50 protein-coding genes (1 of these 50 only partly in view) are annotated in these 56,331 nt (G+C 71.2%); 32 read left to right on the top strand and 18 right to left on the bottom strand.

The features are described 5' to 3' along the window. Positions 1 to 19: 19 nt before the first annotated feature. Positions 20 to 1,345 carry an amidohydrolase family protein gene (locus ACFQ53_RS01290; RefSeq protein ID WP_377854197.1) on the top strand — a complete coding sequence of 442 codons (1,326 nt, stop codon included), beginning with the start codon at positions 20 to 22 and terminating at the stop codon, positions 1,343 to 1,345. Positions 1,346 to 1,493: 148 nt separating this feature from the next. After that, a complete protein-coding gene (gene recQ, locus ACFQ53_RS01285) occupies positions 1,494 to 3,452 on the top strand; it encodes a DNA helicase RecQ (protein WP_377854194.1) in 1,959 nt (652 codons plus the stop codon). A gap of 26 nt (positions 3,453 to 3,478) precedes the next feature. On the opposite strand, the gene ACFQ53_RS01280 is transcribed toward recQ, so the two are convergent. The 3 genes from ACFQ53_RS01280 to ACFQ53_RS01270 form a co-directional block, all read right to left on the bottom strand. Continuing rightward, the gene (locus ACFQ53_RS01280) at positions 3,479 to 4,588 is read right to left on the bottom strand and encodes an ABC transporter substrate-binding protein (RefSeq protein WP_377854191.1); all 1,110 of its coding nucleotides are present in this window, start codon (positions 4,586 to 4,588) and stop codon (positions 3,479 to 3,481) included. Between the two features lie 122 nt (positions 4,589 to 4,710). Next, positions 4,711 to 5,535, bottom strand: coding sequence for a helix-turn-helix domain-containing protein (locus ACFQ53_RS01275; protein WP_377854188.1), 825 nt, complete (start codon positions 5,533 to 5,535; stop codon positions 4,711 to 4,713). Then, complete coding sequence (locus ACFQ53_RS01270; RefSeq protein ID WP_377854185.1) at positions 5,532 to 6,476, bottom strand: universal stress protein; 945 nt, start codon at positions 6,474 to 6,476, stop codon at positions 5,532 to 5,534. The genes ACFQ53_RS01275 and ACFQ53_RS01270 overlap by 4 nt, the downstream gene beginning before the upstream one ends. Positions 6,477 to 6,629: 153 nt before the next feature. Here ACFQ53_RS01270 and ACFQ53_RS01265 point away from each other — a divergent pair, with 153 nt between their 5' ends. The 3 genes from ACFQ53_RS01265 to ACFQ53_RS01255 all read left to right on the top strand — a co-directional run bounded on the left by ACFQ53_RS01265 (position 6,630) and on the right by ACFQ53_RS01255 (position 9,009). Then, positions 6,630 to 7,370, top strand: coding sequence for a TSUP family transporter (locus tag ACFQ53_RS01265; protein WP_377854183.1), 741 nt, complete (start codon positions 6,630 to 6,632; stop codon positions 7,368 to 7,370). Between the two features lie 49 nt (positions 7,371 to 7,419). Further along, the gene (locus ACFQ53_RS01260) at positions 7,420 to 8,190 is read left to right on the top strand and encodes a MerR family transcriptional regulator (RefSeq protein ID WP_377854180.1); all 771 of its coding nucleotides are present in this window, start codon (positions 7,420 to 7,422) and stop codon (positions 8,188 to 8,190) included. Positions 8,191 to 8,271: 81 nt separating this feature from the next. Further along, positions 8,272 to 9,009, top strand: coding sequence for a CPBP family intramembrane glutamic endopeptidase (locus tag ACFQ53_RS01255; RefSeq protein ID WP_377854177.1), 738 nt, complete (start codon positions 8,272 to 8,274; stop codon positions 9,007 to 9,009). A 52-nt stretch (positions 9,010 to 9,061) separates the two neighbouring features. Here ACFQ53_RS01255 and ACFQ53_RS01250 read toward each other — a convergent pair whose 3' ends face one another. The 4 genes from ACFQ53_RS01250 to ACFQ53_RS01235 form a co-directional block, all read right to left on the bottom strand. After that, positions 9,062 to 10,459: a thermonuclease family protein gene (locus ACFQ53_RS01250; protein WP_377854174.1), complete on the bottom strand. Its 1,398-nt coding sequence runs from the start codon at positions 10,457 to 10,459 to the stop codon at positions 9,062 to 9,064. Between the two features lie 152 nt (positions 10,460 to 10,611). Continuing rightward, on the bottom strand, positions 10,612 to 11,898 hold the full coding sequence (locus tag ACFQ53_RS01245; protein WP_377854172.1) for a heparan-alpha-glucosaminide N-acetyltransferase domain-containing protein: 1,287 nt from the start codon (positions 11,896 to 11,898) through the stop codon (positions 10,612 to 10,614). 122 nt (positions 11,899 to 12,020) lie between these two features. After that, positions 12,021 to 12,932, bottom strand: coding sequence for an endo alpha-1,4 polygalactosaminidase (locus ACFQ53_RS01240; protein ID WP_377854169.1), 912 nt, complete (start codon positions 12,930 to 12,932; stop codon positions 12,021 to 12,023). An 86-nt stretch (positions 12,933 to 13,018) separates the two neighbouring features. Beyond that, positions 13,019 to 13,546 (bottom strand): Dps family protein, encoded by a 528-nt coding sequence (locus ACFQ53_RS01235; RefSeq protein ID WP_377854166.1) that lies wholly within the window; start codon positions 13,544 to 13,546, stop codon positions 13,019 to 13,021. Between the two features lie 198 nt (positions 13,547 to 13,744). On the opposite strand from ACFQ53_RS01235, the gene ACFQ53_RS01230 reads away from it, so the two are divergent. Further along, positions 13,745 to 15,235 carry a sulfatase-like hydrolase/transferase gene (locus ACFQ53_RS01230; RefSeq protein ID WP_377854164.1) on the top strand — a complete coding sequence of 497 codons (1,491 nt, stop codon included), beginning with the start codon at positions 13,745 to 13,747 and terminating at the stop codon, positions 15,233 to 15,235. A gap of 82 nt (positions 15,236 to 15,317) precedes the next feature. Continuing rightward, positions 15,318 to 16,388, top strand: a complete 1,071-nt coding sequence (locus tag ACFQ53_RS01225; RefSeq protein ID WP_377854161.1) for an aldo/keto reductase — start codon at positions 15,318 to 15,320, stop codon at positions 16,386 to 16,388. A gap of 88 nt (positions 16,389 to 16,476) precedes the next feature. Here ACFQ53_RS01225 and ACFQ53_RS01220 read toward each other — a convergent pair whose 3' ends face one another. The 5 genes from ACFQ53_RS01220 to ACFQ53_RS01200 form a co-directional block, all read right to left on the bottom strand. Beyond that, entirely contained in the window at positions 16,477 to 17,271 is a 795-nt protein-coding gene (locus tag ACFQ53_RS01220; RefSeq protein ID WP_377854158.1) for a carbohydrate ABC transporter permease, read from the bottom strand. A 164-nt stretch (positions 17,272 to 17,435) separates the two neighbouring features. Next, the gene (locus ACFQ53_RS01215; protein ID WP_377854482.1) at positions 17,436 to 18,275 is read right to left on the bottom strand and encodes a carbohydrate ABC transporter permease; all 840 of its coding nucleotides are present in this window, start codon (positions 18,273 to 18,275) and stop codon (positions 17,436 to 17,438) included. Between the two features lie 58 nt (positions 18,276 to 18,333). After that, entirely contained in the window at positions 18,334 to 19,617 is a 1,284-nt protein-coding gene (locus ACFQ53_RS01210) for an ABC transporter substrate-binding protein (RefSeq protein WP_377854156.1), read from the bottom strand. Positions 19,618 to 19,739: 122 nt separating this feature from the next. Further along, positions 19,740 to 21,152 (bottom strand): alpha-galactosidase, encoded by a 1,413-nt coding sequence (melA, locus tag ACFQ53_RS01205; protein WP_377854153.1) that lies wholly within the window; start codon positions 21,150 to 21,152, stop codon positions 19,740 to 19,742. A 142-nt stretch (positions 21,153 to 21,294) separates the two neighbouring features. After that, positions 21,295 to 22,137, bottom strand: a complete 843-nt coding sequence (locus tag ACFQ53_RS01200; protein ID WP_377854150.1) for a DUF4232 domain-containing protein — start codon at positions 22,135 to 22,137, stop codon at positions 21,295 to 21,297. An 89-nt stretch (positions 22,138 to 22,226) separates the two neighbouring features. Here ACFQ53_RS01200 and ACFQ53_RS01195 point away from each other — a divergent pair, with 89 nt between their 5' ends. The 7 genes from ACFQ53_RS01195 (at position 22,227) to ACFQ53_RS01165 (ending at position 30,150) form a co-directional block, all read left to right on the top strand. Further along, positions 22,227 to 23,078, top strand: a complete 852-nt coding sequence (locus tag ACFQ53_RS01195; RefSeq protein ID WP_377854147.1) for a helix-turn-helix domain-containing protein — start codon at positions 22,227 to 22,229, stop codon at positions 23,076 to 23,078. 171 nt (positions 23,079 to 23,249) lie between these two features. Further along, on the top strand, positions 23,250 to 24,632 hold the full coding sequence (locus ACFQ53_RS01190; RefSeq protein WP_377854144.1) for an MFS transporter: 1,383 nt from the start codon (positions 23,250 to 23,252) through the stop codon (positions 24,630 to 24,632). Positions 24,633 to 24,649: 17 nt separating this feature from the next. Next, positions 24,650 to 26,479 (top strand): hypothetical protein, encoded by a 1,830-nt coding sequence (locus tag ACFQ53_RS01185; protein ID WP_377854141.1) that lies wholly within the window; start codon positions 24,650 to 24,652, stop codon positions 26,477 to 26,479. A 12-nt stretch (positions 26,480 to 26,491) separates the two neighbouring features. Next, positions 26,492 to 27,229 (top strand): FadR/GntR family transcriptional regulator, encoded by a 738-nt coding sequence (locus ACFQ53_RS01180; protein ID WP_377854138.1) that lies wholly within the window; start codon positions 26,492 to 26,494, stop codon positions 27,227 to 27,229. Positions 27,230 to 27,453: 224 nt separating this feature from the next. Continuing rightward, positions 27,454 to 28,059 carry a HEPN domain-containing protein gene (locus ACFQ53_RS01175; RefSeq protein ID WP_377854135.1) on the top strand — a complete coding sequence of 202 codons (606 nt, stop codon included), beginning with the start codon at positions 27,454 to 27,456 and terminating at the stop codon, positions 28,057 to 28,059. Between the two features lie 205 nt (positions 28,060 to 28,264). Further along, positions 28,265 to 29,107, top strand: a complete 843-nt coding sequence (locus ACFQ53_RS01170) for a sugar phosphate isomerase/epimerase family protein (RefSeq protein WP_377854132.1) — start codon at positions 28,265 to 28,267, stop codon at positions 29,105 to 29,107. 104 nt (positions 29,108 to 29,211) lie between these two features. Continuing rightward, positions 29,212 to 30,150 (top strand): phosphogluconate dehydrogenase C-terminal domain-containing protein, encoded by a 939-nt coding sequence (locus tag ACFQ53_RS01165; protein ID WP_283257934.1) that lies wholly within the window; start codon positions 29,212 to 29,214, stop codon positions 30,148 to 30,150. Between the two features lie 140 nt (positions 30,151 to 30,290). On the opposite strand, the gene ACFQ53_RS01160 is transcribed toward ACFQ53_RS01165, so the two are convergent. Next, positions 30,291 to 31,052 (bottom strand): SDR family NAD(P)-dependent oxidoreductase, encoded by a 762-nt coding sequence (locus ACFQ53_RS01160; RefSeq protein ID WP_377854128.1) that lies wholly within the window; start codon positions 31,050 to 31,052, stop codon positions 30,291 to 30,293. 216 nt (positions 31,053 to 31,268) lie between these two features. Beyond that, positions 31,269 to 32,030, bottom strand: coding sequence for a triose-phosphate isomerase (locus tag ACFQ53_RS01155; RefSeq protein WP_377854125.1), 762 nt, complete (start codon positions 32,028 to 32,030; stop codon positions 31,269 to 31,271). A 681-nt stretch (positions 32,031 to 32,711) separates the two neighbouring features. Between ACFQ53_RS01155 and ACFQ53_RS01150 the strand changes: the two genes are divergently transcribed. The 7 genes from ACFQ53_RS01150 (at position 32,712) to ACFQ53_RS01120 (ending at position 40,186) form a co-directional block, all read left to right on the top strand. Further along, positions 32,712 to 33,632 (top strand): sugar phosphate isomerase/epimerase family protein, encoded by a 921-nt coding sequence (locus ACFQ53_RS01150; RefSeq protein WP_377854122.1) that lies wholly within the window; start codon positions 32,712 to 32,714, stop codon positions 33,630 to 33,632. Between the two features lie 50 nt (positions 33,633 to 33,682). Continuing rightward, a complete protein-coding gene (locus ACFQ53_RS01145) occupies positions 33,683 to 34,456 on the top strand; it encodes an SDR family NAD(P)-dependent oxidoreductase (protein ID WP_377854119.1) in 774 nt (257 codons plus the stop codon). Between the two features lie 100 nt (positions 34,457 to 34,556). Continuing rightward, a complete protein-coding gene (locus ACFQ53_RS01140; protein WP_377854116.1) occupies positions 34,557 to 35,966 on the top strand; it encodes an MFS transporter in 1,410 nt (469 codons plus the stop codon). Positions 35,967 to 36,020: 54 nt separating this feature from the next. Then, positions 36,021 to 37,352 (top strand): MFS transporter, encoded by a 1,332-nt coding sequence (locus tag ACFQ53_RS01135; protein WP_377854114.1) that lies wholly within the window; start codon positions 36,021 to 36,023, stop codon positions 37,350 to 37,352. Between the two features lie 55 nt (positions 37,353 to 37,407). Continuing rightward, positions 37,408 to 38,460 carry a 2-hydroxyacid dehydrogenase gene (locus ACFQ53_RS01130; protein WP_377854111.1) on the top strand — a complete coding sequence of 351 codons (1,053 nt, stop codon included), beginning with the start codon at positions 37,408 to 37,410 and terminating at the stop codon, positions 38,458 to 38,460. 100 nt (positions 38,461 to 38,560) lie between these two features. Then, on the top strand, positions 38,561 to 39,817 hold the full coding sequence (locus tag ACFQ53_RS01125; protein WP_377854108.1) for an alpha-hydroxy acid oxidase: 1,257 nt from the start codon (positions 38,561 to 38,563) through the stop codon (positions 39,815 to 39,817). A gap of 87 nt (positions 39,818 to 39,904) precedes the next feature. Continuing rightward, entirely contained in the window at positions 39,905 to 40,186 is a 282-nt protein-coding gene (locus ACFQ53_RS01120) for a hypothetical protein (RefSeq protein WP_377854105.1), read from the top strand. Between the two features lie 31 nt (positions 40,187 to 40,217). Here the strand turns inward: ACFQ53_RS01120 and ACFQ53_RS01115 are convergent, their stop codons facing one another. After that, complete coding sequence (locus ACFQ53_RS01115) at positions 40,218 to 40,574, bottom strand: hypothetical protein (RefSeq protein ID WP_377854102.1); 357 nt, start codon at positions 40,572 to 40,574, stop codon at positions 40,218 to 40,220. Positions 40,575 to 40,945: 371 nt separating this feature from the next. Here ACFQ53_RS01115 and ACFQ53_RS01110 point away from each other — a divergent pair, with 371 nt between their 5' ends. From ACFQ53_RS01110 to ACFQ53_RS01100, 3 genes are all read left to right on the top strand, one after another. After that, positions 40,946 to 41,920 (top strand): 3-hydroxyacyl-CoA dehydrogenase family protein, encoded by a 975-nt coding sequence (locus ACFQ53_RS01110; protein WP_377854099.1) that lies wholly within the window; start codon positions 40,946 to 40,948, stop codon positions 41,918 to 41,920. Between the two features lie 106 nt (positions 41,921 to 42,026). Further along, positions 42,027 to 43,379: an MFS transporter gene (locus ACFQ53_RS01105; RefSeq protein ID WP_377854096.1), complete on the top strand. Its 1,353-nt coding sequence runs from the start codon at positions 42,027 to 42,029 to the stop codon at positions 43,377 to 43,379. Between the two features lie 96 nt (positions 43,380 to 43,475). Continuing rightward, positions 43,476 to 44,174 (top strand): GntR family transcriptional regulator, encoded by a 699-nt coding sequence (locus ACFQ53_RS01100; protein ID WP_377854093.1) that lies wholly within the window; start codon positions 43,476 to 43,478, stop codon positions 44,172 to 44,174. A gap of 98 nt (positions 44,175 to 44,272) precedes the next feature. Here ACFQ53_RS01100 and ACFQ53_RS01095 read toward each other — a convergent pair whose 3' ends face one another. Next, positions 44,273 to 46,009, bottom strand: a complete 1,737-nt coding sequence (locus tag ACFQ53_RS01095; protein WP_377854090.1) for a dihydroxyacetone kinase family protein — start codon at positions 46,007 to 46,009, stop codon at positions 44,273 to 44,275. Between the two features lie 304 nt (positions 46,010 to 46,313). On the opposite strand from ACFQ53_RS01095, the gene ACFQ53_RS01090 reads away from it, so the two are divergent. Next, entirely contained in the window at positions 46,314 to 47,723 is a 1,410-nt protein-coding gene (locus ACFQ53_RS01090; RefSeq protein WP_377854087.1) for an MFS transporter, read from the top strand. A 215-nt stretch (positions 47,724 to 47,938) separates the two neighbouring features. Continuing rightward, positions 47,939 to 48,436, top strand: a complete 498-nt coding sequence (locus ACFQ53_RS01085) for a hypothetical protein (RefSeq protein ID WP_377854084.1) — start codon at positions 47,939 to 47,941, stop codon at positions 48,434 to 48,436. Here ACFQ53_RS01085 and ACFQ53_RS01080 read toward each other — a convergent pair. Continuing rightward, positions 48,423 to 49,223 (bottom strand): hypothetical protein, encoded by an 801-nt coding sequence (locus tag ACFQ53_RS01080; RefSeq protein ID WP_377854081.1) that lies wholly within the window; start codon positions 49,221 to 49,223, stop codon positions 48,423 to 48,425. The two genes, ACFQ53_RS01085 and ACFQ53_RS01080, sit on opposite strands and share 14 nt — an antisense overlap. A gap of 501 nt (positions 49,224 to 49,724) precedes the next feature. Between ACFQ53_RS01080 and ACFQ53_RS01075 the strand changes: the two genes are divergently transcribed. The 6 genes from ACFQ53_RS01075 (at position 49,725) to ACFQ53_RS01050 (ending at position 55,951) form a co-directional block, all read left to right on the top strand. After that, entirely contained in the window at positions 49,725 to 50,987 is a 1,263-nt protein-coding gene (locus ACFQ53_RS01075; protein ID WP_377854078.1) for an extracellular solute-binding protein, read from the top strand. A 15-nt stretch (positions 50,988 to 51,002) separates the two neighbouring features. Beyond that, entirely contained in the window at positions 51,003 to 52,019 is a 1,017-nt protein-coding gene (locus tag ACFQ53_RS01070; protein WP_377854075.1) for a carbohydrate ABC transporter permease, read from the top strand. A 5-nt stretch (positions 52,020 to 52,024) separates the two neighbouring features. Beyond that, positions 52,025 to 52,885 (top strand): carbohydrate ABC transporter permease, encoded by an 861-nt coding sequence (locus ACFQ53_RS01065; protein WP_377854072.1) that lies wholly within the window; start codon positions 52,025 to 52,027, stop codon positions 52,883 to 52,885. A gap of 64 nt (positions 52,886 to 52,949) precedes the next feature. Further along, entirely contained in the window at positions 52,950 to 53,774 is an 825-nt protein-coding gene (locus ACFQ53_RS01060; protein WP_377854070.1) for a ThuA domain-containing protein, read from the top strand. Beyond that, positions 53,774 to 54,913, top strand: coding sequence for a Gfo/Idh/MocA family protein (locus ACFQ53_RS01055; protein WP_377854067.1), 1,140 nt, complete (start codon positions 53,774 to 53,776; stop codon positions 54,911 to 54,913). Before ACFQ53_RS01060 ends, ACFQ53_RS01055 begins: the two co-directional genes overlap by 1 nt. Before the next feature lie 18 nt (positions 54,914 to 54,931). Then, positions 54,932 to 55,951 carry a LacI family DNA-binding transcriptional regulator gene (locus tag ACFQ53_RS01050; protein ID WP_377854064.1) on the top strand — a complete coding sequence of 340 codons (1,020 nt, stop codon included), beginning with the start codon at positions 54,932 to 54,934 and terminating at the stop codon, positions 55,949 to 55,951. Positions 55,952 to 56,171: 220 nt separating this feature from the next. Here the strand turns inward: ACFQ53_RS01050 and ACFQ53_RS01045 are convergent, their stop codons facing one another. Continuing rightward, a protein-coding gene (locus ACFQ53_RS01045) for an HpcH/HpaI aldolase/citrate lyase family protein (RefSeq protein WP_377854061.1) crosses the window boundary here: on the bottom strand, positions 56,172 to 56,331 show its 3' end. 662 nt of this gene lie beyond the right edge of the window; the window shows 160 of its 822 coding nt (coding positions 663-822); the start codon falls outside the window, past its right edge — the gene reads right to left on this strand; its stop codon occupies positions 56,172 to 56,174.

Raw genomic sequence — 56,331 nt, 5'->3', positions numbered from 1 at the left:
GATGCGATGGGATCGGCGCATGAGCACTCCCTTCGCCATCGTCGGCATCGACGCCCTGACCGGCGAGCGGGACGGCGCCGTGCACCGCGACTGGACCGTCAGCGTCGGCGCCGACGGCCTGATCACCTCCGCAGGCCCCTCGGCGCAGATCGATCTCCCGCCGACCCTGTCGCGGATCGACGGCGCGGGGAAGTTCCTCGTGCCCGGGATGATCAACGCCCACGCGCATCTGTTCGCCGACGGCAGGCCGCTCTCCTCGATCTACACGAACCCGAGGATCGCAGGGCACCTGACGCGCGCCATGCACACCCCGCCGGGCCGCGCGCTCCTGCGCCGTCGGACCCGTCAGAACGCGCTGACCCAGCTGCACTCGGGGGTCACCACGATCCGGACCGTCGGCGACACGGACGACGAGGTCATCCACGTCCGCGAGCAGATCGACAGCGGCGAGATCACGGGCCCGAGGCTGCTGCCCGCCGGCCCGCTGATGGCGATCACGGGCGGACACGGCGCTCCGCAGATCGCGCTGATCGGCGATGATCCGGAGACCGCCCGCGCCAACACGCGCCGCAACCTGCGTCGGGGCGCGCAGGCGATCAAGATCGCGGCGACCGGCGGGGTCACGGACGCCCTGGACGTCGGTCATGCCGGGAGGCTGGAGATGCCCGAGGCGTCGATGCGTGCCGTCTGCGAGGAGGCCCACGCGGCGGGAGTGCTGGTCGCGGCGCACGCCCAGGGCCGGGAGGGGGTGCTCGCAGCGCTCCGTGCCGGAGTCGACACGATCGAGCACGGTGCGACACTCGTGCCGGAGAGCATCGAGCTCTTCCATGACAACCCCGCCTCCCTGCGCGGCTGGTCTGCGCTGGTCCCGACTCTCCTGGCGTGCATCCCGCTGGTCCGGTTCGATCCGCAGGTCACGGGCCTCGGAGAGGTGGTGCAGGGGAACGCCCGCATGGTGCTCGACGAGATGCTGACGGGAGCGCAGCAGGCGATCGAGCACGGGATCGCTCTCGGGATCGGCACCGACTCGGGCGTCAGCTACTCCACCCACTCGAGCTTCTGGCGCGAGCTCGATCTCTATCCGCGTCTCCTCGGCGTCGATCCCGCCGCGGTGCTCCACACGGCGACTGCCGGCAACGCCTCCATCCTCGGGCTGGAGGGCGTCACCGGACGCCTCGCCCCGGGGCTCTCGGCCGATCTCGTGGTCCTCGAGGCCGACCCCCTGGAGTCGTTCGAGGCCCTCGCCGAGCCCTCGATGGTGGTGGTCCGGGGCGAGCGCATCGTCCGCCCAGAGATCCGCCGCATCCCCGACATCGACGCGCAGCTCGACACCCTGCGCGTCTGAGCCCCGCACCGGACGGCCGTGGTCGGGTGGGGCGTCGTCCCCCGGGTCTGTCCGCGGACCGGTGGGCGGGATGCACGCAGGTCGGGGCCCAGCACAGCGCGTCCACAGCCCGGCTCGCCGGGCCCCTCGGCCCCGTACTCTGGAGCGCATGCACGAGACCTCCTCCGCCGAGACGATCCCGCCCTCCGCGATCGACGACATCGACAACGAGGTCACGGCGGAGGTCCCCGCGACCGAACCGGCGCCCGCGCAGACCCCGAGCGCCTCGTCGGCGGGTGATCCCGCCCTGCAGGTCCTTTCCACGGTCTTCGGCTACGACTCCTTCCGCGGCGAGCAGGCGCAGATCATCGACCAGGTCAGCGGCGGCGGCGACGCGGTCGTGCTCATGCCCACCGGCGGCGGCAAGTCGCTGTGCTACCAGATCCCGTCGCTGATCAGACCCGGCACCGGGATCGTGATCTCCCCGCTGATCGCGTTGATGGCCGACCAGGTGGCGGCGCTCGAGACCAACGGCATCCGCGCCGCCTACCTCAACTCCACGCTCGAGATGCACGAGGCGCAGGCGGTCGAGCAGCAGCTGCTCGCCGGCGAGCTCGACCTGCTGTACATGGCGCCCGAGCGCCTGGTCCTCCCCCGCACGGTCCAGCTTCTGCAGCGCGCCGACCTCGCCCTGTTCGCGATCGACGAGGCCCACTGCGTGGCCCAGTGGGGGCACGACTTCCGGCCCGACTACCTGGGCCTCTCGATGCTCGCCGAGACCTTCCCGGACGTCCCGCGGATCGCGCTGACCGCGACCGCGACGCGCGAGACCCACCGGGAGATCACCGAGAACCTGCGGATGCAGGATGCGCGGCACTTCGTCTCGAGCTTCGACCGGCCCAACATCCAGTACCGCATCGACCCCAAGGCGTCCCCGCGCGAGCAGCTGCTGCGGCTGATCCGCAGCGAGCATCCCGGCGAGGCGGGGATCGTCTACTGCCTCTCGCGCAAGGGCGTCGAGCAGACCGCCGCCTGGCTCGCCGAGCGCGGGGTCGCCGCCCTGCCGTACCACGCGGGCCTCGACGCGGCCGTGCGCCACGACCACCAGGAGCGCTTCCTGCGCGAGGACGGCCTGGTCATCGTCGCGACCATCGCCTTCGGCATGGGGATCGACAAGCCCGACGTCCGCTTCGTCGCCCACCTGGACCTGCCCAAGTCCATCGAGGGCTACTACCAGGAGACCGGCCGCGCGGGCCGCGACGGGCAGCCCTCGACCGCCTGGATGGCCTACGGACTGGGCGACCTGGTCAGCCAGCGCCGCTTCATCGACACCGGGGAGGGCTCCGAGCCCTTCAAGCGCAACGCCCGCGCGCACCTGGACGCGATGCTCGCCCTGTGCGAGACGGTCAGCTGCCGCCGCGTGCAGCTGCTGCACTATTTCGGCCAGGAGTCCGAGCCCTGCGGGAACTGTGACGTGTGCCTGAACCCGCCGAGCACGTGGGATGCGACCGTGCCCGCGCAGAAGCTGCTCTCGGCGCTGATCCGCCTGGACCGCGAGCGCGGCCAGCAGTTCGGCTCCGGGCAGGTGATCGACGTGCTGCGCGGCAAGCACAACGACCGCTCCGCCCAGTCCCGCCACCAGGAGCTGAGCGTCTGGGGCATCGGCGAGGACCTCTCCGAGCGCGAGTGGCGCACGGTGCTGCGGCAGCTGCTGTCCCGGAGGATCGTCGAGGCGGTCGGGGAGTACGGGGTGCTGGTGCCCGGGGAGCACGCGGGGCCCGTGCTGCGCGGGGAGGTCACCGTGGAGCTCGCCGTCGACCGCTCCCCCGCGAAGGCGCCGCGGTCGCGGGGCGCGGGGCGCGGAGGGGGTGCGGGCGGCGCGTCGCGGGCGGCGGCCTCGCTCGAGTCCGCGCAGCAGGAGGTCTTCGAGCGCCTGCGGGCGTGGCGCACCTCGGTCGCGAAGGAGAAGCAGATCGCCCCGTACATGGTCTTCTCCGACGCCACGCTGGTGGGGATCGTCGAGCTGCGGCCGACGAGCGTGGACCAGCTGGGCGGCGTCAGCGGCGTGGGCGCGAAGAAGCTCGCCGAGTACGGCGAGGACGTGCTCGAGGTGCTCGAGGGGAGCTGATCTCCCGGGCGGGCCCGCCCGTGCATTCAGCCCTGGGTGATCCCGTCGACGAAGGCGTCGATGGCCTGCTCGTTCGAGCGGGGCCCGCCGGCGCCCCAGATGCGCGGCGGGAAGGCGTGCGCGCGCCCCGCCTTCACGGCGGGCAGGGAGCTCCAGATGTCGTTCTTCTGCATCTCGTCGATGTAGCTGCCCTCTCCGGTGCCCTCGTCGTTCGCATAGAAGAGGTTCGCGTCGCCCACCGCGGTGAGGCCCTCGACGTCGGTCTGGGTGAGGCCGTACTCCTCGCTCACGCCGCCGGTGCCGTAGGCCTCCTCGAGGTCGTCGTCCCAGGCGGACGTGAGGCCCAGCTCCTTGCCGAGCTCGGTGAACAGGGCGCCGTCGGTGTACGGGCGGATGGTGAGGTTGCCGCCCTCGACCCAGCCGTCGAAGAACAGGAACTCCTTCGTCTCCAGGTCCGCGTCCTGGACCTCCTTCTTGGCGGCGGCGAGGTGGTCGTCGAACTCTTCGAGCACGGCATCCGCGCGCTCGGAGCGCCCGGTGGCCTCGCCGATCATGGAGAACACGCCCTTCATGTTGCCGATCGGGTCGTCGGGGTCCGCGCCCAGGGTCGCGAGCACGGGCACGCCGGTCTTCTCGATCTGGCCGATGATCTCGTCGTCCTTGCTGAAGGCCTCGACCACGACGAGGTCGGGGTCGAGCGAGAGCACCGTGTCCAGGTCGGGTTCGCCGCGGGTGCCGACGTCCTCGACGCCCTCGGGGAGGGTCTCGGCGCTGTCCCAGGTGCGGAAGCCGTCGGGCTCGGAGACGCCGACGGGCTGCACGCACTGGCTCAGGGCGTCCTCGACCTGCTGCCATTCGAGGACGACGACGCGCTGCGCGGGCTTCTCGAGCTCGACCGTGCGGCCGACGCCGTCGGTGATCGAGACCGGGTCGTCCGAGGTGGCGGTCGTGTCCTGCGCACAGTCCTTCGAGATCGCCGCCGCGGCCGAGCCGCCGTCGGACGCCGCGGAGTCGGCCGACGAGGAGGAGACGTCGGTCGTGCCGCAGGCGCCCAGGGCCAGGGTGAGGGCCCCGGCGGCGAGCGCGGAGGCGGCTGCGGCGAGGCGGCGCGGGCGGGCACGGAGGGAGGAGGACATCGAGGGCCTTTCGGGGAGCGCGGGATCCCGGGCTCCGGAAGCGCCCGAGGTGAGGGCAGCAGTGCCGCGATCAGATTAGGTGACCCTCACCGAGTCCGCAATCACGACCTCAAGACGTCTGATCAGGGTTTTCGGACACCTGTCGCGAGGTGTGCGCCGGGCGTGCGCCCGGTGACGCGGTGGAAGGCGTCGATGAAGGTGCTGGGCTGGGAGCAGCCCAGGATCCGCGAGACCTCCTGCACCTCACGGCCCTCGCCGAGCAGGCGCAGCGCGTGATGGATGCGCAGCGTCTGCCGCCAGCGCGCGAAGGACAGCCCGGTCGCGGCGCGGAACGCCCTGCTGACCGTGCGTGTGCTCAGCCCCGCCTCGCGGGACCAGGCGGGCAGGTCGCGCGGGTCGGCGGGATCGGCGAGCAGGGCGCGCGCGATCGGGTCGATGCGTGGATCGCCCGGCAGGCGCAGGTCGAGGGCGGGGGCCGACGGCTCGAGGACGTCCAGGACCACCGCCTCCGCGCGCGACCGCGCGGCGGGCGCGAGGTCGCGGCGGGTGAGATGCAGCAGGAGGGACTCGAGCAGCGGCGTCATCACCAGGGTCGTCGCCGCTCCGAGCGGCTCCGGCAGGGCGGCGGGGGCGAAGAACGCGTCGCACAGCTCGACGTCGGCCGTGAGCCGGCCCGCGTGCTCCACCCCGGCGGGGATCCACAGGCCCTGGCCCTCGGGGACGGTCACCAGCAGATCGTCGACGCGCGCGGTCATCGTCCCGCCGCGCACCCACACCAGCTCGTGCAGCGGATGGGTGTGGGCGGGGTACTCGGAGGGCGCGCCGGACAGATGCGCCTCGGCGTGGATGGTGAACGCCGCGGGGGCGTCCTCGGGCAGAGGGTCGACGTCGTAGGTGACGGTGCCGGACTCGCGCGCCCAGGCCCCGAGACTCGCGGGAGCACTCACCCCTGGTCCGGATGGGCCGGGACCACCATGACCGGTCCGCCGGCCCCGTGCAGCACGCCGCGGGAGACCGAGCCCAGCAGGGCGCTCTTCACGGTGCCGCGCCCGCGGGTGCCGAGCACGGTGAGAGGCGCGTCGCGGCTCTGCTCGGCCAGCAGCTCGATGCTGTTGCCGACCTCGACGACGACCTCGATCTCGAGGTCCGGGTGCTCCGCGCGCAGCGGGGCGATGCGGTCCTCGACCATGCCCTCGAGCTCGACGCGGCGCTCCTCCACGGACACGTGGTCGTCCGAGTACGTGGGGTACCAGTAGGTCCACTCGTCCAGCAGGGGCATCGCGACGAACACCCGCAGGGCCGTCCCGAGCCTCTCGGCCTGACGGGCGGCGGTGCGCAGCACGAGGCGGCTCTGCTCCGACCCGTCGACCCCCGCGACCACGGGCCCGCGGCCGGCTGCAGGGGCGCTGTCGGATGATCCGTCGGCCCGCTCGCGGCGGGGCACGACGACCGTGGGGCATCGGGAGTGGGCGGGCAGCCCGGAGGCGACCGAGCCGAGCACGCGCCCGGCGAAGCCGCCGCGACCGCGCGATCCCACGACCACGAGCTTCGCCTTCCCGGAGGCGTCCACGAGCACCCCTGTCGCATCGCCCTTGGCGGAGCGGAAGGTGAGCGGGCCGGGATGGTCCTTGACGATCTCGGCGGCCTCCTCGAGGGTCGCCCGGGCGGCGGCCTTACCGGCGTCGTCGGCCTCGTGGGGCATCGAGGCGAGGTTCGCGTAGAAGGCGCCCGGCGCGGCGTAGGCGGTCACCACGGTGAGTCCGCTGCCGCGCCGTCGGGCCTCGTCGGCAGCGAAGTCCAGGGCGGATCGGGCCTGCTCGGAGCCGTCGAAGCCGACGAGCACCTCCAGGTCTCGGTCTGCGGAGTCGAAGGGGATCTGGTCGTCCATGACTGACCTCCCGGCGAGAGTGACCAGCGGTTCCGTATCCCTCAGGCTAGCAACCGGGGCGCGGGAGCGGGAGGGGCGGGCGAGAGCCCCGTGGCGTCCGTGCCCCTCCCCCACGACCCTGCCCTTGCCGGCCCGCCCGATACCCTGGAGCGTGTGATCGGAACGGACGTCGCAGTGCTGCTCGGGCTCGCGGCGGCGACGTTCGTCGGGGCGCTCGCGCAGCGCTCGACGGGCATGGGCTTCGCGCTCCTCGCCTCGCCGTTCCTGGTCCTCGTGCTGGGGCCGCTGCAGGGGATCCTCGTGGTCAACGTGTGCGGAGCGCTGTCCGCGCTGCTGAACCTCACCCAGGTGCGCAGGGACGTCGACCGGAAGCGGCTGCGGGTCCTCGCGCCGATGGGCGTGATCGGGGTGATCCCCGGTGCGATCGCCGTGGCCGTCCTGCCGGCGGCGTCCCTGATGATCGCGGTGAGCACGATCGTGCTGCTGGGGCTGCTGCTCACCCTCGCGATGCGCGGGCGCACGGTCCCGGACTCCCCTGAACTCGGCGTCGCGGGCGGCCTGGCCTCGGGGTTCATGAACGTCACGGCCGGCGTGGGCGGGCCGGGCGTGGTGATCTACGCGCGCGCCACCGGTTGGGAGCACCGCGGCTTCGCGGCGACCGCGCAGGTGCAGTTCATGATCCTCAGCATCGTCTCGCTGGTGGCCAAGCGGGCGCTGCCCACGCTCTCCGCCACCGGCTGGACCGTGCTGATCGCTGCGCTGCTGCTGGGCGTGATCGCGGGCGGCCGGGTCTCCCGGAGGGTCGATGGCGAGAGCGCCATGCGGATCGTGCTGGTGGTCGCGCTCGCGGGGGCGCTGATGGCGCTCGTGCGCGGAGTGCTGCTGCTGGTGTGAGGGCAGGGTCTAGGCTCTAAATCCCTCGCGCCCCCTTGATCGGACCCCCATGCCCTGGAGCACGCGCCAGCTCGCCGACCTCGCCGGCACCACCGTGAACACGGTGCGCCACTACCACCAGATCGGTCTCCTCCCCGAGCCCGAGCGCCGCAGCAACGGCTACAAGCAGTACACCGTCCCCCATCTGGTGCGTCTGCTGCGTATCCGCCGGCTCGTCGACCTCGGCGTTCCGCTCGCGCGGATCGACAGCATCGATGACCTGGCGCAGGGAGACGACGCGACGTCGGGGGACGGGGATGGCGCGGATGGCGGAGAGAGCTCCGTGTCGACGACCCTGCGCGAGCTCGACGAGGAGCTGCGATCGCGCATCGCCCAGCTCGAGGAGGCGCGCACGCAGATCGCAGCGCTGCTCGCCGGCGGCGCTCCCGCCCATACGCCGCCGGGGTTCGAGTCGGTGAGCGCCGGCATGAGCGAGGCCGATCGATCGCTGATCCAGATCTACGCGGAGCTGTATCGGCCCGAGGCCCTGGCCGACGTGCGCTCGATGGTCGAGGCGTCCGACGAGACATCGCGACGCTTCGACGAGCTCCCGTCCGACGCCGACGAGGCCTCTCGGCAGCGGCTCGCGGAGGATCTGCTCCCCCGGCTGCAGGCCCAGGTCGAGGCGCACCCATGGCTGCGCGATCCTGCCCCGCAGTACCAGAAGAGCAGGTCGGAGACGCGGAACGCGCTGCGCGATGCGCTGCACGAGATCTACAACGACGCCCAGCTCGACGTCATCGCGCGCGTCGAGCGGCTCGCAGAGCACCAGACCCCTTGACCGTGTGGTGACCACACAGTCTTGTCTGGTCGTCCAGTCACCGACCGGTCCGCTCACCAGGGCCGCCGAAGGAGGACCACGATGACCGACCGACGCACCGCTCCCAACTCGAACGCTCTCCCGGCCGCCTCTCCGACCACGCGCCCATCGGGCCCGGGCTGGCCGGAGATCCTCGTGGGCCTCGTCGTCTACGTGATCTGCTTCGGACTCGTCTTCCTGCTGCTGCCGCTCGCGGGCGGCGGCGCGCTGGGCGGGATCATCGGCCTGTTCGTCTCCGGCGCGATGGGGCTGATCGCCTTCGGCGCCGCCTGGGCGCTGCGCATCCGCTCGGCCGCGGCCTTCGGGTTCCGACGCGCGAGCGGCCGACAGCTGCTCGCCGGGGCGGGGCTCGGCGTGCTCGCGGCGATCATCGGCAGCGCGCTCACCGTCGCCTACGTGATGCTCTCCGGCGACATGCAGTCCCCCCAGTCCAGCTACCAAGCGGCCTCGACGGGCGGGGCGCTCTCCCTGGTCCTCACGCTCGTCGGCGGATCGATCATCACCCCGATCGGCGAGGAGTCGCTGTTCCGCGGGGTGGTCGCGAACGCCCTGCTCAGCCGGTATGGAGCATGGATCGGCGCGCTCGCGAGCGCGATCGTCTTCGCCCTGTTCCACGGCATCAACACGGTGCTGCCCTCGGCCTTCATGGTCGGCCTGTTCGCCGCCCTGCTGTTCTGCCGCACCGGCTCGATCTGGCCGGGCGTGGTCCTGCACGGCACCAACAACCTGGTCAGCTCGCTGCTGCCGCTCGCGCTCGCGGGCATGGCCGCGGGGGCGTGAGGGGCGCGAGCGAGCGCGCACTCCACGCCTGATCCCCCGCCGCCCAAGCGCGTCACTTGCACATGCGGAAGGTCTTGCCTCCGGGCATTCCGTATCGCTTGCCGGTGTATCCGCCGGGGTTCGAATACGGGATCTCCGGGCCGTACGGCGCGCAGCTCGATCCCGAGGAGGACGACCCCGAGCTCCGCTTCGAGCCGCTCGACGAGCCCGACCGGCCCTTCGAACTCGAACTCTTCGGCCCGCTCTTCGTCCCGCCGGAGCCCTTCGAGTCCTTCGAGGACGACGATTTCGAGCCCCCTGTGCTGCGCGATGAGCTCGAGCTGCTCCCCCTGCTGGTGGATCCACTGCGGCTCTTCGTACGGGAGGAGCCGGCGGCCTCGTCGGCGCTCGAGGACGACGACTTCTTCGGCGACGATCCGTTCGAGGAGGAGGACCCCTTCGAGGACGACGACTGCTTGGACGAGGATGGCGTCTTGGGAGCGGAAGACGGGTTCGACGGCGATCTCTTCGAGGAGCTCGAGGGCTTCGAGGGACTCGACGTCCCCGTGACTTTCTTCTTCGTCGTGCGCTCCTGCTGCGATGACCTCGACTTCTGCTCCGCACTCTCCGATGCGCGCGCCTGGCGAGCCTTCTCCTCCTGTGCCTCGCTCTCGGCGTGCTCCTTCTCGTGACTTTCCTGTGTCTGCCTGTCGTCGAAGGTGGTCTTGGCCTTCGTGAGGTCGGAGCGCTTCCGCTGGGCGGAGTCGCGCTGCTCGGTCGCCTTCTCGCGCAGGGAGTCGATGTAGGGGGTCATGGTGCTCGTTGCGAAGACGATGTTCCCGAGGTCCGAGAAGCTGCGGGCATCGAGCGCGACGACGAATGCGTCGGCATCGGCGACGGCGTCCTCCGCACCTCCGAGCGCTTCCGCCGGGTCGCCGTCCACCTGCGAGGGGACAGCATCGACGGCCTCCGCGACCTGCTGCGCCTGCGCCGGGAGCGTGCATTCGACCGATGGGGAGAAGAGCCCCGCCTGTTCGCGCTGAGCCTCCTCGGATGCGCGAGTGACCTCGCCGAGGAAGCGATCGTTCGGCTCGAAGAGGACGGGCAGACCGAGGCCCTCGGCTGCGATCTCGGCGTTCACCAGCGAGCCCGACTCGAACACCGCCGCAAGGGTGCGGTCGTACCGATCCGTGCGCTCCTGGTCGTACTCCAGCTCGATCTCGGTGCCGGCAGGGAGCCGCTTCTCGAGGAACGCGCTCGCCTCCGGCCCCATGCACTGCACCGGCTCGTCGGGATCCTTCGTCTCGGGGGTGTCGATATTCAGCAGACGCACCCGCACGTCGTCCCCGTCGATGCGAGCGACCAGCGTGTCCCCGTCGATCACCCTCACGACTTCTCCGCGGGTGTCGTCGTCGCCGAAGGCCGCGACCGCCCCGGTGATCCCCACGGCGGCGACAGCGCCGATCGCCAACAATCGGACCGCCCATGCCGGTCCCCTCGATGGACGCGCCCCGCCGACGGGTCTCGCTCCGCCCTGAATACGCACGGCTTCGTCTCCCGGACTCAGTGCTGGCGCCCATGCGCCCCGCAGATGAGGGAAGACTACGAGAAACCTGGGACATTTCAGGATTGTTTCTGAACATTGCCGCGCACCCGTCCCCCGGCCCGCCCTGCGACCCCGCTGACCAGCGCCTCGAGCGGTCCGCGGGAGCCGCGCGCCGAGAGCACGAGGCCGATCAGCACGACGACGGCGAGGTGCGCGAGCAGGATCCAGACGCCCGCGATGAACCACGGAGCGCTCTCGAAGGCGTCGGGGCCCGCGACGACGAGCGCGGCGATCATCGCGGCGCCGGTGAGCACCACGTGGATCGTGTAGATCGTGAGCGGCGCGGCGCCGGCCGCGCGGAGTGCCCGCGGCAGCGCGCCGGCGAGGTGTCGGGCCGGCGGGATCACGAGCATGAGCAGGGCGATCACGGCGACGGAGACGCCGGCCGTCGCGATGATGTCGGCGATCGAACCGGTGTGCGGGGTCGCCAGGGCCTGCATCCAGAGGTCGCTACGGAGCGGTGCGCCGAAACCGTGGAGGTCCAGGAGCATCTTGTCCTCGCCCTGCGCGAGCGCCCATGCCTTCACCGCGGCCGAGGTGCCGTAGGCGATCACCGCCGCGCCGACGCCGGTGCCGAGCACCGTGAGGGACCAGCGGCGCACGCGTCCCGCCTCGATCGCCCCGAGCAGGGAGCGCATGAGGATGACGCCGAGCAGCAGGTACGGCAGCCACGTGATCAGCGGATACATGCCGGTGAGCGCGAGCCCGCGCAGCAGCGTCAGGGGCTCGAGCACGTTCATCGGGGTCACGTTGCCGATCTCCTGGACGATGCGGAGGTCCGAGCGGACGCTCGCGTTCAGCCAGCCGCCGACGGCGGTGAGGACGAGCGCGATGGCCGCCAGCACGCGGCTCGAGCACAGCAGCAGGGGCGCGGTGATCATCATCCCCAGGCCGAAGGGCACGAGGACGACCACCACCCAGGTGGGCACGAAGCCGAGCAGCAGGCCGATCGCGAGGACGAGCGCCCCGCGGACGATGCCGCTGCGCACGGCCCCGGCGCGGTCTCCGGCTGCGAGCCGCTTCCGGGAGGCGAGCACGAGGCTGCAGCCGCCGATCACGGCGAACAGCGCCGCGGAGGTGCCCTCGGTGAGGACGCTCGCGATCCGGGCCGCAGCGTTCTGCCAGGGCGATCCTGCGGGTGCGGCGCCCAACGGCACCAGCAGGTGGGCGGCCATCATGCCGACGATCGCGACGAGTCGCGCGAGGTCGAGCGCCTCGAGGCGGGCGGGGCCGGCGGAGGGAGAGGGGCCGGTCACGGTGGCGACCGGCGCTGACCGGGGATGAGGGGAGGTGGTGGTGTGCATGCCCCCGAGACTCTCGTTCCCACCAGCGCGTTCGCGTCATGCTGGGGTCCCTGTGCACTGCCACCGTGCGCCGATCTCCCCCTCAGTCCACGGTCTGACGCGCGCAGGGGGCAGAGCCTGGTTCAGCAGGATTCGTAGCGATAGCCGTCGGCGTCCTGGGCGACGAGGTCGCGGTCCCTCAGGATCGTCAGTGGTGCGCGGTCCGGGAGGGCGCACACGTCGGCGAAGGTCATCCCGGCGTCCTCGAGGCTGTCGGGGTACTCGATCTGCAGGACGTGGGCGCCGTAGACGCCCGTGTACGCGGCGCATTCGTCGTAGGCGCCGCATTCCTCGGCGACGGCGAAGTCGAAGCCGAGCTCCTCGTGCGCCGTCGCCGTGATCTCGGCGGCGTTCTTCTGGGCGATCGCGAGCCCGGATTCGTGCGCGAGGTCCACGTAGGCGGAGGCGAGGGCCATCGCACCGTTCTCGTCGATCCGGTCGAACCGGTCGAAGGTGTCGAGGTTGTCGATCTCGACGGCGTCGTAGCCGACCGCGGCGCAGCCCGTGATCACCGGGGCGAGGACCTCCAGGATGTCGTCGCGCTGCGTCGAGCCGGACGGATCGAGGATGTACTCGTCGTCCCAGTCGGGGTCGGTGACCAGGTCGCCGTGCGCGTCGTGCAGCAGCAGATCGGCGTGCTCCTCCCACATCGCGGCGTCGTCGGGCTGGGTCTGGAAGCCGTTGACGTAGCAGACGTTGTAGGCGCCCTTCAGCGGTTCGGCGGTCGCATCGCGCACGACCACGTCGATCGGGTCCGACGGCGTGTAGGCACCCCCGAGCTGATAGTCGAAGGCGCCGCTGGTGGGAGGCAGCTCCGGGGTGTGCTCCCCCTCCGAGGAGGGATGATCGGAGGGCGCCGCGTCAGGATCATCGGCCGATCCCCGCGAGACCGGCGACATCGACCTGCCGTCGGCCTCCGCGTCCTCTCCTGCGCAGGCCGCGGCCATCAGCAGCACCAGAGCCGCCGTCGCGGCGCCCCGCCTCGTCCGTCCCATCCGGCCTGCCCTCTTCTTCTCGGTTCCGCAGCACCTGGGCTCAGCAGCCCGCACGGGCGTCCACGTGCCGCCCGTGCGGGTCGCGCTCAGTTCGCCGGCGTGCGCGTCTCGGCGCTGATGAACCAGGCCTGCTGCTCGAGCTTCTCGATGATGCCGTGGAGGATGTCGGCAGAGGTCGGATCGGCCTCGTCGACCTCGTCGTGGACGTAGCGCATGCTGCCGACGGTCGCCTCGATCGCCGAGGTCACGAGGTCGATCGCGTCGTGGGTGAGCACCTCGCCCTGGGGGAACTCGGGCAGGGAGTTCTGCTCGGCGACGACCGCGGGGCGGCCGTCGGGCGTGGCATGGAGTGCGCGCATCCGCTCGGCGATGTCGTCGGCGGCCTCCCGCGCGATGTCCACGACCTCGTCGAGGTTCAGGTGCAGGTCGCGGAAGTTCGGGCCCACGATGTTCCAGTGGGCCTGCTTGCCCACGAGGTGCAGGGCCGTGAGCTCCACGAGCACGCGCTGCAGGTTCTTGGCCAGGGCGTCGGAGGCGAGGAAGCCTCCCTCGGCGTTCTCACGCCGCGTGCGCTCGGCTCCGGCCGGGGTCGGGACGTCGACGGTCTCGTTCATCGTGCATCTCCTTCGTTCGACGGTGGACGCCTCCGACGCTACGCGGCGACCACATGGTGGACAAGGGGGCGCGAGCGGACGCGGGAGCGCGGAGGGGCGCAGGCCTGACGCGGGGCCCGCGGGCCGACGGCGGTCCCGCCCCGTAGCATCTGCTGCGAGGCGCGGCGCCGATGCCGCCCCGGAAGGACTCCTCGGCCCATGCCCAGCGACCCGACCACATCCCCTGGCCGCCCGAACATCCTGATCCTGATGACGGACCAGCAGCGCACCGGCTTCACCGCCGGTGCGGGCGGCCCGGACTCGATGCCCCGCGTGGATGCGCTGCTCGAGGACGGCACGCGCTTCGAGCGGGCGTACACGAGCGCGCCCGCGTGCGTCCCGGCCCGCACGAGCCTGCTCACCGGCCGCTTCCCCTCGGCGCACCGCGTGCGCCAGAACTCCACGCCCCAGCAGGCCGTCTATTCCTCGGACCTGCTGGACGTGCTGCGTGGGCGCGGCTATCGCCTGCACTTCGCGGGCAAGCCCCACATGCACGCCCAGCCCGAGGACTTCGACGCCTATCACGGGCCGTTCATGCACGAGGGCGGCCCCGCGGACAGCACCGAGCAGGAGGCCTTCGACGCCTGGCTGCACGAGCTCGACCACTCGGTCGCCCACGACCCGGCCCCGTTCGGCCCCGAGGTGCAGCTGCCGGCCCGGATCATCGACGGGGCGATCCGGGACCTCGACGCGAGGGCGGGCGAGGACCCGTTCCTGCTGTGGGTCTCGTTCCCCGAGCCCCACAACCCCTACCAGGTGCCCGAGCCCTACTTCAGCATGTTCGACCCCGCCGAGGTCCCCGACCGGAAGGTCGGTCCCGAGGTCCTGGACCGGATGGGATGGAGGTTCCGCTGGCTGCACTCGCTGATCGAGGAGAAGCGCCCTGGCTTCGACACCGAGTGGAGGCGACTGCGGACTAACTACCTGGGGATGCTCCGGCTCATCGATGACCAGATCGGTCGGCTGCTGGACCGTCTGGGGCCCGCGCTCGAGGACACCGTCGTGGTCGTTCTCAGCGACCACGGGGACCTCGTCGGCGAGTACGGCCTGCAGCGCAAGGGCGCGGGGCTGCCGGAGGCGCTGGTGCGGATCCCGCTGGGCATCGCCGGCCCCGGCATCACCGCCCAGCGACGCCGGGAGCCGGTCTCGATCGTGGACGTGCTGCCGACGGTCTGCGAGCTCGTCGGGGCGCCGTTCCCGCCGGGTGTGCAGGGCAGGTCCCTGCTCCCGCTGCTCGCGGGCGAAGAGGCGCCGGCCGAGGAGTTCTCCACGATGTACGCGGAGCACGGGTACGGGGGCGTCTCGTACGGGGAGGGCGACCGGCCGCCCCTCCACTTCCCCTACGAGGGGCGCTCCTTCGACGAGCTGAACTCCGTCACCCAGAGCGGCGAGATGCGGATGGTCGTCGGCGACCGGTACAAGCTGATCGCCGACGACCTCGGGACCTTCTCCCTCCACGACCTGCAGGAGGACCCCGCCGAGGTCCACGACCTCATCGACGACCCCGCGCTCGCCGAGGTCCGGGAGGGCCTGCTGCGTGGGCTCGCCCTGTGGATGATGCGCGTGGCCGACGACCTCCCCGAGGGTGCCTACCGCCCGGGCACGGCGCCGCACAATTGGCGGTGGGCGGACCCGTCCGCGCGCACCTGACGACACGGCGCCGGATCCGACGTACGGTCGAGGGTCCCGGGGCTCGGAGCGGCCGGGCCCTGCCGCATGGAAGGACCTGCTCATGGACACGGTCACCCTCGGATCCTCCGGACTCCGCGTCTCCCGTCTGGCGCTCGGGACCATCCCCTTCGGCTCAGGCGGCGGCTTCGAGAAGATCGCCGGCCTCGGCGTCGAGGAGGCCCGCAGGCAGCTCGACGAGGCCCTGTCTCGCGGCGTGAACTTCATCGACACCGCGAACATCTACTCCGCGGGCGACTCCGAGCGCGTCCTCGGGAAGGCGATGAGCGGTCGTCGGGAGGACATCGTGCTCACCTCCAAGACGCGCAGCCCCATGGGTGAGGGACCCAACGACTCCGGGGCGAGCAGGATCCACGTGCGGCGCTCCGTCGACCAGAGCCTCGAGCGCCTGGGCACCGATCACCTCGACCTGCTGTACATGCACCAGTGGGACGGACAGACCCCGATCCTCGAGACCATCCGCGTCGCGAACGAGCTCATCCGCGAGGGCAAGATCCGCTACTGGGGAGTGTCGAACTACAGCGGCTGGCAGCTCGCGAAGACCGTCTACGAGGCGCGGATGGCCGGTCTCGAGGGCCCCGTCGCCCAGCAGGTCTACTACACGCCCGAGGCCCGCGAGATCGAGTACGAGATCCTCCCCGCCGCACGGGACCTGGGCGTGGGGACGTTCGCCTGGAGCCCCCTCGGCGAGGGGCTGCTGACCGGAAAGGTGCGACGCGGCGAGAAGACCTCGCCCGATACCCGCCAGGGCGCGGGCTGGCCCGAGCCGCACGTGGTCGACCGCGAGCGCGCCTTCGACATCATCGAGCAGCTCGACGAGATCGCGGGCGACCTCGGCTGGAGCATTCCGCAGGTCGTGATCGCCTGGATCCTCGGACGCCCCGGGATCGCCGGCGCGGTGATCGCGGCCCGCAGGTTCGACGAGTTCGTGGAGGACCTCGAGGCCGGCGACCTCACGCTGCCGGACGACGCCCGGGACCGCCTCACCGCGCTCACCCAGCAGCCCGCCTACTACCCGCTCTGGCACCGCCTGCTGAACGGCCAGGACCGCCCCGAGCCCGCCGAGTCCGAGTTCTACGCCGAGCACCAGCGCGCACTCGACAGCCGCTCCTGAGCGGGGACATCCTCGGGGCGCATCGGGCCGCGCCGGGTCGGGGGCCGGGGCGCGGACGGGGCCCATGCTCCGCCCCGGGTCACGTCGGCTACTTGATCCCCGTGCTGGCGATGCCCTGCACGAACTGCTTCTGGAAGGCCAGGAACACGACCAGGATCGGCAGCACGGTGATCGAGGCGACCGCCATCACCGCTCCCCAGGGCGAGGCGAAGGCGGGGTTGTTGGTCAGCGTGGACAGGGCGACGGGGATCGTGAGGTTCTCGTTGCCCTGCAGCACCACCATCGGCCACAGGAAGTCGTTCCAGCGCGCCATGAAGGCGAGGATGACGAGCACGCCGATCAGCGGTCCGCAGGTGGGCAGGACGACGGAGAAGAACGCTCGCATCTCCCCGGCGCCGTCCACGCGAGCGGCCTCGACCAGAGCGTCGGGGACGCTCAGCATGAACTGCCGGGCGATGAAGATCCCGACCACGTCGAAGGCGGTGGGCAGGATGACCGCGAGGGGCGAGTCGACGAGCCCGAGGCGCGCCACCACCAGGAACGACGGGACCAGGGTCACCTGGATCGGGATCATGATCGTGACCATGAACGCCGCGTAGATCAGCCCCTTGCCGGCGAAGCGGAACTTCGCGAGCGCATATCCCGCGCCGAGGGAGACAGCGACCGAGATCGCCGTGGTCACGCACGCGATCAGGAGGGAGTTGCCGATCCATCGCCAGACGGGCTGGGTCGCGAAGACCTCGGCATAGTTGGCGAGGCTCGGGTGCGAGGGCCACAGGTAGAAGGTGGAGCTCTGCGACTGGCCGCCCGGCGTGAGTGCCGAGACCAGCATCCAGTAGAGCGGGAAGACCATGAGCAGGGCGAGCACGGCCAGTCCGGACACGAGCAGCCAGCTGCGAGGGCTCGTGGCGCGGCGACGCCCGAGGTCATGCCCCGTGCCTCCCTCAGCTCCGTGTCCGCCGCGTCGTCCGCCGGTGGTCCGCGGAGTCCTGCGAGGGACCGCCGTGCGGTCCGCAGCGTCCGCGGCCCCAGGATTCGTCGTCGTGTTCACAGGAAGCTCTCCGCTCTCTTGGCCGCGCGCTGGCGCAGCAGGGTGAAGATCAGCAGGATCGCGACCAGCACGAGCCCGAGAGCCGCCGCGTAGCCCATGCGGGCGTCCTGGAAGGCGGAGCGAAACACGTACTGGATCAGCACGGTCGTAGAGAACCCGGGACCGCCGCCGGTCATCACGTAGATGACGTCGAACGCCTGCAGGGAGAAGACCACGTTGAGGATCAGCAGGATCGAGGTGGTCGGGGTGAGCATCGGCAGGGTGATCGCCCTGAACCTCGCCCAGGGCCCGGCGCCGTCGATCGCGGCGGCCTCGCGCACCTCCGCGGGGATCGACTGCAGGGCGCCGAGGTAGATGACCATGCAGAAGCCGATGCGGGTCCAGACCACCACGATGATCAGCGTCAGCATCGCCATCCGCGGCGAGGTCAGCCAGGGCAGGCGGTCCAGGCCGAGCATCTCGAGCGCGTTGTTCGCGACGCCGTAGTCGGTGTTGAAGATCCAGGACATGACCACGCCGACGACGACGCCGGCGGCGACCATCGGGACGAAGAACATGGCACGCAGCACCGAGCGTCCGGGGAGGGGCCTGTTCAGGGCGATCGCGAGCCCCAGCCCGATCGCCATCGCCGTGGGCACCGTGCCCACGGTGAAGACGAGGGTGTTCAGCAGTGCGGTGCGGAACAGGCGGTCGGAGCCGAGCTGGGAGAAGTTGTCCAGGCCCACCCATCTCCCCTCGCCCAGAGTCTGCGTGTCTTGGAAGCTGAGGGTGATCGCGATGATGATCGGGATCAGGGAGAAGGCGAGGAACAGGAGCGCGGCGGGGCCGACGAACATGTAGGGCACGAACCGTCCGGCCCTGCTGCGCGTCGCGGGTCCTCCGCCGGTCGGGGCGTCAGCGCTGCGTGACACTGAGCATCGCCTCCATCATCTGGGTCGACGTCTCCTGGGGAGTGAGCTCGCCGAGCAGGCACAGATCCAGGTAGTCGCCGAAGACCGCGTTGAGGGAGCTGAAGAACTCGCCGGACTGCGCCTTCACCATCGACAGGGGAATCGTGGAGCCCTGATCGATGAACTGCTGCATGACATCGGTGTGGTCGGCGTACTGGATCGACTCCGCGTCCAAAGACGTGCGCGAGGGGATCCAGTTCCCGTTGTGGCAGAACTTCTGGATGGCATCCCTGCTGGTCAGGTAGGCCACGAGCTCGGCGGCGAGCTCCGGGTCCTTGGAGGACCTGGTCACGGCGAGGGCATTCCCTCCGAGGTCGGAGGCCTCCCCCGAGTTCCTGATCATCGGCGCGATTCCCCACTGCCCCTTCATGCTCTCGTCGAAGGCGGCGATGGCCTCGGGGTTCGTCAGCGCCATGCCGACCTGTCCCGTGAGGAACAGGTCGTGGTCGACGTGCCCGCCGCCCGACTTGCTCATGTTGCTGGGACTGACGAGCCCCTTCTCGTACCAGCTGCGGCCGAAGGCGAGAGCGTCGATCGCCTCGTCGGAGTCCATCGACGGCGTCAGCCCGTCGTCCCCGAGGAACGCGCCGCCGTTCTGGTAGATCAGCGGCATCCAGCGGTACGCCGTGTCCGCGCCGCTCCATCCGTAGGAGAAGGCGTATCTGCCCGTGGCCTTCTTGACCTCCTCGGCGATCTCGAGGAACTGCTTCCAGGTCCAGGCGTCCTCGAGGCGCTGCGGCGGATCCACGCCGATGGTGTCCATGACCTCGCGGTCGTAGAAGGTGATGAAGTTGTCGGTGTGCTGGAAGATGCCGAACAGGCCGTTCTCCCGCTGTCCGATGGCCCAGAACGGGTCGCTCCAATCCTTCCTGTAGTCCTTCGGGACCGCGTCCGTGAGGTCGATGAGACTGCCGTTGGCGGCATACCTGCCGATCTGCTGCGGGGTGATCCTGATGATGTCGGGAGCGAGGTCCGCCGCCAGACGGGTGATGAACCATTGGTGGAAGGAGCCCGTCGTGACCTCGACGGACACCGACGTCCCCGGGTGGTCGGCGACGAACTCATCGGCGATCGCCTGGTACGAGTCCAGGTCGACGGGGATGTTCCACGAGCTCAATCTCAGGTGCTTCGTACTGGTGGCGCCGCCGCTGCATGCGGCGAGCGCGCCGGTCATCGAGATGCCGGCCACGGCCAGGATCTGGCGACGCCCGATGTCGGGGGCTCTCACGCTGTCACTCTCCTTCGAGTCACGGCTGGATGGGGCCGCCGGCCGAGGCATCGGCACGCCGGCCGGCGGTGTGCGGAGGGCGCGGGCGGATGGTCCCCCCGCTCCGCATCTCCGAGCTCTGCTCAGCTCTCGTCTCGGCGCTGCCCTTCCGGGCGCAGCGCGCGCGGGAGCAGCTCGCGGTGCGCCTCGAGCAGCTCGCCGGTCATGGCGCGCGCCTGCTCGAGCGTGAGCTGGGCCGAGGTCAGCGGATCGAGCGCCACGGCCTGGAACACGTTCTCGACGTCACCGGTCAGCGCCGCGCGCACGGCGAGGGTCTGCACGTTGACGTTGGTGCGGTTCAGGGCCGCGAGCTGCGGCGGGAGGTCGCCGACGGAGGTCGGCTGCACACCCCTGGCATCGACCAGGCAGGGCACCTCGACGCAGGCGTCGGCCGGGAGGTTCGTGATGAGGGCGCCCCGGTTCGGCACGTTCCCGTGCACGACGCTGGGTGTGCCGGTGACGATCGAGTTCACGATCTGCGCGCCGTACTCGACGCTCGGCGCGAGCTCGGCCTTCAACCGCTCGAGCTGGTCGTCGATGTCGCCCTGGTCGTCGTGCGCGGCGCAGATCTCGAAGTAGTCCCAGCGCTCGGGGATGTACTCCTTCGTGGTCTCCGGATCCTTGCGGAAGTAGGGCACGTACTCCGAGGCGTGATGGCTGGACTCGGTCTGGAAGTACCCGAAGGTGTTCATGATCGACGTGCGCACCTGCTCGTTGCCGCCCTCGTAGGTGCTGGCGGCCTCCGCGGCCTCGGAGTGGTCGCCGTCGTCCCCGGCGAGGTCCGCGGCGGCGCGGCCGGGCCGGTGCCGCTGCGCCATCACCTCGCGCAGACGCGGGTAGAGGTCCTCCTGGCCGCGGAACAGCTCGAGCACCCACGCCTGGTGGTTGATGCCCGCGCAGCGGTAGGAGACCTCGTCGTAGGGGACGTCGAGGGTGCGGGCGAGCATCCGCGTGGTCCCCTGCACGCTGTGGCACAGCCCCACGGTGCGCAGGCCCTGGGCGTTGAGGTACGCGGTCGCCATGGCCATCGGGTTCGCGTAGTTGATGAAGGCGGCGTCGGGGCACACCTCGAGGGCGTCGGCCGCGATCTCGGCGTAGGCGGGGACGGAGCGCAGGAAGCGGAACACCCCGCCGGGGCCGACGGTGTCGCCGACGGCCTGGTCGATGCCGTACTTCCGCGGAATCTCGACGTCGTGCCGGTAGGACGGGATCCCGCCCACCTGGAAGGTGATGACGACGACGTCGGCACCCTCGAGGGCCGCGCGGCGATCGGTCGTCTCCTCGACCCTGGCGGCGAAGCCGTGATGGGCCACGAGGTCGCGGGCGGCCCGGGCCACGGGACCGAGCTTCTCGGGCCGCACGTCCATGAGGCACAGGGTCGCGTCGCGCAGGGCGGGGAAGCTGAGGATGTCGCCGATCAGACGGAAGGGGAACACGTACCCGCCGGCGCCGATGATGGTGATCTTGGGGGAGGTGACGAACGTCTTCGTGGTCATGCGCCCACGCTATGGACGCACCACGGGGGAGGTCTCGCGGGATCATGCGCCGTTCTTCCAGGATCCTTCGGTCTCGGCCAGGATCCGCAGCAGGGCGCTCATCGACGCCGCGGCTCCGCGGATCAGAGGCTCCGCTGACCGATCACTTCATCCCGTGCACCCCGTCGACCGTCAGCCAGTCGACGTCGCCCGCGCAGGCGTGCAGTCCGTCCTGGGCGACGTACTGCGCCTTCGTGGAGCCCGGCGCGTAGATGCGCCAGCCATCGGCGTCGGTCGCCCTGCACTCGTCGCCGAGGGGGCCGCCGCCGTCGCCCACGTCGACCGCCTTCAGCGATGCCTCGGCGTGGCCGTTCGGGATGAGGACTGCCGCTCTGCCGGCCTGTCCGCGCTGCGCGGCCTTCCCGAGCTGGGTGCCGTTGCCGTCGCCGACAGCGGAGACGCCCGGGTACCCGCCGATGCGGCACGGGTCATCGCCGGTGTTCGTGAAGGAGATCGTGAACATGACGCTGCCCGCTGCCGCGTCGCCCTGGTCGACGGAGATCTTCAGGTGCAAGGCGGTGCAGTCGGAGACCTGGTCGTTGCTGCCGCCGCCGTCCGCCTTCCCCGAGGCGGTCCCGGACCCCGACCCCTTGGAGGCCGCCGACGAGCCGCCGGAGTCGTCGGAGTCGCCGTCCGAGGATGCAGAGGGCGTCGAGGAGTCGGAGCCTGCGGACGAGGAGCCGTCGGATGCCTGATCCGACGACGCATCCGACCCGCCGTCGGAGCTCGCGCCCGAGCCGCTCCCGCCGTCGTCGGAGGCCCCGTCGGACGCCTCCTGGTCCGTCCCCCCGCTGTCGCTCGCCGTCGATCCGGACTGCGCGGCGTCATCGGACCCGCCGTCGGACCCGTTCCCGCAGCTCGCGGCACCGAGGGCCAGGAGAGTCGTGGCCGAGAGCGCGCACGCGCTGCGGGTGATGGTGCGGATGCTCATGACGCTGCTGCGCATGATGTCGCCTCGATCCTTCGTGCCCGATGGGACCTCGACGTTACGCCTCCTGCCCGTCGGCGTCGGGGCGCGGCCCCTACTGTGAAGCCATGGCAGGCTCCCCAGACTCGAGGTCCGAGGTGGTCGCCGCGGATCAGGGGCTGTGGTGCCGCCGCGGCGACCCGCCCGTCATGGAGACGATGCACCGCCACAACGACATCGAGGTCAACGTGGTGGTGCGCGGGGAGCTGCGGTACCTGCACGCCGGCGCTCCGCTGATCGTGCGCGAGGGGCGGATCGCCATGTTCTGGGCGACCCAGCCCCACGGGCTCGTGGACTCGCAGCCGGGCGACGTGTGCTGGGTCCACGTGCCGCTCGCGACCGCGATGCGCTGGAGGCTGCCGGAGGAGGCGGTCGGGGCTCTGCTGCGCGCCCGGCCGCTGGTGATCGAGGCGCCGGATCTGGTGGCGCGGTTCGCGGGGATGACGAGCCTCTGGCTCGAGGAGATCGGCGACGGGGCGCGTGAGGAGTTCGCCCTGCTCGAGATCCGTGCCGCCCTCCTGCGGATCCTGCAGGCGGAGACCGAGCACGCCTCCCCGGCCGGACCGTCGGGCGGAGGGAGACGCGGCCTGACCGCCGAGCGCCTGGAGCACGTGCGCACGATGGCACAGGTGGTCATGGACGGCTTCCGGGAGGAGCTCGCCGTGGCCGACCTCGCGAGCGCAGTCCACCTCGCCCCTTCGCACGCGATGACGGTGTTCCGCCAGGCGGTCGGCGTCACGATCGGCGAGTACCTCGCCATGTGCCGGGTCGCCGAGGCGCAGCGCCTGCTGATCACGACCGATCTCACTACGGCGGAGATCGCCTCGGCGAGCGGCTTCGGATCGCTCAGCAGCTTCTACAGCCACGTCACGGCCGCCTGCGGCATGGCTCCGCGTGAATATCGACGCCTGGGGCACTGACCCCTGCTGAACCCTGCGCCGCGCCGGTGTCGCCGACCTCCACCATTGACCGGTCAACCGGTTGTGTTCTACGGTCTGGCCTGAGCCGCGGCGCCTCCGCGACCCCGCCGCGCCGAGACCCCGCCTCCGCGCGCCCGCCGCCAGCACACGCCCACTCGACGAGGAGTCATCGTGGACTCACGCATCCCGCAGCCCGATCCGTCCACCGCCTCCCGCACGCCCGCCGGAGACTCCCCCGTCGCCCTCGCCCCCGGCTCCGTCGACACCGATCCGGGCCGCCGCTACACGATCTACCTCGTGATCGTCGCCCTGCTGGGCTGGGCGCTCGCGGCCTACGACACGAACCTGTTCAACCTGACGATCGCGGACATCACCTCCGAGCTGGGCATCTCCGCCTCGGCCCTCGGCGTGATGGGCATGCTCGTCTACGCCGCGGAGTTCGCGATCGCGCTGTGGATGGGCCGCGTGATGGACGCCCGCGGCAGGCGCTTCGCCTGGATGCTGTGCCTGATCGCGGCCGGCGTGTTCACGGGCCTGACGTTCTTCGTGCAGGGGTTCTGGAGCCTGGTGCTGGTGCGCGCGCTGGCGTCGGGCTTCGCCAACGCCGAGCTCGCGGTCTCCGTGACGCTCGTGAACGAGCAGGTGCCCGCCCGGCGCCGCGGCATGCTCTACTCGATCGTCCAGTCCGGGTACACCGTGGGCGTGTTCATGGCCTCGGGGATGTACCTGCTGGTCTCGGGCCTGGGCTGGCGGGCGGTGTTCCTCTTCGGCGTGCTGCCGCTCGTGCTCGTCGCGATCGCCCGCGCGAAGGTCCGCGAGTCGCCCCGCTACCTGCACATACGCTCGCTGCGCGCGGCGCTCGGCCGCGGGGACGACGCGGAGGTCGCGCGCCTGCAACGGGTGATGCCGGTGGACGTCTCCCAGCTCGAGAAGGGCACCTTCCGCCAGCTGTTCTCGGCCGCCGGCGGGGTGCGGCGCACCGCCGTGAGCCTCTCGGTCACCTGGCTGCTCTACGGCATGTCCTATGTCGCCACGAACATCTACCTCGCCTACTGGATGGCCGAGGTGAAGGGCTGGGCGTCCTCCGCCGTCGCCGCCCTGCTGCTCGTCGGCGGAGCCGCCGGGGTCGTCTTCTACCTGGTGGGCGGGCTGCTCGGCGAGCGCTTCGGCCGACGCTCCGTCCTCATCGGCTCGGCGGCCGCGATCGCTCCGCTCGCGCTGATCATCCTGGTCTCCGACCGCTCGAGCGTGCTGCTGGTCGCGATCTTCTTGCTGTTCCAGGCCACCAACGGCCCCTGGTCGGGCGTCGGCTACACCTACCAGGCCGAGGTCTACCCGACCCGCGTGCGCGCGCTCGGCGTGAGCTGGATGAGCGGCATGCTCGTGGGAGGCTTCATGCTGGGGAGCCTGCTGTGGGCGATGCTCACCGCGACCACCTCCCTGACCAGCACGTGGATCATCATCGCCGTGGCCCTCGGCGCCGCCCAGGCCGTTTCCACGATCTTCCTGCCCACGGTCGTCCCCGGCCAGGAGCTCGAGGCGATCGCCCGATGACCGAAGGATCAGAGCCCATGGCCGACGCGCCCACCGACCTCGGCGCCGAGCAGCCCATCGATCACCGCACCGCACACTCCCTCGGAGGCTGGTCCGTGCGCTGCGAGGGCGACGAGATCAGCGAGATCGCCTGGAACGGCACGGTGCTGCTGGAGTCCGCGCGCCCCGCGCTGCGCGACCGGGACTGGGACACCGTGGCACCGGAGGTCCTCGAGGAGGAGTGGTCCCGCAGCGCCGGCCCCTCGCTCACCCGTACCCTGCGCGTGAGCTACGCGGGCGCGGACGGCGAGGCGAGCGCCCTCTCGGAGCTCACGCTGACCCCCGCGCGCCTGAACCTGCGCTTCACGGTCACGGCCGGGACCCCGCTGGCCACGAACCGCGTGGGCCTCACCGCCATGCTCCCGCGCGCCATGGCGGGCGACGACGCGGTCGTGACGACGACCCGCGGCGACCGACGGGACGTCCGCTTCCCCCGGCCGATCTCCCCGTGGCAGCCGCTGTTCGACATCCGCGCCCTGGACCTCGACCACGCCGGGGTGCGGGCGCGCCTCGAGCTGTCGGGCGACGTGTTCGAGATGGAGGACCAGCGGAACTGGACCGACGCGAGCTTCAAGATCTACTCGCGTCCGCTCGCCCTGCCCTTCCCGTACGAGGTCGCCGCAGGCGAGAGCGTCACCCAGGAGATCACCCTGGTCCCGGAGCCCGCCGCGTCGCAGGCGCAGCTCCCTCCCACCTCGTCGTCGGAATCGGCCCCGCCCGCTCTCGCCGAGCTCCTCGCGGCCGCCTCCGCCTGCACGCTTCCGCGCCTCGGCCTCGGCGCCACGACCGCGGCGGCCCACGTGCAGCGCGGCCGCCCGTTGCCGATCTCGGCCGAGGCGGGGTTCGACCACCTGATGGTCGAGGTCAGCGAGCGGTTCGCCCTAGAGCGCGTGCTCGCGGCAGCCGCTGAGGAGGCCGCCGCGACGAGCCTGCCCGTCGACCTGCGGATCATCGCCTCCGAGGCCACGGACGTGCCTGCGCTCCTCGACGCGGCCGACGCCGCAGGCCTGCCCGTGCAGCGGATCGGGATCGTCGACGAGACGCGGCACGTGACGACGGCCGAGCTCTGGGAGCGTCTGCGCCGCGCCTGCGCGGACAGCAGCGCGGAGCTCGTCGCGGGGTCGCGCACCCACTTCACCGAGCTGAACCGGGAGATCCATGCGATCCCCGCGGCCGAAGTCCTCTCCTTCCCCTCGACCCCGCAGATGCACATGCGCGAGAGCTGGCATGTGGCCGAGAGCGTCGCCGCCCTCGGGGACGTGCTCGCCTCGGCGCGGATGCTGCGGCCGACGGCGCGTCTGCATCTCGGTCCCCTCACGCTGCGTCCTCGGGTGAACGCGGTCGCGACGCAGGCGGAGGCCGTCGACCGCGCCGACGCCTCCGGCTGGGGCGCGCACCTGGTGCCCGGCGGCGCGGATCCCCGGCAGCGCACCGACTGGGCTGCCGCCTGGGCGGCCGCCGCGCTCGCGGAGGCGTCCCACGGCTGCGTCGAGAGCGTCACCCTGGGCGAGCTCGCCGGGCCCCGGGGCGTGCTCACCGGAGACGCTGAGGCTCCGCTGACCCCTCTGGGCGACCTGCTGGTCGCTCTCGCACCCTGGTCGGGCCGGGAGGTGCGCGTGCTCCGCGGACCCGGAGGCCCCGGCACAGCCCTGATCGCCCGAGGCGACGTGGTCCTGCTGGTCAACGCCCGCCTCGAGGACTGGGAGGCGGCGGCAGGCACAGACGACGGGCGGCCGCTGCGCGTGGCCGCAGGCACCGTGCTCCGCGTCGGCCCCAGCGACGAGGCCGGGCCCGCCCCGCGCTCTTGATACCTTCACCTCATGCCAGCCTTCTCCGACAGCACCTCCGACGCGATCGCATCGTCGCTGGCAGCCGTGCCCGCCGGCACCCCTGTCTCCGAGGTCGCCCGTCGGCTGCTGGACCTCCTGACCGGCGGTGACGTCGCCCCCGGCACGCGCCTGCCCCCGGAGCGCCAGCTCGCGACCTCGCTCGGCGTGGGCCGCTCGGCGGTGCGCGAGGCCCTGGCCGCCCTCGAGATCCTGGGGATCGTCGACGTGCGGCCCGGATCGGGCACCTACCTGCGCGGATCAGCGAGCGACCTGCTCCCCCAGACCCTGCGCTGGGGCCTGATGATCGGCAAGCAGAACACCGACCAGCTCAACGAGCTGCGCGCGGGACTCGAGAGCTATACGGCGCGTCTGGCGGCCGACAGGATCACGACGGAGCAGCTGGAGACGCTGCGCGGCACAACGGCGACCATGGCCGAGAGCCTCGAGGACCTCAAGGGCTTCGTCGCGGCCGACGCCGCCTTCCACGAGGTGCTCGCCGCCGCGGCCGACAACGCCATGCTCACCGACCTGCTCCAGGTCACCCGCAGCCTGCTGCGCGTCTACAACGACCGCGCCGTGCGGGACCGCGAGGACATGGAGGCCGCCCGCGCGGAGCACGCGAAGATCCTCGCCGCCCTCGAGGAGGGCAACGGTGAGCGCGCGGCCTCGGCGATGGTCGCGCACATGGCGACCGCCCGCGACCGGATCCTCGAGGCCACCGAGGGCTGAGGCCCCCGCGCCATGCAGCGCTGGGAGCCCGGCACGATGCGGTCGCCGCCAGCGAGCACAGGCATGGCAGGCCCCCTGACCCCAGCCAGCCGTTCACATGGGCTCAACGAGGTGACCCGCCCCGGGCGAGCCGTGCCCGTCACGCGCATTTCGGAGTTCTCGACCACTGGACCGCCCCAGCATGGAAGACTCGACCAGAGCCACCTTCATAGAATCGGGCAGCTATGCCAGTCAGACCCATAGACTTCGCTCTCGATCTCCTCGACCGCGCCGAAGCGATCGCTCAACGCGCCGGAACCCCTTCCACGGAGACGCACTGCGTCGAAGACGACCTCTTGAGGTCCTCATGGGTCTTTATCGGGGCCTCACTGGACACGTACTTCCACGAGGCGATCCGCCGCGACATGCTCAACAACGTGAGCAAGAAGGCGCGGAACTTCAGTGTCCCGCTCGGCGACGTCGACGACATGATCGCCCTGTTCCTCAAGAATCGTCAGGGATCTCGACCACGAGCGAAACTGAGCAACATCATCCACCAAGCACTCCTCAAGGAGACGTTCCAAGGATCAACGAACGTCGAACGAGCTTTCGCTCTTCTCGGGAAGACCAAGTATTGGGCATCAATCGCGTCCGCGATGAACGAGAGTCCCGAAGAGGTCAAGGCGCGCTTGAACAGGCAATACGCCCGGAGGAACAAGATCGCTCACGAGGGTGATTACTCACGCCAGGCCCGTCCTCGCAGAACGTGGTACGACCTGATCACGCGGGCCGAGGTCGACGAAGAGATCCAGTGGATGCGTCGCTTCGTGAAGGCCGCAGACGCACTGTAGGCGCCCCGCATTGCCGGCGAGCTCACTCCGCCCTCTCCCGCGCAGCGGACCAGTGCCACCCCCTTGAGCCGACACCCGAGCCCTCCGTCCTGCCACGCAACCGGTTGACCAATATGGGCCCTCGCGCCTACCCTGGTCCCATCACGAACTGCGGGCGGCGCACCCTCCCCCGCACCACGACGAGGTGAGGCGAGAGGTGACGCGAGTGGACCAGGCCCGGAGCTCTGAGCGCAGGACCGACGGGCGCCGCATGGACATCGGCATCGGCAGCTACGCCCTGTTCTGGGAGGGCAGCGAGCACAACCCCGACCGCCTCGGCATCGCGGACATGATCGACCGCGCCGCACAGCTGGGCTGCGACGTCTTCCAGATCTGCGACGATCCGCGCATCGAGGACGCCGATGCGGACGAGCTGGCCGCCCTGCGCGAGCGCGCCGCACGGCATGGACTGCGCCTCGAACTCGGCACCCGGACGATCGATCCCGACCACCTCGCCCGCCACCTCGCGATCGCCCGCGCCCTCGATGTGCGCGTGCTGCGCTCGATGATCCAGACCCATGAGGTCTCCGACGGCATCGAGCAGGCGGTCCTCGCCCTGCGCACCACGCTCCCCCTGCTCGAGTCCTCCGGCATCGCCCTCGCCCTCGAGACCTACGAGCAGCTGCCCACGGAGGACCTGCTGCGGATCGTGCGCGCCCTGGACTCCCCGCTCGTGGGGATCTGCCTGGACCCCGGCAACTGCGTCTCCGCGCTCGAGCACCCGGACGACGTCATCGACGCCGTCGCCCCCTTCACCCTCGACCTGCACGTCAAGGACTTCCGCTTCGCCCGCCAGGAGGGCTGGGTGGGCTTCACCTTCTCCGGCGCCCGCATGGGCGAGGGCCTGCTGGACCTCGATCACGAGCTCGACGCCGTCTACCGCGAGGGCCGGCGCCCCGCCGCGATCGCCGAGCACTGGCTGCCCTGGCAGGGCGATGCCGCGACCACGATCGCACGCGAGCGCGACTGGACCGAGGCGACCCTCTCCGCCCTGCGTGCGCGCCAATGACCCGTCGGCCCGGCCCCAGCGGCCCGGCCCCATCGACCGACCCGTCGGCCCGCACCGCTGACCACCCGACCACTCATTCATCCGCCACCGACCAGGAGGACTCCATGACCACCACCGACAGCCGTGACCTGAACCCGCTCAAGGGCAAGAGCGTCGAGCTCGACGCGAGCCTCACCGTCGCCGTCGTCGGCGCCGCCGGGAAGATGGGCACGCGCGTGTCCAACAACCTCAACCTCACCGACGCGACCATCCACTACTGCGAGTCCTCCCCCTCCGGCATCGAGCGCGTCGAGGCGCTGGGCCGCACCGTGAGCGACATCGACGAGGTCGCCGGCGAGTGCGACGTCGTCATCCTCGCCGTGCCCGACGTGGTCCTCGGGAAGGTCTCCGAGCAGGTCGTGCCGAAGATGAAGGCCGGCTCGGTGCTGCTCACCCTGGACCCCGCCGCCGCCTATGCGGGCCTGCTCGCCACCCAGGAGGGCGTGCTGCAGGCGTGCGCCCACCCGGCGCACCCCTCGGTGTTCCTCGAGCGCACCAGCGCCGAGGAGTGGGCGGACACCTTCGGCGGCATCGCCGCCCCGCAGGAGGTCGTCGCCGCCCTCGAGGGCGAGGAGGACGCCTCGGCCGGGGCCGACGACGAGCGCGCCGCCGCGAAGAAGCGCGTCGAGGACGTCATCCGCGCGATCTACGCCCCCGTGATCGACGTGCACTGGGTGACCGTCAAGCAGCTCGCCCAGCTCGAGCCCACGCTCGTGGAGACCACCGGCTGCATGATCGGCCAGTTCCTCAAGGACTCCATGGACTACGCGATCAACGAGCAGGGCATCCCCGAGGACGCCGTGAAGGCGATCTTCTACGGCCACATCTTCATCTCGCTTACCAACGCCCTGCGCGGCTCGAACCCGTTCTCCGACGCCTGCCTGCTGGCGATGGACTACGGCCGCGAGTCGATCATCCGCGAGGACTGGCAGAAGATCTGGAAGGACTCCGAGCTCGACTCCGTCATCGCCAAGATGCTGAAGATCGACGCCGTGAAGCGCTGATCCCGCCCGCACGGCCGGAGGGCCGACGAGAAGGGCCGCCCTCGAGGGAGATCTCGGGGCGGCCCTTCGGCTGTGCCGGGAATCCGAGCGTGAGGCCCGACGGGTCCCGCGGCCACGACGTCAGTCCGTGCCGGCACCCGTCACAGCGAGGTCATGCCGCCGTCCACGCGAAAGATCGCGCCGGTGGCGAAGCTGGACTCCTCGCTCGCGAGGTAGACCATGATGCCGGTGACGTCGTCGGGGGTGCCCGCGCGGCCGAGCGGCGTGCGTCCGACGATCCCCTCGCGGGCACCCGGGTCCTCGGAGATCGTGGTGACCAGCGACGTCTCGGTGTATCCGGGCACCACCGTGTTCACGCGGATGTTGTCGCCCGCGTACGCCATCGCGGTCGCGCGCACGAGGGAGTGGATGCCGCCCTTCGTGGAGCTGTAGGCGGCGAAGTCGGCGCCCTCGCCGTTCAGGCCCGTCGGGCTGCCGGTGCAGATGATGGAGCCGCCACCAGAGGCGAGCAGCGCGCGCACCCCGTGCTTGACGGTGAGGAAGGTGCCGGTGAGGTTCACCGCGAGCGTCCTGTTCCAGGCCTCGAGCGGCACGTCGGCGGTCTTCGCGTCCTGTCCGAACAGCTGCACGCCGGCGTTCGCGACGACCACATCGGGCGAGGCGCCGCGCACGGCGAGGTCCGCGTAGGCGGCCTCGACGCTCGACTCGTCGGAGACGTCCATGCGGATGGCCTGGGAGCCGGTCTCGTCGGCGGCCTCGCGGGCCGCCTGCTCGTCGATGTCGGCATAGATGACGCGCGCGCCCTCGGCTGCGAAGCGGTCGGCGATCGCGCGGCCGATGCCGGAGCCGGCGCCCGTGACCAGGGCCGTCCTGCCGTCGAGACGCTGGGTGGTGGGTGTCATCGGTCCTCCATCGTCGGGGGTGCGGGAGGGCGACCGGTCGACGGCGCGGGCATCAGCACTCCGTGCGACCAACCGGTTCACCACTCGTGGTCAGAGTAGTGCCCCACGATCCTGCGAGCCAGGCCTCGGGTCCGGCGGGTCGCCGTCCTGGGGGCCGCCGTCCAGGGACCAGCCGCCCAACGACCCACCGTCCTGGGGCCCGCCGGTCCCGCGGGATCAGCCCCTCGCGTGCTCCGCACCGATCCGCAGCAGCTCGAGGTACCCCTCGATCTCCCACGCAGTGCGACCGACGAACAGACCGGTGACGTGCTCGATCCCGAGCAGGTCGGCCGCGTTCTCGAGGTTCACGGAGCCGCCGTACAGCAGGCCCTTCACGCGGCCCGTGTACTCGGCGCCGAGGGCCGCGAAGGGCTCCACGAGCTCCTCGACAGTAGCCGGGCGCCCCTTCTCCCCGATCGCCCAGATGGGCTCGTAGGCGATGACGACGTCGGCCAGCTGATCCTCGGTGAGCCCCTCGAGAGCGCCGCGCGCCTGCTCGAGGATGAAGGCGGAGGAGCCTCCGGCGTCCTTCACCTCAGCGCTCTCGCCGATGCACAGCAGGGGCGTGAGCCCGTGCCGCAGCGAGGCCGCGACCTTGAGGCGCGTGGTCTCGACGGTCTCTCCGAAGTGCTCGCGGCGCTCGGAGTGGCCGATCTCGACGATCTGCGCGCCCGCGTCCTTCGCCTGCGGCACGGAGATCTCGCCGGTCCATGCGCCGGCGTCCTCCCAGTGCGCGTTCTGCACGCCCAGCAGCACGGGCGAGTCCTCGGCGAGGATCTGCGCGACGGTCGTCGTGGCGGTGAAGGAGGGGATGACGAAGGGCTGCACGCCCTCGGGGGCGGGGCCGTCCAGGTTCTCGACGAGCGCCGACGTCCACTCGCGCGCGTCGGCGAGGGTCTTGTTCATCTTCCAGCTGGTGCCGATCCAGAGGGGCTGCATGGGGGTGGTTCCTCGCTGTTCGTGGTGGTGCAGAGCGGTGGTGGCACGGAGTCCCGATGGTCCGGCGGCTCGCGGAGTCAGCGGATCGCACGGGCCCCGGGGACGAGGACCGGCGTCGACCTTCGGGGAGGGTCGGCCGCACGGGACGCTACCGGGAGGCGTTCCCGCGGGAACGCCCGCTCTCGCCTGTCGAGCCGATTCTTCCCGATGAGTGGAACGGATCGCCGCCGACGCCCGATGCGCGGACTCGGTGAAGGGCGGATTCGCGGCAGCATGCCGGTCGAGGTGTGGGGGCGTTACGAGTTGCGGTGGGTTTTCGTTCCCATCCGCTCGCCGCGGGTCCGTCGGCCTGCAGGGCATTCCGTCGCTTTTCCACCGCAACTCGTAGCGTCCAGCACCCTCGCCCGTCGCCCCTCCCCCGTCGCCCGTCGCGCCTCGACCCTCACCCCTCGCGCCTCACCGGAGCCAGCCGAAGGCGCGCACCCACGTCGGGACCGCGCGCACCGGCTCCGAGCACGACGGACGATCCCCAGCCCGGCGGGCGATCCTCAGCCCGGCGGATGACCCCGACCACGACGGGCGATCCTATAGGTGGCACCCACTCGCGCGCCGCAGCCCCGCTTGACATCGACCCCCGTTGCGGAAATCCTATAGGAACAGTCGTCGCGAAGGAGACCGAAGATGCTCACTGCCGAGTCCTGGCCGATCGCCGCCAACATGCTCTCGTTCGGCGCCACCGCGCCCGACGGCGGCCACATCAAGGACGCGCCCGCGAGCGTGTGGGCCTCCCAGATGCGCCAGGCCCGCGACCTCGGCATCACCCAGATCGACCCGACCGACGCCTGGGTGCCCCTCGCCCGTCTGAGCGACGCACGCGTCGAGGAGTTCCGCAGCACGCTGGAGGACGCGGGCCTCACCATCCCCTCGATCTCGATGACCCGCAGCTCCGTCGTCGACCGGGAGAAGGGCGAGGACTTCCTCGCCGAGGCCCACCGGCTGATGGACATCGCGCCCAGCTTCGGGGCGAGCGTCGTGAACATCGGCTTCATGCAGGCCCTCACCCCCGCCCAGGCCGACGCCATCTGGTTCTGGCTCGAGGACGGCCACCGCGACGACCCGGCGCTGCGCGATCTCGCGATCCAGCGCACGCGCGAGCTCGGCGACCACGCGAAGGCGAACGGCCTGCAGCTCAGCCTCGAGATGTACGAGGACACCTACGTCGGCACCCCCGAGGACGCCGTCGCGTTCCTGAAGGACGTCGACCACGAGGCCGTCGGCCTGAACCCGGACCTCGGCAACCTGGTGCGCCTGCACCGGCCGATGCCGCATCCGAGCGACATGTACGAGACGGTGCTGCCCCACGCGAACTTCTGGCACATCAAGAACTACACGCGGGACTTCGACCCGGCGACCGGCGCGTACACGTCGGCGCCCATGCCGCTGAAGTACGGCTACGTGAACTACCGGCAGGTCATCCGCCGCGCCCTCGAGCTCGGCTACACCGGGCCCTTCTGCTGCGAGCACTACGGCTCGGACTCCCTGGGCGTGATCGCCGAGAACATCCAGTACATCCGCCAGGTGCTCGCCTCCGCGCTCGCCTGAGCACGCCCCCGCACCACCCCGCCCCACCCCACATCTGCGAAGGAGCAGCAATGACCAGCACGTTCCCCGAGAACCGCACCGCCGTCGTCACCGGGGCGGGCGCCCCGCGCGGCATCGGCCGCCACGTCGCCCGCGCCCTCACCGGCGCCGGCTGGGACGTGGCCGTCCTCGACATCGACGAGGCCTCCGTCCAGGAGTTCGCCACCGAGCTCGCCGCCGAGTCCGGCCGCAGCGTGGTCGGCATCGGCGTCGACATCTCCGACAAGGAGTCCGTCGAGGCGGCCTTCGCGATCATCGACCGCGACCTGCCGCCCGTGCTCGCCGAGGTGAACCTCGCCGGCATCCCCAGCCCCCACACGATCTTCGAGCTCGACGCCGCGACCTGGGACCGCGTCATGGACGTCAACGCCAAGGGCACCCTGTTCATGATGCAGGCCGCGGCGACCCGCATGATCGAGGGCGGCCACGGCGGACGCATCGTCAACACCTCCTCGATCACCGCCTACGACGGCGGCGGCACCTTCTCCAAGACCGGCTACGCCGCGGCGAAGGCGGCCGTGCTGGGCCTGACCCGAGGCGGCGCCCGAGAGCTCGGGAAGCACGGCATCACCTGCAACGCGATCGTCCCGGGCCCCATCGACACCGACATCATGGGCGGCACCCTCACCGACGAGCGCAAGGCTGGGATGTCATCCGACATCCCGCTGCAGCGCGTCGGCCAGCCGCAGGAGGTCGCGGGCCTCATCAAGTTCCTGGTCAGCGAGGATTCGAGCTTCGTCAACGGGGACTCCGTCTTCGTCGACGGCGGCAAGCACATGGTCTGACCCCACCACCGTCGGCCGGGCCGCGCGACCCCCGCAGCACCCGCAGCATTCCCTGTGCGCGCCCGGCCGATCCCCTCCTGCACGTCCTGAGGAGCATTCCGTGACGACGACGTCATCCCCATCCGGCGACCGCCCGGAGCAGCCCGCCGCGACGCCCGACGCCCGCGCCGTGCACACCGTCGACGAGGCGGAGCAGCTCGCCTTCTCGCCCGCGGTCGCCTCGGCCACCCGCAAGGCCCGCTGGCGGCTGCTGCCCTTCCTCATGCTCATGTTCGTCATCGCGTTCATCGATCGCTCGAACATCGGCTTCGCCGAGGAGTCCCTCGAGGTTCACGCCGGCCTCGGGGCCGCGGCCTACGCCTTCGGGGCCGGGCTGTTCTTCCTCGGCTATGCCGTCTTCGAGGTGCCCTCGAACCTGATCATGCACAGGGTCGGGGCGCGCTGGTGGATGGCGCGGATCATGGTCTCCTGGGGCGTGGTCGCCGGACTGTTCATGGTCACGACCGGCCCGGTCATGTTCTACGTCCTGCGGTTCCTGCTGGGCGTCGCCGAGGCGGGCTTCTTCCCCGGCGTCATCCTGTACCTCACGTACTGGTTCCCGCGCCGCACGCGCGGCCAGGCCACGGCCCTGTTCTACCTGGGGCTGCCGATCGCGAACGTCGTCGGCGGGCCGTTGTCCGGCGGACTCCTCGAGCTCGACGGCGCGCTCGGACTGCACGGCTACCAGTGGATGTTCCTGCTCGAGGGCCTGCTCGCGGTGATCGTCGGCGTGATAGCGATCTTCGCGCTCACCGACCGCCCCGCCCGCGCCCGCTGGCTCACCGCCGGCGAGCGGGACGCCCTCGAGGGCGTCCTCGCGGCCGAGGCGGAGACGAAGGAGCAGGTCGCGAAGCTCTCCTGGTGGAGGGCGCTGCTGAACCCGCGCGTGCTCTACTTCGCCCTCATCTACCTCACCATCCAGGTCGCCGTGTACGGTCTGACGTTCTTCCTGCCCGCGCAGGTCGCGAGCATCACCGGCCGCGAGGTCGGCTTCCTGGTCGGCCTGCTGGTGGCGATCCCGTGGCTGTGCGCACTGGTCGTGAACCTGTTCGTCGGCCGCTGGGCGGACCGTCGGGCGGCCTACCGCTCGACCGCGACGCTCATGCTCGTGCTCTCGGGAGTGGGGCTCGCGGCGAGCGCCTTCCTCAGCCAGCCGGTGCTCGCGATGGCCGCGCTGTGCCTCGCCGCGATCGGCTTCGTCTCCGCGCAGCCGATCTTCTGGAACATCCCCACCGGCTATCTCTCCGGCGCCGCCATGGCGGCGGGCGTCGGCCTCATCAACGGGCTCGGGAACCTGGGCGGCTTCATCGCTCCGAACCTGCGCTCCTGGATGGTGACCGCGTTCGACAGCCAGGCCGCGGGCCTGGTCATGCTCGCGATCGCCCCGTTCGTCGGCGCCCTCCTGGTCGCCGGCACCGCCCTGTTCGAACGGCGCGACGGCGCCGCGCGGACCGGGCACGGCACCGCCTGAAGGCGGGCCCTCACCGCGGAGCACCGCCGCTCCCCTCTCCCCGAGAAGGTCACCATGAGCCTCGACGCCGAGGACGCCCGCCGCGCGCGGGACCACCGCAAAGTCCGCAACCTCCGCTACTTCGTGCTGATCTGGCTGCTGCTGGCCGGGGTCCTGAACTACATGGACCGCGCCTCGGTCTCGATCGCCGCGCCCCACATGATCGACGAGCTCGGCCTCACCCAGACGGACATCGGCCTCATGGGCAGCGTGTTCTCCTGGACGTACGCGATCTGCCAGCTGCCCGTCGGCTACCTCATCGACAAAGTCGGGCCGCGGCGTATGTACTTCCTGGCCGTCGGCATCTGGTCGATCGCCTCGGCGCTGATGGCCGCCGGGCACACGCTCGGCCACTTCCTCGTCTTCCGCGTGCTGCTGGGCATCGGCGAGTCCCCGAACTCCCCCAACAGCTCGAAGATCTCCACCCACTGGTTCCCGCGCTCCGAGCGCGGCCAGGCCGCCGGGATCTGGGACTCGGGCTCGAAGTGGGGCTCGGCGATCGCGCCGCCCGTGCTCACGGTGCTCATGCTCGCCTTCGGCTGGCGGGCGATGTTCCTGGCCCTGGGCGTCGCGGGCATCGTGCTCGCCGCGGCCTTCTGGGCGTTCTACCGTGCCCCCGAGGACGCCAAGCGCCTCTCCGACGAGGAGTACCGGCACATCCTCGCCGGCCGCGACGCCGCCGAGAGCGCCGACGCCGTGAAGATCCCCTGGCTGAAGCTGTTCACGTTCCGCCAGACCTGGGGCATGATGCTCGGCTTCTTCACCTCGATCTGGATCTGGAACATCTTCATCACCTTCCTGCCGCTGTTCCTCCAGCACTCGCTGGGCGTCTCGATCGCGCAGACGGGTGTGGTCGCTGCGATCCCCTACGTGGTCGCCGCGCTCGGCGCGATCTTCGGCGGACGCATCACGCTGATCCTCGCGCGGCGCGGACGCACGCCCCTCGCCTCCAAGCGGATCGTGCTGGTCATCGCCTCGATCGTGATCGGCGTGCTGCTGTGCCTGGTGCCGCTCGTCCACACGCTCGCCCTGGCGCTGGTGGTGCTGAGCCTCGCGCTCGGCCTGATCGCGGTCGTGCAGGCGCAGGCCTGGGCCGTCACCTCCGACATCGTGCCCGACGCCTACGCGGCCCGGTTCGGCGGCATCATGAACTTCGGCGGCTACTTCGGCGGCGCGCTCGCCCCGGTGATCACCGGCATGGTGTTCGACGCGACCGGCAGCTACTCGCCCTCGTTCGTGCTCGCCGGCGTGATCGCGGCCTGCGGCGCCCTGTTCTTCGGGCTGCTGATCCGTCGGCCGATCCCGCAGCGCGAGGCGACAGAGTCCGCGGAGGTCGGCGCCGCATGACCCGCCCCGACCGCACCATCATTCCCACGCACCCCACGCACCCCAGGAGGCTCGCATGAGCAGCACACCCTGGCGCCTCGCCGTCGCCGCCGAGGGCATCGACGCATCCGGCCGCACCATCCACGGCGACATCGGTCTGGGCTCGCTCGCCGAGCACGGCATCGAATGGTCGCCGATCGACGTCGCCCAGCAGGAGCTCACGGCACACACGCTCCACGGCTTCGACGCCGTGCTGCTGATGGGCGAGTCGCCCTTCGGCGAGGAGCAGCTGGGCGGGCAGCTCGGCGATGCGCAGCTGGGCGACGCGCCGCCGGGCGAGGAGACGACGATCAAGCACGTCGCGCGGTTCGGGGCGGGCTTTGACCAGGTCGACCTCGAGGCCTGCGCCGCCCGCGGGATCCCGGTGACCAATGCGCCGACGGGGCTGCGCGTGCCGATGGCCCACGCCGCGCTCACCTTGCTGTTCGCCCTCGCCCACCACCTGGTCCCGAAGTCGCAGCTGGTGCGCACCGGGCACTGGGAGCAGCGCGCGGGACTGCGCGGGCGCGGGCTCGCGAGCGCGACGATCGGCGTGGTCGGGCTCGGCGGCATCGGCCGTGAGACCGTGCGTCTGCTGCGCGGGCTCGGCCTCGACGTGATCGCCTACAACCGCACGCCGCGTCCCGAGTTCTGCGCCGAGCAGGGCGTCGAGCAGGTGGAGCTGCCGGAGCTGCTGCGCCGCAGCGACTTCGCGATCCTCACCGTCTCCTCGAACGCACAGACCCGCCACCTCATCGGCCGGGCCGAGCTCGAGGCGCTCGGGGCCGACGGGCACCTCATCAACGTCGCCCGCGGCGCGGTCGTCGACGAGCGAGCGCTCGTCGAGGCGCTGCGCGAGGGCACGATCGCCGGCGCCGCCCTCGACGTCTTCGAGACAGAGCCGCTGCCGACGACCAGCCCGCTGCTCGAGCTCGACAACGTGCTGCTCACCCCGCACTCCCTGTGCTGGACTGCGGACTTCACCGCGGCGACGGCGGCCGAGGTCCTCGGCGAGGTGATCGCCGTGGCCGAGGGCCAGGAGCCCGCGCACCTGGTGAACGCTCCGCGCCCCTCGGGGGCCGCCGCCTGACCTGCACAGGGACCGATCCGAACGATCCATCCGACCCGAGGACTCCGTCGGACCGCAGGACCCGTCGGCCTGAGAGCATCGCCCGATCCGAGGAGGAGACATGCCCGAGAACCCGCTGTCCGGAGCCGTCGAATTCGCGAAGATGATCGCCGCGGGCGGCCTGCGCGTCGACCCCGTCGAGTCCGCGCCGTCGGTCGAGGACTTCCGCGCCCTCGCGAGGCGGCGTCTGCCGACGATGGCCTTCGACATCATCGACGGGGCCTCGAACCACGAGATCACGAAGTCCGTGAACGAGGAGGACCTGCGCAGGGTGAGATTCCGGCCCCGGTGGCTCACCGACATCTCGCACGTGGACATCGCCACCGAGGTCGACGGGATGGCCCTGGCGCGCCCCTACGTGCTGGGGCCGCTGGGTCTGCAGCGGATGATCGGAGGCACCGGAGAGCTGCCCGCCGTGCGCGCGGCCGGGAAGGCGGGCATCCCGTTCACGATCTCGACCGCCTCGAACTGGTCGATGGAGGAGATCGCCGACGCCGCGACCGGGCCGCTCTGGTACCAGCTGTACATGTACAAGAGCGAGCGGATCGTCACCAACCTGATCCAGCGCGCGCAGGCCATCGGCGCCGAGGCCATGGTGGTCACGGTCGACGTCCCGCTGAACGGCAAGCGCTACCGCGACCACCGCAACGGCATGTCGATCCCGCCCAAGGTGACCGCGCGCAACGCCCTGGAGGCGGTGCGGCACCTGGACTGGACGCTCGCGATTATGCGCCCGCCGGCCATCGGCTTCCGCAACCTGCGCGGCGAGATCCAGGGCGACAATGCCGTCTCGCACCAGGAGTTCGTCGCGAAGTACCTCGCGAACCTCACTCTGACCTGGGACAGCATCGAGGATGTGCGCAGGCAGTGGGACAGCCCGCTGTACCTCAAGGGGATCCTCACGCCCGAGGACGCCCAGCGCGCACGGAACGTCGGCGCGCAGGGCATCTATGTCTCCAACCACGGCGGACGTCAGCTCGACTCCTCGCCGAGCACCATCAGCGTGCTGCCGAGCATCGTCGACGCCGTGGGCGCGGACATGACCGTGGTCTTCGACTCCGGCGTGCGGACCGGGGACGACATCGCCAAGGCCCTCGCCGTCGGCGCGGACCTGGTCTCCGTGGGCCGCGCCTGGGGCTATGCGAACGCCGCCGCCGGCGAGCGCGGCGTCGCCCGCGTCATCGACATCCTCGACGAGGAGCTCTCACTGGCCATGGGCCAGCTCGGCGCGCCCAGCGTCGCCGTGCTGGACCGCGGGTTCGTGGACTACCCGGAGGCCTGGCACGGGGTGGGGGTGCATCGGGAGCCGGAGGGGTGAGGTCAGGGACGGCCGACGGAACATCCGAGCGGGCACGCAGGTCGGGAGGCGCGTCGCCTCTGGCGAGCACTCTCGTAGGGTGAAGGCATGTGGATCGTCATCGCCCTGCTGGCTGCAGGTGCAGTCTTCGGGTTCCTCGTCAGGCTCGCGACCCGCCCGATACGGACCCTGGTGAACACGCTGAGGGTTCTCCTCTTCGCGCTCGGCGTGCTGATCCTGATCATCTACTTCGTCGTGGGTGGAGATGTGCCCGATGAGAGCCGCGCCGAGCTCATCCCCATCATCGCTGCGGCGTTCGGAGCGTGGCTGCTCACGTTCATCATCCCCGCAGTACTCGGGCTGCTGATCGGATCCCGCGACCGGGGCTGACCCTGCACCGACCGTCCGCGGAGCGCTCCCCTCACGCGCCACCCGTCGCCTCGACCCTCCGCACCACCATCGCATCGAGCGCGACCATCCACGCCACGAGATCGAAGAGCGCACCGTCCACACGGGGATCGCTCACGTGCTCCGCCTCGATCAGCGGTCCCATGCCGGAGAACCAGACCCGCGGCGGAGGATCCCAGCGCGCGAGCTCGAGCCAGACGGCAGACTCCTCCTCACCGCAGAACCAGTGCAGGAGAACGGTCGCCGTCCCCGTGTCCGGTGAGCCGACGTCGTGCGCGTCGAGCAGGATGCTGACTCCCACCATCTCGGGGTCGTCGGTGGGCTCGGAACGGACGTCCCGCAGCAGACCGCTTCCGGACAGGGAGAGCATCGGCACCTCCGTGGGCCACGCGCTGAGTGATGCGTGCACCCTACGGGACGAGGCGCTGCGCGCCTCCGGCTCAGCTATCGCCTCAGACTCCGGACCAGCTGCCGACTGAGCTTCCGACGCACCGCCTTCCTACACGATCGCTCCGCACATCCATCGCTTCACACCCTGTCGCCACGCTCGTCGACTCGACACCCGGAACACTCTGGCAGATATCCAATAGGATCTATAGGATTGCGGCATCGCGTTGCGGACGACTCCGGCTGCCTCCGGAGGGGGGCCCCCGCGCACATGACGATTCGCGGGCCCTCGCGCCCGCGCACGCACGCCTCGCACCGCGCGAACCCGCGCACCCCAGACGAAGGAGTCTTCTCATGACCATCAGCACCGTGACCGTCGTCGGCGCCGGCTACATGGGCGGAGGCATCGCGCAGGTGCTGGCCATGGCCGGCCTCCCCGTCCAGATCGCCGACGTGAGCGTCGAAGCCGCCGACGCTGCCCTCGAGCGCATCCTCGGCGAGGCCCGCGCGAGCGAGGAGCAGGGGCTCGTACCCGCCGGCAGCGCCGACGCGGTCGCCGCCCACCTCAGCGCCGGCAAGACCATCGAGGAGGCCGTGGCCGACGCGGACTTCATCGAGGAGGCCGTCTTCGAACTGCCCGAGGTCAAGCAGGAGGTGCTGGGCCGGATCTCCGCCGCGGCCCGCCCCGACGCGATCATCGGCACGAACACCTCGACGATCCCCGTGCGCGTCCTCGCCCCCGCCGTCACCCGCCCCGAGCGCTTCCTCACCGTGCACTTCTCCAACCCGATGCCCTTCATCCCGGGCGTCGAGCTGGTCGCGGGCGAGGCCACCACCCAGGAGTCGATCGACGCGGTCAAGGACCTGCTGGCCCGTGCCGACTGCGAGGGCGCCCAGGTCGCCGACACCCCGGGCATGGTCCTGAACCGCCTGCAGTACGCCCTGCTCAAGGAGGCCACGAGCGTGGTCGAGGAGGGCGTGGCGACCGTGGACGACGTGGACACGATCGTGCGCACCACCTTCGGCTTCCGCCTGGGCTTCTTCGGGCCCTTCGCGATCGCCGATCAGGCGGGGCTCGACGTCTACGCCAACTGCTTCCGCACCTTCGAAGAGGCCTACGGCGAGCGTCTGGCGACCCCCGAGCTGCTGAAGGACGCGGTCGCCGCAGACCGCAAGGGCCTGAAGAACGGCCACGGCCTCGTCGAGGACTACGACGAGGACACCAAGGCCGAGCTCATCGCCTACCGCAACAAGGCCTACGCCCGCATGCGCGAGGTCCTGCGCGACCTCGGCCCCGCCCCGCGCGGCACGAAGCGCCCGTCGTCCTGACCCGTCGGCCGATCCCCTCGACCCGACCCGCCGAAGCGCCCGCAGCCTGTCGTGCCGACCCGACCAGTCGGCCGATCCCCTGCGTCCCATATCCCGAGGAGTCACCGTGGACTCGACCACGACCGTCGACGAGCGCGCCCTGATCTCGAAGATCACCCGCCGCATCGTCCCCTTCGTGATGGTGCTGTACACCATCGCCTACATCGACCGCTCCGTCATCGGCTACGCGAAGCTGCAGATGTCCACGGACATCGGCCTCAGCGACGCCGCCTTCGGTCTCGGCGCCGGCCTGTTCTTCCTCGCGTACTTCCTGTTCGAGGTGCCCTCGAACTACCTGCTGCCCAAGGTGGGGCCGCGCGTCTGGTTCGCGCGGATCCTGTTCACGTGGGGCCTGATCACGGCGCTCACGGCGCTGACCCCGTCGACCGAGGTCTTCTACCTGCTGCGCTTCCTGCTGGGCGTCGCCGAGGCCGGCTTCTACCCGGGCGTCCTCTACTACCTGACCTTCTGGTTCCCGCAGCGCCATCGCACGAAGGCGACCGGCACGTTCGTGCTCGCCGCCCCGATCGCGTTCCTGGTGATGAGCCCGCTCGCCGGCTCCATCCTGGGGCTGGACTGGCTGGGCCTGCGCGGCTGGCACTGGCTCTTCGTGCTCTCGGGCCTCGCCGCGATGATCGCCGCGGCGCCCACCCTCAAGTGGCTGCGGGACACTCCGCGCACCGCCCCGTGGATCACCGGCCCCGAGGCCGACTGGATCGAGGACCAGCTCGAGAAGGACCGCACGGAGCTCGGCCAGCAGTCCCACGCGAACCCGTGGAGGGCGCTCGGCTCGAAGTACGTGTGGGTGTTCGCGCTGCTGTTCTTCCCCTCGACGGTCGGGATCTATGGACTCAGCTTCTGGGTCCCCACGGTGGTCAGCGCGTTCAGCGGGTCCGACGTCGCGACCGGCTGGCTCTCCGCGATCCCGTACGTGTTCGGCGTGATCGGCATCTTCGTGACCTCGCGCCTGGCCTCGCTGATGCGGGAGAACTGGATCCCGCTGATCGTCATCTACATCGGCAGCGCGGTGGGAATCCTGCTCTCGGCGCTCGCTCCCGCGGGTCTGTGGCAGCTCGCCGCGATGTCCATGGCCGCGTTCTTCCTGTACTCCGTGGCGGGCGTGTTCTGGGCGCTTCCCACCCGCTACCTGGTCGGGGCGACCGCCGCGATCGGCATCGCCTTCGTGAACTCCTTCGGGAACATCGGCGGATTCGTCGGCCCCTACGTCGTGGGCGCGGTCTCCGAGGCCACCGGCAAAGCCGTCAACGGCATGTACTTCCTGGGTGCCGTGCTCATCCTGGGCGCGATCGGCACCGCGATCGGCATGCGCGTCTGGGCGGGCCGGAACCCCGAGCAGGTCGAGCCGGTGGGTCGATCCATCGGCCGACGGGGCGAGGAGCTGGCGGGCGAGCGCGGCTGACGCGGCGCGGCGATCCGCCGACTGCCCCACGGGCCGCCGTCCGGATCCTCTAGGATCCGGATTGCGACGCATGCACCCGACCGAGCAGGAGACCCCATGGCGAGCAAGCGGCAGGTGCTGCGGGCGGACGTGCAGGAGGGGATCCAGAATCGCCTCGTCCAGGGCAACTGGCGCCCCGGGTCGCGGCTGAGCATCGACGGCCTCGCGCGCGAGCTCGACGTCTCCCCCACCCCGGTGCGAGAGGCGTTGGTCGCCCTCGAGCGCTCCGGGCTCATCGAGTACAAGGCCCTCAAGGGATTCGTGGTCGCTCCGCCGCTGAGCGCCGAGCAGATGGACGAGCTCATCGACGCGCGTCTGATCCTCGAGACCGCCGCCTTCACCCGCGCGTTCGCCGAGTGGGAGGGGCTGCTGGAGGATCTGCGCGCCGCCCACGCCGCGCACACCGCGATCGGCGATCGGATCGCCGCGGCGGGCGAGCCCGACTACGCGCTGCTGCACGAGTACTTCGACGCCGACGCGGCCTTCCACGAGGCCCTGTTCAAGCACGCGGGCAACCACTACCTGGGGTCGATGCGCGAGGTGCTGAACACCCACGGCCACCGCATGCGTCAGACCTGGTCGGAGGGCCCCGAGCAGATCGACGCCGCCGAGGCCATCGTCGAGCACGAGGCGATCCTGGCGCGGGTCGCCGAGCACAACCACGACGGCGCACTCGAGGCGCTGCGTCGTCACCTCGAGGGCGTGCGCGAGCGCTCGGGCGCCATGGCAGGCGGGGCCGAGGGGGCCGACGGCTGATCCGCCGCCGCAACGGGCGATCCGCCGCGACGGGCGACCCGTCGCGGCTGCGCCCCGTGGTGCGGCCGACGGTCCGTCGGCCGCACTGAAGCGTCCTCTCAGCTGAGGTGCGCGCCGAGCTCTGCCATGAGGACGGAGAAGGACAGGGCGCCGGGGTCGGGGGTGCCCATGGACTTCTCGCCGAGCACGCGGGCACGGCCCTTGGTCGCGGTGATCGATGCGGTCGCCTCCGCCGCCTCACGCGCCGCCGCAGCCGCCGCCGAGATCGCCGCCGCCGCATCCACCCCGTCGAACGTCTCGAGCAGGACCCGACGGAAGGGCAGGGCGGCGTCCATCATCGTTTTGTCGCCCTCGACCGCCCCACCCAGACGCCCGATCGTGTCCACGCCCGCGACCAGCGCATCCACGACCTGCGAGCCCTGCACGCCCGCACCGTCGGACACAGTCCCACCGGCCGCGATCAGCGCCGCACCCCACAGCGCGCCCGACGTGCCGCCGGCCGCCTCGGACCACGCCTCGCCCGCATGCACCAGGACCGTGCGCGCACCCGCACCATCAGCCACGGCGGCGCGCGCAGCCTCGGCCGCGCCCTTGGAGCCGAAGACCATGCCCTGACCGTGGTCGCCGTCCCCGGCGACCGCATCGATCCGCCCCAGCTCGGCCTCCTCCCGCGCGCACACGGCCTCGAACAGGTCCAGCACACCGCTGACCTTGTGCGCCGCGGCCCGCGACTCCTCGCTCGCCTGCGGGATCGGATCCACACCCGGCTCCCACCGCACCGCACCCACCGACGCGGCGCCGTCGGCCGCATCCCGTGCGGGCATCGCGCCGCGGTGGAACGCGGGCGTGTCCACCGGCGCCAGCCAGAGCTCCTCGAGCTCCTCGTCCAGGAACACGACCGTCAGCGACAGACCTGCCATGTCCAGGCTCGTCACGTGCTCGCCGACCTCTGGACGCACCGGCGTGATCCCGCGCTGGGCGAGCATCCGGGCCACATGCCCATAGACCACATACAGCTCTTCGTACTTCACGGTACCGAGCCCGTTGACGATGACCGCCGCTCGGCCCCGATACCCGCCGTCGCCCTCCGGCGCGCGGTCCGGCTCTTCGGCGAGGACGCCGTCGACCAGCATCGCCGCGACCTCGCGCGCAGTGCCCAGCGGCACGTCCCGCACCCCCGGCTCGCCATGGATGCCCAGGCCGACGGCCATCTGGCCGTCCTCGACGTGGAACAGGGGCGCGTCCGCGCCCGGAAGGGTGCAGCCGTCGAAGGCGACCCCGAACGAGCGGGTCGCATCGTTCGCGCGGATCGCGACCTGCTCGGCCGCCTCCAGATCCGCGCCCGCCTCGATCGCCGCGCCCACGATCTTGAAGACCGGCAGGTCTCCCGCGATCCCCCGACGATCCCGATGATTCTGGGGGCTGTTCGAGGCGATGTCATCGCTGACCTTCACGATCCGCACATCGATCCCATCCGCCCGCAGCTTCTCCGCCGCCAGCCCGAAATGCAGCACGTCCCCGGCATAGTTGCCGAAGCCGAGGATGACCCCGCCGCCATTCTCCGCGTTGCGCGCGACCGAGCACACCTGCGAGGCCGACGGCGAGGCGAACACGTTCCCGGACGGCGCACCATGCGCCATCCCCGGCCCCACCCAGCCCGCGAACGCCGGATAGTGCCCCGAACCCCCGCCGGCCACCAGCGCCGGCTGACCCGCAGGCGTCGGCGCGGACCGGACCACACCGCCATGGACCTGCATCAACCCCGGCTGCGAAGCCACCAGCCCTGCCACCGCGTCGGCCGCGAACTCACTCGGGTCATCGAAGAGATACGTCATCGTGGATCCTCCAGGAAGGGCCGCTCTCACGGCTCCGTAGGCGTGGTCGGGTGCGGACAGCGGGACCGTAACGACCAGATCCTATAGGAAACGTGGGCGTGCGAGTCGGTGTGCAGGTCGGCTCGCGAGTCAGCGAGCGGGTCGGACGGCGGGTCGAGCAACGGGCGCCGCTCGGACACCCGCCGTCTGCTCCCGCCCGTCGGCCACTCTTGCGATTGGTCAACCGGTTTGCCACACTATAGCGGACCGACGTCAGGCGACGCCGCCCGGCCGCGCCGACGCTCACACCGACACAGGAGTCACCGTGACCGCATCCTCCTCCGGCGCCCAGCCCGTCGGCCCGCCCGACGCCGACTCCCCCGTCGCCCGCTCCGCGATCCGCAAGGTCTCGGTGCGCCTGGTCCCCTTCGTCGCGCTGATGTTCTTCATCAACTACCTGGACCGCACCGCGATCGGCTTCGCTTCCCCCAACGGCATGAACGACGACCTGGCGCTCTCCGCGGTGCAGTTCGGCTTCGCCTCCGGCGTGTTCTTCATCGGCTACATCCTGCTGGAGATCCCCTCCAACCTGGCGCTGCACCGCTTCGGCGCGCGCATCTGGCTGGCGCGCATCATGATCAGCTGGGGCGTGGTCGCGGTGGCCTTCACCTGGGTGCAGGGCTTCACCTCGCTCACGGTGCTGCGCTTCCTGCTGGGCGTCGCCGAGGCCGGCTTCTTTCCCGGCGCGATCCTCTTCCTGAGCCTGTGGGTGCCTTCGGCGTACCGCGGGCGCATCCTCATGCTCTTCTACCTCGCGCAGCCGCTGACCACGGTGATCGGCGCCCCGCTCGCGGGGCTGCTGATCCAGCAGCACGGACTCTTCGGCCTCGCCGGCTGGCGCGTGATGTTCCTGGGCGTGGGCCTGCCCGCGATCATCGTCGGCATCGCTGCGCTGTTCTACCTCAAGGACCACCCGGCCGACGCGACGTGGCTGACCCGCGCCGAGCAGGAGTGGCTCACCGACTCCCTGCGCGCCGAGTCGAGCGCGAAGAGTGAGGGCACCGGGCACGTGCCGGCGCGCTTCGCCTTCCGCAGCGGACGCGTGTGGATGCTGTCGATCATCTACTTCGGCTTCATCTACGGCCTCTACGCGCTCGCCTTCTTCCTGCCCACGATCATCGAGGGCTTCCAGGACCAGTCGGGGCAGTCCTTCGGCGTGCTCGCCAAGGGCCTGATCACCGCGATCCCCTACCTGCCCGCCGCGGTCGTCATGTACTTCTGGTCGCGCCACGCGAGCCGCAGCGGCCTGAAGTCCTGGCACATCGCGGTGCCCGCACTGGTGGGCGGGGTCTCGATCCCGCTCGCGCTGTACGCAGGCTCGCCCGCGCTGACGATCGCGGTCATCACCGTCACCGCCTGTGCGATCTTCGCCGCGCTGCCGAACTTCTGGACGCTGCCCACCCAGTTCCTCACCGGCGCCGCAGCCGCCGCGGGCGTCGCGCTCATCAACACACTCGGCAACCTCGGCGGCTTCAGCGCCCCGTACATCACCGGCGCGGTCCACGACTGGACCGGCGGCTACGAGGCGCCGATGTTCCTGGTCGGCTTCTTCATGCTGCTCTCGGCCCTGCTCATGGTGCTGCTGGCGCGCAGCGCACGCGGACTGGGCGCCGAGGGCGGGGGGAGGGCCATCGACGAGCGCGCGGCGGGGACGACAGAGGTCGCTCCAGGCTGACCAGGAGGCCGGTGTGCCCCGGCGGAGCGTACCCGTCGCCCCGCCGGGGAATCCATCGATGTCGGACACCGCCCGACATCCGTCAGACGATCGACCAAGATCCGGCCGAGAACGTGGACCCGCACGTGCGGCTCCGCTCAGGCTGTTCCGTGACAGCACACACCGGCCTCCGCCGTCGACGACGCCGAGGCCGCGTCCCTGAGAAGGAGAGCACCATGAACGCATTCCGCTCGAAGACCGTGAAACTGCTCGCCGGCACGGCGATGGCCGGGGCCGTCCTCACCGGCGCCGTACTCCCCGCCCAGGCGGCGCAGGCCGCACCCGCCCCGAACGCGGGCGCGTCCGCGGAGGTGAGCCCAGGTGCTGATGTCAGCCTCGACCCCGTCGCGATCGGCAACGCCATCAAGGACGCGGTCAACAACGAGGACGGCCGCAGTGGGGCCCTGCGGGCCGCTCTCGACGTCGGCTACTACAACGACGCGAACCCCGATCGCCTGACGGTCGCCGTGGTCAACAAGGACCAGGACATCAACGTCGAGGGCGATATCGCCAATGCGGAGAACATCGACATCAAGGACGGCAACTACGTCATCTACTGGTTCAACGGCCCCGGGAAGATCACCAACAACGGTGACGGCGGCTGGCTGAACTGGGGCGCCCAGGGCGACGTGAACCGCGTGGACGAGCACACCATGAGCATCAACGGCGGCTGATCCGCTCCTCGGATCCCGTCGAGCCTCGGCGCGCATCCGCAGGCGGGGCCTCGGAACTCCTCTCTCCGGGGCCCCGCCCTGCTCCGTCGGAGCGAGGCAGCGCCCGTGCAGCTCCGGGGGCCGGCCGATGCCTCAGCCATCCCTTGGCGAAGGCGAACGCGACGAGAGCGGTGCGGTTCGGCGTCCGGCACGCCTTCATGAGCCGCCCCAGGTGCCAGGCCACCGCCTGCCTGCTGTAGGCCGTGGCCCGCGAGATCCGCTCGGTGGACAGTCCGCGCGCAGCGAGCGAGAGGATCTTCTCGTCGCTCTCGTCGAGCTCCGAGGAGCTGGTCACGACCTCGACCTCGTCCGCCGTCCCGTAGTCGACGATCCTCGGGGCCGGGGAGTGCGCGGATCGCCGCGCCCACCAAGCCTCGGCCCAGCATGTCCCGAGCTCATGGGCGACGAAGGACGCCCGGCTCATCGCCAGGAGCGTGGGCTGATCCGCGGCGCTCGAGACGGACCGCACCACGAGGGAGAACACCCTCAGCGCAGGAAGAGCGCCGCGCAGGACGACGCCCACCTCGCACTCGGGATCCTCAGCGCTGCGGGCCGCTGCGCGCCGCAGAGCCGCCAGGGCCTCGGGGTCCACGGGCACACCGTGCTCCACCGAACGCAGCGCAGCGGGCAGCACCAGCGGCACGATCTCCTCGTATCGGGACCGCAGCCACGAGCGCCCCTCCGCCCCGATGTCGTCCAGGGGCGCCTCACGCAGGAGGCGGGCGAACTCGTCGACGCGATCGTCCATCCCGAGGCCGAGCGGCCGCCCCGGGGACAGGGCGAGTGCTCGGGAACCGCTGACTCGACCCACACGCACCTCGTTCTCGTCGACCCCGCACGGCGCTGCTGGGCAGCGCGTGCGCCGCGGGCCTCCGCTGGGCACCTCACGGCGAGGATCACTCTACGGGGGCCCGCGAGGCCCGCCCCGTCACGATCGCGCCCGGCCTCCGTCTGTTCATACGCGCGTCGCCCGACATGGCCGGGTCGGGATCAGCCGATTCGAATCGATATGCGCGCTGCCCACAGTGGCCCGCGCGGCACGGGCGGGCACTCCCCCTCGCACCCCGACCACTCCAGATCTCCGATGCCCCCTTGTCAAACCACGCTGAGAACTGCATGATTGTCGGCAGTCATCCGAGTGCGCACCGTCGCCGCTCGCGTGACACGTCACTCCACACTGCTCGCCGCCGTCGTCGATCGTCATTGTCGATTCGTATCGATGATGCCTTGGAGAACGAGAGACCCCACCATGACCTCGATCGCGAAACCGGGACCACGCTCCGAGCGCATCCCGCCCCTTCGACTCTCCCGTCGCGCCCTCGGCGCCCTTCTCGCCCCCGCGGCTCTCGGCCTCGCGGGCTGCGGATCCTCGTCCTCCTCGGATCCGACGTCCCTGCGGATCGTCGATTACTACAACACCCCGGCCGACGACGTCGTCATCGAGGAGACCTTCACGAAGAGCGCGAAGGACCTGGGGCTCACCTTCAGCCGCGAGAAGGTCCCCGGCGACCAGCTCATCCCCAAGGTCCTGCAGATGGGGTCCTCGAAGACGCTCCCGGACATCCTCATGCTCGACAACCCCGACCTCCCGCAGCTCGCGGCCTCCGGCGCCCTCGCCCCGCTCGAGCAGTACGGCTTCTCGACCGACGGGCTCACCCCGTCGATCGCCGACCTCGGGATGCTCGACGGGACCCTGTACGCGATCGCCCCCACGGTCAACACGATCGCTCTGTTCTTCAACGCGCCGATGCTCGAGAAGGCGGGGATCGATCCACCCACCACCTGGGAGGAGACCCGGGAGGCGGCCCGCGCCCTCACCGGCGACGGCACCTACGGGATCGCGTTCTCGGCGATCGCCACCTACGAGGGGACGTTCCAGTTCATGCCCTTCATGTGGTCCAACGGCGGCGACGAGAAGGACCTCGCGACCCCCGAGGTCGCGGGCGCCGCGGAGTTCTGGTCCCAGCTCCTGCAGGACGGCTCCGCCTCCCGCTCCGTCGTCAACTGGGGACAGGGCGACGCGATGGACCAGTTCAAGGCCGGGAAGGCGGCGATGGTCGTCAACGGCCCGTGGAACATCGCGGGCCTGAAGGCCGACACCCCCGATCTCGAGTGGGACGTCGTCACCCTCCCGGTCCCGCGCTCCGGGGCGGAGTCGATCGCACCGCTCGGAGGGGAGGTCTGGACGGTCCCCGTGACCGGGAACGAGGAGAAGCAGCGCAGCGCCGCGAAGCTCCTCAAGGCCTTCGTCGCCCCCGAGAACCAGCTGCGCATGGGCACCGCCCGCAGCACCATCCCCGGCCACGCCGCGACCGCGAAGCAGTTCGCGGGCGAGAACCCCGACCTCGCCACCTTCGTCGAGCAGGTCTCCACCGCCCGCGCCCGCACCGGCGAGCTGGGGCCCGAGTGGCCGCGCACCGCCAAGGCCATCTACACCGCGAACCAGGAGGTCCTGGTCGACGACACCGATCCGGCGAAGGCCTTCGACGAGGCCGCCCGGACCGTGAGCTGAGACGAGGAGCCACAGATGACCAGCACGAGCACCGCTTCCAGCGCCGAAGGACTCGCCTCCGTCGGCCCCCGCGCCACCCGCCGATCCCCTCGCGCCGATGCCGCCGACGGGACGCCCGCCGAGCGTCCCGGGCGCCGCCGACGGCGCAGCGGCGAGGGCGTCCTGGTGCGCTATGCCTTCATCGCCCCCGCGGTCCTGTACCTGCTGCTGTTCTACGGGTACCCGATCGTCAAGAACGTCGTGATGAGCTTCCAGGCGTACGACTTCTCGACGTTCTTCAACGGCAGCGCGCCGTTCGTCGGCCTCGACAACTACGCGACCGCGCTGTCGAATCCGATCTTCCTCAAGGCCCTCGCGAACACGGGCCTGTTCACGGTCGGCTCGATCATCGGCCAGTTCGTCATCGGCCTGGGCCTCTCGCTCTACTTCCGCAGGCACTTCCCGCTCTCCGGGGTGCTGCGCTCGCTCCTGCTGCTGCCGTGGCTGCTGCCGATGATCGTCTCGGCGGCGGTGTGGCGGTGGATCCTCGAGCAGGACAGCGGCATCCTCAACCGCTTCCTGGAGTCGATCGGCCTGATCTCCGCGCCGATCGGCTGGCTGACCAGCTCCGACACCGCCCTGATCGCCGTGATCATGGTGAACATCTGGCTGGGGATCCCCTTCAACGTGGCGCTGCTGTACAGCGGGCTGCAGGCGATCCCGGAGGAGCTCTACGAGGCCGGCCAGCTCGACGGTGCGACCGGATGGAAGTCCTTCCGCCACATCACGCTGCCGCTGCTGCGGCCCGTGGTCAGCGTGGTGCTGCTGCTGGGCGTCATCTACACGATCAAGGTCCTGGACCTCATCATCGGCCTCACCGGCGGCGGCCCCGCGAACGCCACGCAGACGCTCGCGACCCGCAGCTACGAGCTCAGCTTCCTCGAGTTCGACTTCGGCCAGGGCGCCGCGCTCAGCAACGTCCTGATCCTCATCGCCCTGCTCTTCTCCGTCGTCTACCTGCGGGCGAACGCGCGCGCCGCGAAGAACGGATGACCGCCATGACCGCTTCCACCGCATCCCGCACCTCCCCCGCCCCGGCGCGACGAGGCGCCCGCGCCCCGCACGGCCTGGTCCACACCGGCATCGGCATCGTGCTCGTCGCGATCATGCTGTTCCCCGTCTACTGGATGGTCAACGCCTCCCTCGCCCCGCAGGGCAACAGCCTGAACACGGGCCTGCTGCCCCTGCACCCCGACGTCGGCGGATACGCCCGCGCCTTCGCCGACCAGGGGCAGAACCTGCTGACCTCGCTCGTCGTCGCCGTGGGCGCGGCGATCCTGTCGCTGGTCATCGCCGCCCCGTGCGCCTACGCCCTCGCCCAGTTCCGCATCCGCGGCACCGCGGTGCTCGTGTTCCTCGTGCTCATCAGCCAGATGATCCCGGGCATCGTGATCGCCAACGCCCTCTACACGGCCTACACGCCGCTGGGCCTGATCAACTCGATCCCCGGGCTGATCCTGGCCGACGCGACCCAGGGCATCCCCTTCTCCATCCTCATCATGCGCGCGTACCTCGAGACGTTCCCGACCTCGATCGTCGAGGCCGCACGCGTGGACGGCTGCGGCCACGTGCGCGCCTTCGTGTCGATCGTCCTGCCCGTGAGCCGGAACTCGCTGATCACCGCCGGGATCTTCTCGTTCCTCTTCGCCTGGAGCGACTTCCTGATGGCCCTGACGCTGACCACCGGCGAGACCATCCGCCCGGTCACGCTCGGCCTCTACACCTACATCGGCACCAACGACACCGACTGGAGCGCCGTGATGGCGACGGCCGTGATGTCCTCCGTCCCCGCCGTGGTGCTGATGATCGCGGCCCAGAAGTACATCGCCGCGGGCGCCACCGGAGGCGCCGTGAAGTGACCGCGCCCCGCCCCCGGCCCGGACCACGCCCCACCCCCTGCACCGAACCCGAGAGAGGAACCCGATGACCACCACCGCCCCCGCTTCCCCGACGACCGCAGCCCGCCCGCTGCGCGTGACAGTCTGGGGCGAGAACCGCCACGAGCAGCGCGACGCCCGCGTGCGGGAGAACTACCCCGAGGGCATGCACAGCGCCATCCGCGACGCCGTCGCCGAGAACCTCGGCGCATCCGTGACCACCCGGATCGCCCTGCTGGACGATCCCGAGCACGGGCTCAGCGAGGAGGTGCTCGCCGCGACCGACGTCCTCACCTGGTGGGGGCACATGGCGCACGACGAGGTCAGCGACGAGGTCGCCGAGCGGGTCCAGCGCCACGTGCTCGCCGGGATGGGCCTGGTCGTGCTGCACTCCGGGCACTGGTCCAAGCCGTTCACGCGGCTCATGGGCACCACCTGCACCCTGCGCTGGCGCAACGAGCGCGATCGCGAGCTGGTGTGGACGGTGAACCCCTCGCACCCGATCGCCGCCGGCGTCCCGCACCCGATCGTCATCGACGAGCAGGAGATGTACGGCGAGCACTTCGACATCCCCGTGCCCGACGAGCTCGTGTTCGTCTCCTCCTTCAGCGGGGGCGAGGTGTTCCGCTCCGGCTGCTGCTTCCGCCGCGGCAAGGGCAAGATCTTCTACTTCTCCCCCGGTGACCAGGACTATCCCGTCTACCAGCACCGCGACGTGCGCCGCGTGATCGCCAACGGCGTGGACTGGGCGCGGCCCGCGACCGCGGACCGCGCGGTGCCCTTCCTGGGCCGCTACCCCACGGACTGGTTCCTCACCGGCGACGGCGGGCAGGGAGTCGGCGACGCCGAGGCCGCGGGGAAGGGCGAGTGATGACGCGGACGGATCCCGCCGGAAAGGGCGCGGACGCCCTGCCCGTGGTCGTCGTCGGCGCCGGCGGGATGGGCAGGGCGTGGATCTCCACCGTGCTGCGCTCGCACGATGCGCGCCTGGCGGGCGTGGCCGACGTGATCGACGGGGCGGCGGCCGGCGCCGTCGCGGACCTCGTGCCCGAGGCCGATCGCGGCGCGGTGCGCACCGGCACGGACGCCCTCGAGGTCGCACGCGCGGCGGGCGCGCAGGCGATCATCGACGTCACGATCCCCGCCGCCCACCACGCCGTCACGGCGGATGCGCTGCATGCGGGGTACCCCGTGCTGGGCGAGAAGCCCTGCGCCGCGACCCTCGCCGAGGCGCTCTCACTGGCCGGGCACGCCGAGGCCACCGGGAGGCTGTTCATGGTCTCCCAGTCGCGGCGCCACAACCCGCACCTGCGGGAGGCGGCCCGGCTCGCCGAGGGGCTGGGCGGCGCGGGCCTCGTCGCCACCCGCTTCTCGCGCGCCCCGCGCTTCGGGGGCTTCCGCGAGGAGATGGCGCAGCCGCTGATCGTGGACATGGCCATCCACGCCTTCGACGCGGCCCGGGTGCTCGTCGCCGGCGCCCCCGCATCCGTCACCGCCGTCTCCAGCAGCCCGCCGTGGAGCTGGTACGACGGGGACGCGGCGGCGACGGTCACGGTGCGCTACGACTCCGGCGCCGTGCACGCCTTCGTCGGCTCGTGGTGCTCTCCGGGGCGCGAGACCAGCTGGAACGGCGAGTGGTCGCTCAGCTGCCCGCGCGGCACGGTCGCCTGGGACGGCGAGAGCCCGCCGTCGTCCACGACGGAGGACGGACGCGAGGTCCCCGGCCGGGTCCCGGCGGCCGACGCCCTGTGGGAGCTCGACTCCTCGCTCGCCGCCTTCTGCGCGGCCCTGCGCGAGGGCACGACGCCCGAGTCCGAGGTCCACGAGAACGTCTGGACCCAGGCGATCGTCGAGGCCGCCGTCCGCTCGGCCGCGGACGGCCGCACCGTGGCTCTCGCCGAGATCATGGGCGAGGCGCTCACAGCGGCGCGGGAGCTGGATCGCGCCGACGGCCGCAGCAGCGCCCTGGAGTCGTGGAAGACTGGGAGCGCAGGTGGCGGAGCCGTGTGAGGAACGAGCGGAGGGGGCATGCCGGTGAGGAGGAGCGCGCCGACGAGCCAGGACGTCGCACGCCTGGCGGGCGTCTCCCAGAGCACCGTCAGCTACGTGCTCACCGGTTCCCGGCCGATCTCTCCCGCCACCCGCCAGCGGGTCGAGGAGGCCATCGAGAAGCTCGGCTACCACCCGAACTCCGGCGCCCGCTCCCTGCGCTCGCGCCGCAGCGGCGTGATCGGGCTGATGGTGCCCGAGGCCTACGGCAACGACGCGGTGCTGATGCGCTTCGTGGGCGCGATCGCCCGCGAGGCGCAGCGCTTCGGCTACGACATCCTGCTGGTCACCGCGCAGGAGGGCGCCCGGGGCATCCACCGCGTGGTGCGCACGGGCGTGTGCGAGGCGCTGATCCTCATGGAGCTCGGCCGCCACGACGAGCGCGTCGCGGCCGTGGTGGAGGCGGGCCTTCCCTTCGTCCTGATCGGCAAGCCCGTGGGCTTCCCCAACGGCAGCGTGGTGGACCTCGACTTCGAGCGCCTGGGACGGATGGTCGTGGACCGCGCGGCCGACGAGGGCTGCGAGCGCCTGCTGCTGTTCGGCGAGCCCGGGCACCGTCGCCACCGCAACGACGTCTCCCGGTTCCTGCTGGGCATCGAGGAGCAGGCGCAGAGCACGGGCCTCGAGGTCGTCCTGGACGCCGGCGACCTGCCGGATGTCCCTGCCCGCGCCCGCGAGCTCGCGCAGGGCGGGCGGCGCACGGCCGTGTTCGGGCTGAACGGCGTCACCGAGGTGCTCTTCGCGACCGCCGCGAGCGGGGCCCTCGAGGACCGCGGGCTGCTCATGCTCGCACTGACCGACGAGGACCTCGCGGCCATCAGTCCTCTGCTCGCACGGACCCCTCGGATCGACCCCCGCCGCGTGGAGATCAGCGAGCTCGCCGTGCGCGAGCTCGTGCGCCTGCTGCGCGAGGAGGGCGCCTCACCGCGGGTGACGCTGGTGGAGCCCGAGTGGGTGGGGCAGACAGGCGGCGAGCACACCTCGAACCCCACGGGTTAGGCTGCCTTCCCCCTTCACCCCTTCGCCCCTTCGCCCCTTCGCCCGGGGTCGCCTCCACCCGGCTTCTCCTCGGCAGCCCGGGGCGCGATGCCCGCCACGCGCTGCCGCGGCAGCCTCCACGCTCGGCGTCCCCGGTCCACGAGTGGGAGCGCCGCTGCGGTCAGCGGGACTCCTGCCGGCGCTGACGCACCATTCGAGCCGCAGGTCGGCTCACGGGCCCTCAGGCGGGCCCGATGCCGAAGGCGCTCGCGAGGTGCTCGATCCTGCGGGCACGGCCCAGCCGCGGCAGGTCGCTGCCGTCGCGGATCACGCCGCCGCGATCGGCGAAGTCAGCGAGGAAGGAGCGCGCCCACTCCACGTCGGAGGGCGTGGGGCTGATG

Source organism: Brachybacterium sp. NPDC056505 (assembly GCF_042794925.1).
In the GTDB taxonomy this organism is placed as follows: Bacteria; Actinomycetota; Actinomycetes; order Actinomycetales; family Dermabacteraceae; genus Brachybacterium; species Brachybacterium kimchii.
The sequence above is the reverse complement of the archived record's forward strand: the minus strand, read 5'-3'. Positions and strand labels throughout refer to the sequence as shown.

Bases quoted from the DNA above. Each gene is read 5' to 3' on its own strand.
- ACFQ53_RS01290 (WP_377854197.1), top strand. From the start codon at position 20: ATGAGCACTCCCTTCGCCATCGTCGGCATCGACGCCCTGACCGGCGAG.
- recQ (WP_377854194.1), top strand. From the start codon at position 1,494: ATGCACGAGACCTCCTCCGCCGAGACGATCCCGCCCTCCGCGATCGAC.
- ACFQ53_RS01280 (WP_377854191.1), bottom strand. From the start codon at position 4,588: ATGTCCTCCTCCCTCCGTGCCCGCCCGCGCCGCCTCGCCGCAGCCGCC.
- ACFQ53_RS01270 (WP_377854185.1), bottom strand. From the start codon at position 6,476: ATGGACGACCAGATCCCCTTCGACTCCGCAGACCGAGACCTGGAGGTG.
- ACFQ53_RS01260 (WP_377854180.1), top strand. From the start codon at position 7,420: ATGCCCTGGAGCACGCGCCAGCTCGCCGACCTCGCCGGCACCACCGTG.
- ACFQ53_RS01255 (WP_377854177.1), top strand. From the start codon at position 8,272: ATGACCGACCGACGCACCGCTCCCAACTCGAACGCTCTCCCGGCCGCC.
- ACFQ53_RS01245 (WP_377854172.1), bottom strand. From the start codon at position 11,898: ATGCACACCACCACCTCCCCTCATCCCCGGTCAGCGCCGGTCGCCACC.
- ACFQ53_RS01240 (WP_377854169.1), bottom strand. From the start codon at position 12,932: ATGGGACGGACGAGGCGGGGCGCCGCGACGGCGGCTCTGGTGCTGCTG.
- ACFQ53_RS01235 (WP_377854166.1), bottom strand. From the start codon at position 13,546: ATGAACGAGACCGTCGACGTCCCGACCCCGGCCGGAGCCGAGCGCACG.
- ACFQ53_RS01230 (WP_377854164.1), top strand. From the start codon at position 13,745: ATGCCCAGCGACCCGACCACATCCCCTGGCCGCCCGAACATCCTGATC.
- ACFQ53_RS01225 (WP_377854161.1), top strand. From the start codon at position 15,318: ATGGACACGGTCACCCTCGGATCCTCCGGACTCCGCGTCTCCCGTCTG.
- ACFQ53_RS01215 (WP_377854482.1), bottom strand. From the start codon at position 18,275: ATGTTCGTCGGCCCCGCCGCGCTCCTGTTCCTCGCCTTCTCCCTGATC.
- melA (WP_377854153.1), bottom strand. From the start codon at position 21,152: ATGACCACGAAGACGTTCGTCACCTCCCCCAAGATCACCATCATCGGC.
- ACFQ53_RS01200 (WP_377854150.1), bottom strand. From the start codon at position 22,137: ATGCGCAGCAGCGTCATGAGCATCCGCACCATCACCCGCAGCGCGTGC.
- ACFQ53_RS01195 (WP_377854147.1), top strand. From the start codon at position 22,227: ATGGCAGGCTCCCCAGACTCGAGGTCCGAGGTGGTCGCCGCGGATCAG.
- ACFQ53_RS01185 (WP_377854141.1), top strand. From the start codon at position 24,650: ATGGCCGACGCGCCCACCGACCTCGGCGCCGAGCAGCCCATCGATCAC.
- ACFQ53_RS01180 (WP_377854138.1), top strand. From the start codon at position 26,492: ATGCCAGCCTTCTCCGACAGCACCTCCGACGCGATCGCATCGTCGCTG.
- ACFQ53_RS01175 (WP_377854135.1), top strand. From the start codon at position 27,454: ATGCCAGTCAGACCCATAGACTTCGCTCTCGATCTCCTCGACCGCGCC.
- ACFQ53_RS01165 (WP_283257934.1), top strand. From the start codon at position 29,212: ATGACCACCACCGACAGCCGTGACCTGAACCCGCTCAAGGGCAAGAGC.
- ACFQ53_RS01160 (WP_377854128.1), bottom strand. From the start codon at position 31,052: ATGACACCCACCACCCAGCGTCTCGACGGCAGGACGGCCCTGGTCACG.
- ACFQ53_RS01155 (WP_377854125.1), bottom strand. From the start codon at position 32,030: ATGCAGCCCCTCTGGATCGGCACCAGCTGGAAGATGAACAAGACCCTC.
- ACFQ53_RS01150 (WP_377854122.1), top strand. From the start codon at position 32,712: ATGCTCACTGCCGAGTCCTGGCCGATCGCCGCCAACATGCTCTCGTTC.
- ACFQ53_RS01145 (WP_377854119.1), top strand. From the start codon at position 33,683: ATGACCAGCACGTTCCCCGAGAACCGCACCGCCGTCGTCACCGGGGCG.
- ACFQ53_RS01135 (WP_377854114.1), top strand. From the start codon at position 36,021: ATGAGCCTCGACGCCGAGGACGCCCGCCGCGCGCGGGACCACCGCAAA.
- ACFQ53_RS01130 (WP_377854111.1), top strand. From the start codon at position 37,408: ATGAGCAGCACACCCTGGCGCCTCGCCGTCGCCGCCGAGGGCATCGAC.
- ACFQ53_RS01125 (WP_377854108.1), top strand. From the start codon at position 38,561: ATGCCCGAGAACCCGCTGTCCGGAGCCGTCGAATTCGCGAAGATGATC.
- ACFQ53_RS01120 (WP_377854105.1), top strand. From the start codon at position 39,905: ATGTGGATCGTCATCGCCCTGCTGGCTGCAGGTGCAGTCTTCGGGTTC.
- ACFQ53_RS01115 (WP_377854102.1), bottom strand. From the start codon at position 40,574: ATGCTCTCCCTGTCCGGAAGCGGTCTGCTGCGGGACGTCCGTTCCGAG.
- ACFQ53_RS01110 (WP_377854099.1), top strand. From the start codon at position 40,946: ATGACCATCAGCACCGTGACCGTCGTCGGCGCCGGCTACATGGGCGGA.
- ACFQ53_RS01100 (WP_377854093.1), top strand. From the start codon at position 43,476: ATGGCGAGCAAGCGGCAGGTGCTGCGGGCGGACGTGCAGGAGGGGATC.
- ACFQ53_RS01095 (WP_377854090.1), bottom strand. From the start codon at position 46,009: ATGACGTATCTCTTCGATGACCCGAGTGAGTTCGCGGCCGACGCGGTG.
- ACFQ53_RS01085 (WP_377854084.1), top strand. From the start codon at position 47,939: ATGAACGCATTCCGCTCGAAGACCGTGAAACTGCTCGCCGGCACGGCG.
- ACFQ53_RS01080 (WP_377854081.1), bottom strand. From the start codon at position 49,223: ATGGACGATCGCGTCGACGAGTTCGCCCGCCTCCTGCGTGAGGCGCCC.
- ACFQ53_RS01075 (WP_377854078.1), top strand. From the start codon at position 49,725: ATGACCTCGATCGCGAAACCGGGACCACGCTCCGAGCGCATCCCGCCC.
- ACFQ53_RS01070 (WP_377854075.1), top strand. From the start codon at position 51,003: ATGACCAGCACGAGCACCGCTTCCAGCGCCGAAGGACTCGCCTCCGTC.
- ACFQ53_RS01065 (WP_377854072.1), top strand. From the start codon at position 52,025: ATGACCGCTTCCACCGCATCCCGCACCTCCCCCGCCCCGGCGCGACGA.
- ACFQ53_RS01060 (WP_377854070.1), top strand. From the start codon at position 52,950: ATGACCACCACCGCCCCCGCTTCCCCGACGACCGCAGCCCGCCCGCTG.
- ACFQ53_RS01055 (WP_377854067.1), top strand. From the start codon at position 53,774: ATGACGCGGACGGATCCCGCCGGAAAGGGCGCGGACGCCCTGCCCGTG.
- ACFQ53_RS01050 (WP_377854064.1), top strand. From the start codon at position 54,932: ATGCCGGTGAGGAGGAGCGCGCCGACGAGCCAGGACGTCGCACGCCTG.